This is a genomic window from Helicobacter labacensis (genome assembly GCF_003660285.1).
Taxonomy (GTDB): Bacteria; Campylobacterota; Campylobacteria; order Campylobacterales; family Helicobacteraceae; genus Helicobacter; species Helicobacter labacensis.
Window position 1 is genome coordinate 1 of sequence record NZ_QXQQ01000013.1, and the last position, 46,271, is coordinate 46,271.

Annotated in this window: 45 protein-coding genes, 1 tRNA gene and 4 pseudogenes; 22 read left to right on the forward strand and 28 right to left on the reverse strand. The window is 47.6% G+C overall.

What is annotated here, in order from left to right:
- The 3 genes and pseudogenes from EAO33_RS09225 to amiF all read left to right on the forward strand — a co-directional run.
- Positions 1-240: pseudogene (locus EAO33_RS09225) on the forward strand (transposase); the annotation flags it as partial.
- A gap of 11 nt (positions 241-251) precedes the next feature.
- Positions 252-1,409, forward strand: a complete 1,158-nt coding sequence (locus EAO33_RS05085) for a YbfB/YjiJ family MFS transporter (protein WP_120945601.1) — start codon at positions 252-254, stop codon at positions 1,407-1,409.
- 98 nt (positions 1,410-1,507) lie between these two features.
- Positions 1,508-1,627: pseudogene (amiF, locus tag EAO33_RS05090) on the forward strand (formamidase); the annotation flags it as partial.
- 84 nt (positions 1,628-1,711) lie between these two features.
- Here amiF and EAO33_RS09735 read toward each other — a convergent pair.
- The 7 genes from EAO33_RS09735 to EAO33_RS05120 form a co-directional block, all read right to left on the reverse strand.
- Entirely contained in the window at positions 1,712-1,834 is a 123-nt protein-coding gene (locus EAO33_RS09735; protein WP_268877466.1) for a hypothetical protein, read from the reverse strand.
- 273 nt (positions 1,835-2,107) lie between these two features.
- Positions 2,108-2,668, reverse strand: a complete 561-nt coding sequence (locus tag EAO33_RS05095) for an outer membrane beta-barrel protein (protein ID WP_120945603.1) — start codon at positions 2,666-2,668, stop codon at positions 2,108-2,110.
- Complete coding sequence (locus EAO33_RS05100) at positions 2,668-5,715, reverse strand: efflux RND transporter permease subunit (RefSeq protein ID WP_120945605.1); 3,048 nt, start codon at positions 5,713-5,715, stop codon at positions 2,668-2,670. Before EAO33_RS05100 ends, EAO33_RS05095 begins: the two co-directional genes overlap by 1 nt.
- Positions 5,716-5,724: 9 nt before the next feature.
- Complete coding sequence (locus tag EAO33_RS05105) at positions 5,725-6,420, reverse strand: efflux RND transporter periplasmic adaptor subunit (protein WP_120945607.1); 696 nt, start codon at positions 6,418-6,420, stop codon at positions 5,725-5,727.
- A 9-nt stretch (positions 6,421-6,429) separates the two neighbouring features.
- The gene (locus EAO33_RS05110) at positions 6,430-7,677 is read right to left on the reverse strand and encodes a TolC family protein (RefSeq protein WP_120945677.1); all 1,248 of its coding nucleotides are present in this window, start codon (positions 7,675-7,677) and stop codon (positions 6,430-6,432) included.
- A gap of 132 nt (positions 7,678-7,809) precedes the next feature.
- Positions 7,810-7,886, reverse strand: a tRNA-Arg gene (locus EAO33_RS05115).
- A gap of 25 nt (positions 7,887-7,911) precedes the next feature.
- A complete protein-coding gene (locus EAO33_RS05120) occupies positions 7,912-8,220 on the reverse strand; it encodes an HU family DNA-binding protein (protein WP_120945609.1) in 309 nt (102 codons plus the stop codon).
- A 149-nt stretch (positions 8,221-8,369) separates the two neighbouring features.
- On the opposite strand from EAO33_RS05120, the gene gap reads away from it, so the two are divergent.
- Genes gap through corA form a run of 3 tightly spaced genes read left to right on the forward strand, consistent with a single transcriptional unit; the run spans position 8,370 to position 11,537 of the window.
- A complete protein-coding gene (gap, locus tag EAO33_RS05125) occupies positions 8,370-9,371 on the forward strand; it encodes a type I glyceraldehyde-3-phosphate dehydrogenase (protein WP_120945679.1) in 1,002 nt (333 codons plus the stop codon).
- A complete protein-coding gene (locus tag EAO33_RS05130; RefSeq protein WP_120945611.1) occupies positions 9,355-10,587 on the forward strand; it encodes a phosphoglycerate kinase in 1,233 nt (410 codons plus the stop codon). The genes gap and EAO33_RS05130 overlap by 17 nt, the downstream gene beginning before the upstream one ends.
- A complete protein-coding gene (gene corA, locus EAO33_RS05135) occupies positions 10,584-11,537 on the forward strand; it encodes a magnesium/cobalt transporter CorA (protein WP_120945613.1) in 954 nt (317 codons plus the stop codon). Before EAO33_RS05130 ends, corA begins: the two co-directional genes overlap by 4 nt.
- Here the strand turns inward: corA and EAO33_RS05140 are convergent.
- From EAO33_RS05140 to EAO33_RS05165, 6 genes and pseudogenes are all read right to left on the reverse strand, one after another.
- Entirely contained in the window at positions 11,534-12,064 is a 531-nt protein-coding gene (locus tag EAO33_RS05140; protein WP_120945615.1) for a PepSY domain-containing protein, read from the reverse strand. The two genes, corA and EAO33_RS05140, sit on opposite strands and share 4 nt — an antisense overlap.
- The gene (locus tag EAO33_RS05145) at positions 12,064-13,236 is read right to left on the reverse strand and encodes a glutathionylspermidine synthase family protein (protein WP_120945617.1); all 1,173 of its coding nucleotides are present in this window, start codon (positions 13,234-13,236) and stop codon (positions 12,064-12,066) included. Before EAO33_RS05145 ends, EAO33_RS05140 begins: the two co-directional genes overlap by 1 nt.
- Positions 13,237-13,365: 129 nt before the next feature.
- Positions 13,366-14,019: pseudogene (locus tag EAO33_RS05150) on the reverse strand (UPF0323 family lipoprotein); the annotation flags it as partial.
- Between the two features lie 36 nt (positions 14,020-14,055).
- Positions 14,056-15,732, reverse strand: coding sequence for a methyl-accepting chemotaxis protein (locus EAO33_RS05155; protein ID WP_120945621.1), 1,677 nt, complete (start codon positions 15,730-15,732; stop codon positions 14,056-14,058).
- A gap of 70 nt (positions 15,733-15,802) precedes the next feature.
- A complete protein-coding gene (locus EAO33_RS05160; RefSeq protein WP_120945623.1) occupies positions 15,803-17,479 on the reverse strand; it encodes a methyl-accepting chemotaxis protein in 1,677 nt (558 codons plus the stop codon).
- A gap of 56 nt (positions 17,480-17,535) precedes the next feature.
- A complete protein-coding gene (locus tag EAO33_RS05165; RefSeq protein ID WP_205589510.1) occupies positions 17,536-18,126 on the reverse strand; it encodes a phosphatase PAP2 family protein in 591 nt (196 codons plus the stop codon).
- A 38-nt stretch (positions 18,127-18,164) separates the two neighbouring features.
- On the opposite strand from EAO33_RS05165, the pseudogene EAO33_RS05170 reads away from it, so the two are divergent.
- The 3 genes and pseudogenes from EAO33_RS05170 to pdxA all read left to right on the forward strand — a co-directional run bounded on the left by EAO33_RS05170 (position 18,165) and on the right by pdxA (position 20,814).
- Positions 18,165-19,137, forward strand: a pseudogene (locus EAO33_RS05170) (glycosyltransferase family 4 protein).
- Positions 19,128-19,901, forward strand: a complete 774-nt coding sequence (locus EAO33_RS05175) for a pyridoxine 5'-phosphate synthase (protein ID WP_120945625.1) — start codon at positions 19,128-19,130, stop codon at positions 19,899-19,901. The pseudogene EAO33_RS05170 and the gene EAO33_RS05175 overlap by 10 nt, the downstream one beginning before the upstream one ends.
- Positions 19,891-20,814, forward strand: a complete 924-nt coding sequence (gene pdxA, locus EAO33_RS05180) for a 4-hydroxythreonine-4-phosphate dehydrogenase (RefSeq protein ID WP_120945627.1) — start codon at positions 19,891-19,893, stop codon at positions 20,812-20,814. The genes EAO33_RS05175 and pdxA overlap by 11 nt, the downstream gene beginning before the upstream one ends.
- A 29-nt stretch (positions 20,815-20,843) precedes the next feature.
- On the opposite strand, the gene EAO33_RS05185 is transcribed toward pdxA, so the two are convergent.
- From EAO33_RS05185 to EAO33_RS05215, 7 genes are all read right to left on the reverse strand, one after another.
- Positions 20,844-21,266 carry a hypothetical protein gene (locus tag EAO33_RS05185; RefSeq protein ID WP_120945629.1) on the reverse strand — a complete coding sequence of 141 codons (423 nt, stop codon included), beginning with the start codon at positions 21,264-21,266 and terminating at the stop codon, positions 20,844-20,846.
- Between the two features lie 74 nt (positions 21,267-21,340).
- Positions 21,341-21,883, reverse strand: coding sequence for an acyl-CoA thioesterase (locus tag EAO33_RS05190; RefSeq protein WP_120945631.1), 543 nt, complete (start codon positions 21,881-21,883; stop codon positions 21,341-21,343).
- Positions 21,884-21,932: 49 nt separating this feature from the next.
- Positions 21,933-22,418, reverse strand: coding sequence for a hypothetical protein (locus tag EAO33_RS05195; RefSeq protein ID WP_120945633.1), 486 nt, complete (start codon positions 22,416-22,418; stop codon positions 21,933-21,935).
- 479 nt (positions 22,419-22,897) lie between these two features.
- Complete coding sequence (locus tag EAO33_RS05200; RefSeq protein ID WP_120945635.1) at positions 22,898-23,686, reverse strand: hypothetical protein; 789 nt, start codon at positions 23,684-23,686, stop codon at positions 22,898-22,900.
- Between the two features lie 2 nt (positions 23,687-23,688).
- The gene (locus tag EAO33_RS05205) at positions 23,689-24,135 is read right to left on the reverse strand and encodes a hypothetical protein (protein ID WP_120945637.1); all 447 of its coding nucleotides are present in this window, start codon (positions 24,133-24,135) and stop codon (positions 23,689-23,691) included.
- 9 nt (positions 24,136-24,144) lie between these two features.
- Positions 24,145-24,606, reverse strand: coding sequence for a GTPase domain-containing protein (locus EAO33_RS05210; RefSeq protein WP_120945639.1), 462 nt, complete (start codon positions 24,604-24,606; stop codon positions 24,145-24,147).
- Positions 24,607-24,629: 23 nt separating this feature from the next.
- Positions 24,630-25,001, reverse strand: a complete 372-nt coding sequence (locus EAO33_RS05215; RefSeq protein ID WP_120945641.1) for a hypothetical protein — start codon at positions 24,999-25,001, stop codon at positions 24,630-24,632.
- Positions 25,002-25,390: 389 nt separating this feature from the next.
- Between EAO33_RS05215 and galE the strand changes: the two genes are divergently transcribed.
- Both galE and EAO33_RS05225 read left to right on the forward strand, forming a co-directional pair.
- Positions 25,391-26,428, forward strand: a complete 1,038-nt coding sequence (galE, locus tag EAO33_RS05220; protein ID WP_120945643.1) for a UDP-glucose 4-epimerase GalE — start codon at positions 25,391-25,393, stop codon at positions 26,426-26,428.
- Positions 26,421-27,230, forward strand: coding sequence for an SDR family NAD(P)-dependent oxidoreductase (locus EAO33_RS05225; RefSeq protein ID WP_120945645.1), 810 nt, complete (start codon positions 26,421-26,423; stop codon positions 27,228-27,230). Before galE ends, EAO33_RS05225 begins: the two co-directional genes overlap by 8 nt.
- Here EAO33_RS05225 and EAO33_RS05230 read toward each other — a convergent pair whose 3' ends face one another.
- The 5 genes from EAO33_RS05230 to EAO33_RS05245 are packed head-to-tail and all read right to left on the reverse strand — an operon-like array spanning position 27,231 to position 31,867.
- Complete coding sequence (locus tag EAO33_RS05230) at positions 27,231-27,902, reverse strand: potassium channel family protein (protein ID WP_120945647.1); 672 nt, start codon at positions 27,900-27,902, stop codon at positions 27,231-27,233.
- Positions 27,899-29,263 carry a TrkH family potassium uptake protein gene (locus tag EAO33_RS05235; RefSeq protein WP_120945649.1) on the reverse strand — a complete coding sequence of 455 codons (1,365 nt, stop codon included), beginning with the start codon at positions 29,261-29,263 and terminating at the stop codon, positions 27,899-27,901. Before EAO33_RS05235 ends, EAO33_RS05230 begins: the two co-directional genes overlap by 4 nt.
- 9 nt (positions 29,264-29,272) lie before the next feature.
- Entirely contained in the window at positions 29,273-30,598 is a 1,326-nt protein-coding gene (locus EAO33_RS05240) for a TIGR00366 family protein (protein WP_120945651.1), read from the reverse strand.
- A 34-nt stretch (positions 30,599-30,632) separates the two neighbouring features.
- Complete coding sequence (locus tag EAO33_RS09460; RefSeq protein WP_235853066.1) at positions 30,633-30,971, reverse strand: HD domain-containing protein; 339 nt, start codon at positions 30,969-30,971, stop codon at positions 30,633-30,635.
- Between the two features lie 5 nt (positions 30,972-30,976).
- Positions 30,977-31,867, reverse strand: coding sequence for a CCA tRNA nucleotidyltransferase (locus tag EAO33_RS05245; RefSeq protein ID WP_235853067.1), 891 nt, complete (start codon positions 31,865-31,867; stop codon positions 30,977-30,979).
- A 26-nt stretch (positions 31,868-31,893) separates the two neighbouring features.
- Here EAO33_RS05245 and queC point away from each other — a divergent pair, with 26 nt between their 5' ends.
- Positions 31,894-32,625 (forward strand): 7-cyano-7-deazaguanine synthase QueC, encoded by a 732-nt coding sequence (gene queC / locus EAO33_RS05250; RefSeq protein ID WP_120945653.1) that lies wholly within the window; start codon positions 31,894-31,896, stop codon positions 32,623-32,625.
- Here the strand turns inward: queC and EAO33_RS05255 are convergent.
- From EAO33_RS05255 to EAO33_RS05265, 3 genes are read right to left on the reverse strand one after another with little or no spacing between them, the layout of a single operon-like run.
- Positions 32,622-33,863 (reverse strand): MFS transporter, encoded by a 1,242-nt coding sequence (locus tag EAO33_RS05255; RefSeq protein ID WP_235853068.1) that lies wholly within the window; start codon positions 33,861-33,863, stop codon positions 32,622-32,624. The genes queC and EAO33_RS05255 overlap by 4 nt on opposite strands.
- Positions 33,863-34,882 carry a UDP-3-O-(3-hydroxymyristoyl)glucosamine N-acyltransferase gene (gene lpxD / locus EAO33_RS05260; protein ID WP_120945657.1) on the reverse strand — a complete coding sequence of 340 codons (1,020 nt, stop codon included), beginning with the start codon at positions 34,880-34,882 and terminating at the stop codon, positions 33,863-33,865. Before lpxD ends, EAO33_RS05255 begins: the two co-directional genes overlap by 1 nt.
- Entirely contained in the window at positions 34,879-35,598 is a 720-nt protein-coding gene (locus EAO33_RS05265) for a triose-phosphate isomerase (RefSeq protein WP_120945683.1), read from the reverse strand. The genes lpxD and EAO33_RS05265 overlap by 4 nt, the downstream gene beginning before the upstream one ends.
- Positions 35,599-35,707: 109 nt before the next feature.
- Between EAO33_RS05265 and EAO33_RS05270 the strand changes: the two genes are divergently transcribed.
- The 10 genes from EAO33_RS05270 to EAO33_RS05315 form a co-directional block, all read left to right on the forward strand.
- Positions 35,708-36,484: a fumarate reductase cytochrome b subunit gene (locus tag EAO33_RS05270; protein ID WP_120945659.1), complete on the forward strand. Its 777-nt coding sequence runs from the start codon at positions 35,708-35,710 to the stop codon at positions 36,482-36,484.
- A complete protein-coding gene (locus EAO33_RS05275; protein ID WP_120945661.1) occupies positions 36,481-38,535 on the forward strand; it encodes a fumarate reductase flavoprotein subunit in 2,055 nt (684 codons plus the stop codon). Before EAO33_RS05270 ends, EAO33_RS05275 begins: the two co-directional genes overlap by 4 nt.
- Positions 38,532-39,260, forward strand: coding sequence for a fumarate reductase iron-sulfur subunit (locus EAO33_RS05280; RefSeq protein ID WP_120945663.1), 729 nt, complete (start codon positions 38,532-38,534; stop codon positions 39,258-39,260). Before EAO33_RS05275 ends, EAO33_RS05280 begins: the two co-directional genes overlap by 4 nt.
- Positions 39,261-39,272: 12 nt before the next feature.
- Positions 39,273-40,826: a phospholipase D family protein gene (locus tag EAO33_RS05285; RefSeq protein ID WP_120945665.1), complete on the forward strand. Its 1,554-nt coding sequence runs from the start codon at positions 39,273-39,275 to the stop codon at positions 40,824-40,826.
- A gap of 89 nt (positions 40,827-40,915) precedes the next feature.
- Positions 40,916-42,277, forward strand: coding sequence for an Asp-tRNA(Asn)/Glu-tRNA(Gln) amidotransferase subunit GatA (gene gatA / locus EAO33_RS05290; protein WP_120945667.1), 1,362 nt, complete (start codon positions 40,916-40,918; stop codon positions 42,275-42,277).
- The gene (guaB, locus tag EAO33_RS05295) at positions 42,265-43,710 is read left to right on the forward strand and encodes an IMP dehydrogenase (protein WP_120945669.1); all 1,446 of its coding nucleotides are present in this window, start codon (positions 42,265-42,267) and stop codon (positions 43,708-43,710) included. The genes gatA and guaB overlap by 13 nt, the downstream gene beginning before the upstream one ends.
- A gap of 9 nt (positions 43,711-43,719) precedes the next feature.
- On the forward strand, positions 43,720-43,920 hold the full coding sequence (gene thiS, locus EAO33_RS05300; RefSeq protein WP_120945671.1) for a sulfur carrier protein ThiS: 201 nt from the start codon (positions 43,720-43,722) through the stop codon (positions 43,918-43,920).
- The gene (locus EAO33_RS05305) at positions 43,917-44,657 is read left to right on the forward strand and encodes a UDP-2,3-diacylglucosamine hydrolase (RefSeq protein WP_120945673.1); all 741 of its coding nucleotides are present in this window, start codon (positions 43,917-43,919) and stop codon (positions 44,655-44,657) included. The genes thiS and EAO33_RS05305 overlap by 4 nt, the downstream gene beginning before the upstream one ends.
- A gap of 44 nt (positions 44,658-44,701) precedes the next feature.
- Positions 44,702-45,640: a chemotaxis protein gene (locus EAO33_RS05310; RefSeq protein WP_120945675.1), complete on the forward strand. Its 939-nt coding sequence runs from the start codon at positions 44,702-44,704 to the stop codon at positions 45,638-45,640.
- A 46-nt stretch (positions 45,641-45,686) separates the two neighbouring features.
- The coding region (locus tag EAO33_RS05315) for an Hpt domain-containing protein (RefSeq protein ID WP_205589511.1) at positions 45,687-46,271 on the forward strand (585 nt) is incomplete at its 3' end.

Here is a 46,271-nt window from a genome sequence, read left to right on the forward strand (position 1 = left end):
GCGCACCCAAGCCCTTAGCTAGGCTGACAAGGAGGCTTCAAAGACTTGCTAGACAACTTAGCAAAAAACGCCATTCAAAAACCAAGAATGACGGGATTAGGAAGTCTAGCAATTATCTTAAAGCCAGCTTGCGCCTAAGTGCTTTGCACACGCGCATTGCTAATATCCGCAATGACTTTTTACACAAGCTTAAGCACTGCCCTCATCAGGCATGCTAAAATAAGATGTTTAGAAAGATTGGGGCTGTGTGTATGAGAGCGCGTATCTTTGCTTGTTTCTTGGCGACTTTTGTTTCCAATGGTTTGGCGCGATTTGGCTATGTGGTCTTGATCCCCTTTTTGATCCTCTCAGGCAAGCTTAGCGAAGCCCAAAGTATCCAGCTGGGTATCGCGGTGATGGTGGGCTATATCTTTGGGAGTGCTGCTCTCAACTTCTTGCAAAAATACCTCTCATTAGAAGGCATTGCCAAGATCAGTTTCTTGGTGGTGGCTTTGAGTTTCTTTGCCTGCTTTTTTGATTCCCTGCCCTTTGTCTGGGCGTGGGTGTGGCGTTTTTTAGCGGGCATCGCCTCGGCGTGCTTGATGGTGCTTTCTGCGCCCCTATGCCTATCTTTTGTGCGCGAGCGATCCCGTTCGCTGGTGAGCGGTTTGATTTTTAGTGGGATTGGGGTGGGGGCTGTTTTTAGCGGATTTATTCTGCCCCACTTTGCCCACGCCATTGATTGGGCGTGGGTGTTTCTAGGGGGGATTAGTTTGCTAGCCTTTCTCATTTCTAGCGTCTCTTTAAGGACACTCCACCCCCCTAAGCCAGATCTTGCTACGCAACAGAGTGCTAAAATCCCCTACTTCTTTGTCTTGCTCTTGATCTCTGTTGTGCTAAACGCCATTGGCTATCTGCCCCACACACTCTTTTGGGTGGATTACTTGGTGCGCTTCTTGCATTTTAGTAACGCAAGCGCGGGCGCGTCATGGGCATTTTTTGGCTTTGGGGCGGCTTTAGGCACGATTTTAAGCGCTTCGCTAGCCCAATGGGTGGGTTTGAAACACGCTTCCAGCATTATCTTATGCCTCAAAACCCTCTCTTGTCTTATTGCCGCTTATTCTGCCCATCTCTTTTGGTTAGATCTCTCTATTTTTCTAATGGGTTTTGGCACAACGGGGAATTTAACCCTCACTAGCACAATGGCGTTCCACATCATGGGCAAGGCGCATTTCGTGCAAGCTTCCAGCCTTGTTACGATGAGTTTTGGGATTTTCCAAGCTCTTTTTTCTTTTATCTTTACCCTAGCTCTAGGGCATTTGAGCTTCACTTCAATGTTTCTTGTGTGTGGGGTTGCGCTCTTTGTGAGCTTTATTGTGTTACTCCCTATTCCTCACTCTATCTTTCAGGGGATGGATGGGCATTCCTGAGTCCCTAAAATCCTCCTTTTGTTTACCCTGTATTAAAAGAGTTCTTTTAGTGCTCCGCAAGCAACTTTAGTTGCTTATTTTATTCACAAGGAGTTTTTATGGGTAGCATTGGAAGTATGGGTAAACCCATTGAGGGGTTTTTGGTAGCGGCCATCCAGTTCCCCGTCCCCGTGGTTAACAGCCGAGCAGACATTGATAAAAACATTGAAAGCATCATTGTGGGGTTGCGCTCTTTGTGAGCTTTATTTAAGAATGTAGCTACTATGCATATAGCAAATATGAAACGGCAAAATTTTTCCGCATCAAATATCCTGCGCGTTTAAATTGAGGCGTTCTAGCTCTAATTGGAGGTTTCTTGTGGTCTGGTTTAAAATCCCCTTGAGGGTGCTTTGTGCCTGCACGCTAGAGTTAGCCGCCTGCGCCAAAAAAGCCGCTAGATGCCCGCTTTCATCGGCTCTAATAGCGCGTATAAACGCCTCTTGTCTTTGGGTGTATTGAGCGTGTTTTTGCTGTTAGAGTGAAAAGTGCAAGAGAACATCGCATGCAGCTTAGATCGCACCAATTAGTGCCAGTAGTTAGGTTTGCTCCCTTGCCTTAATAAGCGTTTTGCGCTCTACAGACACTAATGCATGCACCTTATTGGCTTTTAGTCCCCAGTTGCCTCCATGCAAACTGGACTTAATGAGTCCTATGAGTGTTCAAAACAAGTAGGCGTAAGAGGCGATCCAATAGTAGGTTTGGATAAATCCGTGGTGGTTAAGGGATTTGATTCTCCCAAAGGGGATTTTTACACCCAACTCCACGCGGTGTTGCTGTTCGATTGTGCCCCCCAAACCCACATTGAAAACCCCATTATAACCCATAAAATTGCGCGCGCTCACGGAGCTATTTAAGACTTCTGCGCTTTGAAAATACCCAAACCCCAAGCCCAAATAAGTGCCTACCACCATTTTTTTAGAGAGGCGGTAAAAGTCGTTGATCATATCCACATTGGCACTTAAAAAAGAATACACTCTAGTGTGTAGGGCGGTGGGTCTGAGTGCCATGATGTAGTCTATATCCACCCTTAGGGCAAAGTATTTATGCGCGTCAAATTGATAGCCCCCATAAATCCCCCATAAAAAGTTATTTTGCCATGGCGTTGAAGTGGATTTGGTGGTTTGAAAGCCCGTGTTCACCCCGATGAAAATGCGGTTTTTAGATGGATTATCTGCCACAAGAGCCGATCCACACAATAAAAACGCCGCCAATATTCTCATCAAACCCCCCGATAAAATCTCTTAATCTTATCATCTAAGGGAGCTAAGAGGCGATAAAAAATAGGCACGACTAATAAGCTCAACATCATGGACACCATCAGCCCTCCACTCATGGCAATCCCAATGGGGGATTTCATCGCCGCACCCTGCCCACTGGCTAGAGCTAGAGGCAACATCCCACACACCATCGCAATGGTTGTCATTAAAATGGGGCGCAAACGCGATTCCCCGGCTAAAATGATCGCCTCCACAATGCCATGCCCTTCTTTGCGCCGATCGTTGGCAATATCAATAATGAGAGTGGCGTTTTTGCCCACCATGCCAATTAAAAGAATCAAGCCCATTAAAGAAAACATGCTCATAGGCTGGTGCACCAAACCTAGCGCAAAAAACGCCCCAGAGAAACTTAAAGGCATGGTAACCATGATAATTAGGGGCTCTAAAAACGATTCATAAAGCGCAGCTAGGATCATATAAATGAGGATAAACGCTGTGGCAATCGCCACCCCAAAGGCTTGGTTGCTCTCTTTGAGTTTGTCGGCATCCCCTGCAAAGGTGTAGGCTACCCCTTGTGCTAACCACTCTTTAGAGTGCTTTTGGACTTGGGTCAATAACTCGCCCAAATCCACCCCATCAGCGGGTCTAGCTAGCACGGTTACACTGCGTTGGCGGTTATAGCGGGTGATATTAGAGGCGACCTTGCGCTCTGTAATCTCGATCAACCCGTCTAAAAACATCAATTTGCCCTCTTTATTGCGGATTTGTAGGCGTTTGATCGCATCAATGTCTGTTTTTTTATTGGCGGGAACACGGATGATGATGTCGTATTCTCTGCCATGTTCTTTAAAATAGCTCACGCGGTTTTCTCCAGAGAGCGCATCGCTCACCACAGAGGCGATCGCTTGGGCACTCACCCCGTATTTTGTAGTCGCCGCGCGCAAAACCCTTAGCTGGTATTGGGTTTGGGAGTCGGAGGTGTTGGTGTGATAGCCTGCGACCTTGCCTTTTAGCTCCGGGCTCTCTAGTAAGAATTTTTTCAAGCCCGCCACGCTTTTATCCACTAAGGCTTGTGAGGACGCATAGACATACACTTGAAAAGCCGAACTATCCCCCCCGCCAATCAAGGGCACTTGGGCTAGATTGATAGACACCAAATCCTTAGCTTCGGGTAGGGCGTGCAGTTTAACCCCCAAGTCTTTCATGATGGCAAATTGGTTTTTGGTGTGGGGAGTTTTTAGGCGCACATAGAATTTTCCCTTAAAGGTGCTTTGGATATTCCCATAACCCACTTGCATGGAGTCAAATTCCACATCGGGGTCTTTTTCGATCACCGCTTGCAGGGCTTGCATTTTTTTCAACATCTCTTTAAGGCTGATGTCGGTATTGGCTTTCACAAAGACATAGAACATGCCCCGATCTTCTTGCAACATAAATTCCATGCCCAGCTTTTTAGCCACATGCAAAGAAGATAAAAACACGCCCGCTACCACTAGCCCCACGATCAGTTTATGATTTAAGATCCAAGCTAATAAACGCGCATAAGCCTTTTCCATGCCTTGAAAAAAGGGCTCGGTGCGTTTATAGAGTGCAGAGGGTTTGGGGCTCACTAAAATAGAGCTTAGCATGGGGATGACTGTTACCACCACCACATAGGAGATCACAATAGCCAGCGCGACCGTGATCCCAAAGCTTTGGAAAAATCGCCCTACAATCCCACTCATATTCCCCACTGGAATAAATACGGATAATAACATCGCTGAGATGGCGATGATGGCAAAGGCGATCTCATGCACGCCCTCATAGCTAGCACTCTTTTTATCCATCCCCGCTTCTAATTTTTTGTGGATATTTTCAATAATGACGATCGCATCGTCAATAATAATCCCAATGGAGAGGGTGAGGGCGACCATGGTGAGCATGTTTAAAGAAAAGCCCATCCAATCAATGAGCGCAAAAGTCCCCATCACAGAGATAGGGATACTCATGGCTGAAACAAAGGTGATAGAGAGGCTTCTTAAAAACACAAAGACTACAGAGATCGCTAAAATCCCCCCTAAGATTAAGTCAAACTTGACATCTTTAATGGAGTGGCGGGTGTAGTCTGTGGTGTCTAAAAAGGGGCGCAAAGCATAGCCCGGACTTAGCGCGCGCATCGCCTCCATTTCCCTATAAATGCCATCCACGATTTTAATTTCATTAGCCCCGGCGATCTTTTGTACCTCTAGCACAATGCCCTGTTCGTGCCCATAACTCGCGTAAGTGATGTCTGGATCGATGCCCTTTTCAAGGGTAGCAATATCGCTCAAGCGCACATGGTTGCCAATTTGGATATTGGCTAGATCGTTTAGGGTATAGCTATTGCCATCTACTAAAATAGCGTAATTCTTTTGATCCCCGACAATCTTACCCCCGTCCATCTCTAGGTTTTGGGTTTTAAGGGCGTTGTAGAGGTCTACATAAGTGAGCCCGTATTTATTCATCAAGCTAGGATCGGCATAAATGCGTACCTGCTTTTCTTGAAAGCCCTGCAACTGCACCCCGCCCACACCATCGATCTTTTGGAGCATGGGTTTGATGATGTTTTTGGCGTGGTCGTTGATCTCAGCTAAAGTTTTTTGCTTGCTAGTTAAAAAGATAGAGAGGATTGCCTGTCCGCTGGTGTCTACCTTATCAATGGCAGGCTTGCGGATATTGGGATCATCAAAGCTGACTGAAGACACCTTGTTGATAATGTCGTTGAGCGCGGTGGTGATGGGTTTTTCTAGCACAAACTCCACCACTACAATGCTAATATTGCGCGCGCTATTGGAGGTAACTTTTTTGATCCCATCCACCCCCATAACCGCTTCTTCTACCTTGTCGGTTACTTTACTCTCTACAATGTCCGCACTAGCCCCCGGGTAAGCGGTTTTGACCACCACAATGGGGAAGTCAATATTAGGGAAAAGCGCCACACTGATTTTTTTGAGTGCCATGGTGCCAAAAAAGACCACCATGAGGGCAAACATTAGGGTAGTAACAGGTCTTTCAATGGCGAATTTATACACGCAACCCCCCTATTGGATAAACCCATCCCCAAAGACCCCGGGCACTAAAGTGCTATTAGGGGGTAAGAGGGCTTCTGCGCTCACCTTGCGCGTGCTCACATCAATAGTGGGGTAAATCTTGGTGATGAGCACTTGTTTTTTCTGGGGATTACCATCAATACTATAGATAAATTTATCCCCCACCTTGACATCGGGGAGGTATTTAGAATCAAATTCTAAAACCATTTTTAATTTTTTACTCACAAGCCTAAAGAGAATGGTATTATTAGCCCCCATACCCTCGCCCAGCTCAATGTTCTTACTGGCGATCACGCCATCAAAGGGGGCTTTTAGAATCGTCTTTTCCACCACCGCTTGGGCATAATTGCGATCAAATTCTAGTTTTTTATAATCCGCATAATACTTATCCAAAGTGTTTTTATCGATTGCGCCCCCGATTTTTTTGTAGCGTTCGTATTGTTTTTGCATGAAATTAAACTGCTGGACAATCGAATCCACTTGGGATTTTTTATCTTTATTGTAGAGGGTGAGCAAAATATCCCCCTTTTTGACCACACTCCCCACATCCACATAAATGGCATCCACGATGCCCGAAGAATCTAAGGTTAAATTCGCATCCTCTAGGGCTTCTACATTAAAAATTGCATACACTTCTTTAGCCCCAAGTCCCACTAACAACAGCAGGACGCATAACATAGCTTTCATGGTTGATCCTTAGCGCACATAATCTTGGATATGGTGTCCGCTGTAAAAAATATAATTGGCTTTTTGCATTTCATAATTATTGAGCGATTGGTTGTAGATCACCTCCGCGTCAAAGCGCGTGCGCAGGGCTCTTAAATAGGTGGTGAAATCCACCAAACTCGCGTTATATTTCTTCTTAATGCTCTCATAAGACACGGTAGCCGATTTCAAGCTCGCTTCAGAACTGCGGATTTTAGAGCGCGCCATGTCTAAGGATTTGCGGTAAAGCTGTTCGTCCTTTTGTTGCTCCATTTTTTTATACATGAGGGTTTTTTCTTGAGAGAGTTGGTTGAGGCGCAAATACTGCTTTTGCAAGTTAATGCCAATGTCATTTAAGATATTAAGCCCGACTACAATCCCAAAGGTGTTTTGTTGGTTAGGAAAGAGGTTGCCAAATCTGTTATCCTTGCCCCGGGCAAAAGCAGGCTTTTCAATGTAGTATTGCCAATCGTCATTGACATCGATTGTGGGGTAGTAATTGAGTTGCTTATTTTGGTAGTGGATAGCCGTGATCTGCTCTCTTAGCGCGCGCAAATCCGCGCGCTCTTTAAGTCCTAGATTGGGTTCCAAAATCGTGGTGCGCTTCAAAGAAGGGATCTTAGAATTGGTCAAATACTCCAAAGTCAGGCGATTCTGCTCAATAGAAAATTCCATGTCTGTGATGTCGTTTTCACTCAGCGCTCCCTGCGCTTTAGCGCTTTCTAAATTGTCAATGGTTGTCAAGCCTTGATCGAAGAGTTGGCTAACACGCTTGATGTCCGCGCGCAATTCAGCCAGCTTGCGCTTCAGGGCTACAAGTTGGGCTAGGTTGTTGAAATACTGGTAATACTGCTGCACCACTTGCAAGTAAATACTCTGCTTTGTGTACTCCATGTTAGCGCTGTTGGAACGGTAGGTGGCTGACTTCTCGCGCACATTGTTGACATCGCTAAAGCCATTGAAAAGGTTCAATTTTAAATTCGTGTTGAGCAGTTGCATATTATAGTTGGGGAAAAAAGGCGTGTCTCTGTCCCGGCGGTTAAAAGTGTAATTGCTCGTCATGGTAGGCAGAAACTTAGCTTTAGCGATGGCATGGTTTTTGAGGGCTTGACTCACCTGTAGGCGGGCTGCTTGCAAAGAATAGTTATTGTCGGCGTTTTTAATGAGTTCAGACAAGCCTAAAGCCCCTCCGGTAGTGTTGGCAAACTTGTTCTCTTCTATGGCTTCTAACTGCTCGATTCCTAGAGCTAGAGTGCCCGTGGGGTGGTATGCTTCTAATTCTAGGGCGTGCACAGAAACCCCAAAAGTCCACAAACAACACAAGCACCAGAAAAAGTTAGAACGCAAGTCGAACTCCCTATGTGAATTGCTTGGTGTCCTTGGCGGGATTTGAACCCACGGCCTTACGATTAGGAATCGTACGCTCTATCCAACTGAGCTACAAGGACAAGCGCGCCCTAGGCGCGTAGGACACTATTTTTTCTTTTTGCTAACAGCCACTTTAGAAGCGGCCACCACATCTTTAAGTACTTTGCCCGGCTTGAACTTAGGCACCATCTTGTCCTTAGTGGTGTAATTCTTATCGCTCCCGGGAACTTTGCCTTTTTTGCCCTTTTGCAAAACGGCTTCAAATTTCCCAAAACCCACTAACTCCACGCTCTCATGCCCGCTCAAAGCTTTTTCTACCGCCTTGACAAAGCCATTCAACGCTGCCTCTGTTTCTTTCTTGTCTTTAAACCCGCCTTCCTTTTGCATCAAGTCCAAAAACTCCAATTTTTTCATCGCGCTTCCTTCCATTGTAATTTCTCGCAAAACACGGACACCATTATACTACAAAATCGCTTTAATCGCGTCAATTACGCCTTTAAGAGCCCTTCAAGTTAGCTATTGTATGATACAAGGTTTTAATAAAAACTAAAGGGGCTAGTTTGGTGCGTGTGGCGATCAACGGGACAGGGCGCATTGGTTTGTGTGCCGCGCGCATTGTGGCACAACGCGAGGACATGGAGTTAGTCGCCCTCAATTCTACTTGCCATTTAGACACCCTGATTCACTTGTTGCGTTATGACTCTTTGCATAGGCACAACATGCGCGTAGAAAAGATAGATGCGCAACATCTGTGCATGGGCAATAGCCTAAGCGTGCGTTTTTTGCAAGAACGCGATCCCTCTAAGTTAGATTTTGGCAACGCGCAGGTGGTTTTAGAATGCACGGGAAAATTTAACGACATCCATCTAGCTAAAGCGCATCTAAAAAATGCCATAGAGCGCGTTATTATTTCTGCGCCAGCCACCAATACCCCCACTTTTGTGTATGGCGTGAATCACAGCGCTTATGCCAATGAACCCATCATCTCCAACGCCTCTTGCACCACTAATGCCTTAGCCCCGCTATTATTAGTGCTTGATGAAAATTTTGGCATCGAACACGCGTTGATGAGCACGATTCACAGCTACACTAACGATCAAAATCTTCTAGACTCCAAACATAAAGACCTACGCCGTGCTAGAGCCGCAGGGTTAAATATGATCCCCACGAGCACCGGGGTCAATAAGGCTCTAGCCCACATCTTGCCCCATCTAGCCCCTAAAGTTAAGGGCTTAGCCTTGCGCGTGCCCACTCCGGTGGTGAGCTTGATTGATTTGAGTGTGCATACCCATCAAGAGATGAGCTTAGAGGGCATCCATGCGAGCATGCAATTAGCCAGCCGCACGCATTTAAAGGGCATTTTAGGCATTGATACCCACCAAAGAGTTTCTAGCGATTTTATTGATAGCCCCTATAGCGCGATCTATATTGAGGATCAAACCTTAGTTTTAGATAAACACCATGCTAAGATATTGGCGTGGTATGATAATGAGATGGGTTATTCTCAACGGCTAGTGGAGATGGCTTATTACACAATGAAAGGGATACATGCTAGCAGGAATTAAGCGCATGCAAGAGGTTTTGGGAATCCAAGATGTGGCGTTGCAAGATCGAAATGTGGTGATCCGCGTGGATTTCAATGTGCCTTTGGATAAAGATTTCAACATCACAGAAGACACGCGCATGCGCGAAAGCATCCCTACGATCAATTACTGCATTGACAATGGAGCGCGCTCAGTGGTGTTGGTGGGGCATTTAGGGCGACCTGAACCCCAATTTGATGGGGATAAACAGAGTCAATTTTCTTTCAGCCATCTAGTCAAACGCCTAGAGAGGTTACTCAATAAAGAGGTCTTTTTTGCGCACTCTTTGGAAATGGCTAAACAATTGCAAGCCACACACACTAACCCGGTGGTTTTGGTTGAAAATTTGCGCTTTTATAGGGGCGAAAAGCAAAACGATCCAGAATTTGCCAAAGAATTAGCCAGTTTGTGCGATGTCTATGTCAATGATGCCTTTGGCACGAGCCATCGCAAACACGCTAGCACTTATGGGATTGCTGAATTTGTGCCCACTAAGGTCGCGGGTTTTTTGCTTAAAAAAGAGATCAACTCCTTTGCTAAGGCTCTAGCCAATCCCTTGCGCCCCGTGCTCTTGATCGTGGGGGGTTCTAAGGTGAGTTCTAAACTCAAACTATTGCACAATATTTTAGATCGCGTGGATAAGATCATCATCGGGGGCGCGATGAGTAACACCTTTTTAAAAGCCTTAGGTTACCACATGCAAGCTTCCCTCGTGGAAGAGGATTTGGTTCAAGAAGCCTTAGAGATTTTGCAAGTGGCTAAAAAAAAGGGTGTGCATGTGTATTTGCCTGTGGATGTGGTGAGTAGCACCCACACGGATTACACCGATCATGTGCAAATCACTCCCGCCCAAGACATTCCCTTAAATCATATGGCTGTTGATATTGGACCAGCTACCTCTAAGCTCTTCTCTTTGGTGATTGCCAGCAGCCAAACCATCATTTGGAACGGACCGCTTGGAGTCTATGAAGTGCCTCTTTTCAGTCGGGGCTCATTCCAAATTGCTCATAGTATCTCTAATACCTATGCTTTCTCTTTGATTGGAGGGGGGGATACTATTGATGTCTTGACGCGTGCGGGTTATAAGGACAGTGTGAGTTTCATCTCCACAGGCGGGGGGGCGAGTTTGGAGCTCTTAGAGGGCAAGATTTTAGTCGCCTTTGAAGTGTTGGATCGCAAGACTCAAGAGCGCGCATGATCAATGTCTTTGCCAAGAATCACGATTTTGTTGAAATCTTCGCTTTTCAGGGCTTTGAGAGTTTTCCCTTTGAGGAACAAAATATTCTTTGGTATGAACTCATCAACCCCACCTTTGCTGAACTCTGCTGTATCGCGCAAAATTACGATCTCAATCTCTATGAGGATCCCGAAAAAAGCGCGGTGGTGAAGTATTGGGAAAACAGCACTTCTATCACGATCAACACCTACTTTATCTACAAAGACTCGCCCCTAGCTTTCCACACGCAAGCCATCACCTACTTTATCGCCAATAATATCCTCTTCACGCTTTATAGTGGAGATTATCCCATCTTCCAAGAAGTGCAGCGGCGCGTGCTAGCCAGCCCCAAAAAATTCCATGACGGCTTTGACATCTTGGCTAAAATCCTAGAGCTCTACTTTGAAAAGGGCGCAGACTGCCTAGAGGAAGTCAATCGCGAAACCAGCGTGTTGCGCAAGCAAATTGTCTTTGATTTAGAGGCTTGCACCCATGAGGAAACCTTAATTTCTCTTTCTTTCTTGCAGGAATTTAACATGGAATTGCGCGATTCTTTATTTGACAAACGGCGCATCATCACCGCCCTTTTAAAGAGTAACAAGGTCGATAGCGAAACCAAGAACGATTTTAATATCATCATCAAGGATTTTAATTCTTTAGTGGAGTTTAGCACGGCTAATCTCAACGCCCTAGATAATATCCAAAACCTTTTCACTTCCCAAGTCAATGTAGAGCAAAATAAGATCATCAAACTGTTTACCGTGGCGACAATGGCGATGATGCCCCCTACTCTAATTGGGACAATCTATGGGATGAATTTTGAGTTCATGCCTGAATTGCGCTGGGAATTTGGCTACCCGGTGGCGATCGTGGCGATGATTGTTTCTACAATTCTGCCTATTTTGTATTTCAAAAAGAAGGGGTGGCTCTAGGCTAACGCAAGCAAGCTTCCCAGTGTGCTAAGCCCTAAGATAAAGGCGATGAAGATGCCCTTGGTGTTTTTGCGCTTGAAACCCATAAGCAGACCACTCACATAGAACAAGCACAAGAACACCCCAAAGATAATTCCCCATATCTCTAAAGCCTTGCCCGCTTTACCCTTGTGCACCTGCATGATCACCCCTAGCGCGCTGCGCCGGATACTTGTGATCACACTTCTATCCCCCTTAGCACTCAAATTGATCTCATAACCCGCCGTGCCAATGAGTAAAGCCCCCTTGTGTCTTCTAGGTTCAATCTTAGAGGGTAAGGCGATGTTTTTTTGTTTTAAAAAGTCTAGGAGAAATTCTAATTCTTTTTCTTTGGGTGCAAGGGGCGCACTCCACTTAGTGATCTGCGCTCCGCTATTGGCGTTGAAACCCAACAAAAACGCCACCCCACTAACCACAAACAGCAACGCCACGGGCAGAAAAAACACGCTAGCATAAGCGTGGAATTTGTAGAGGTTTTGCAGGGACATTATTGCAAAATATGGCTAGCAAATTTAGAATAATTGTCCATCACCAGCCCCCCCTTGCGAAAACCCAGCCCACACGCCTCATAGGCAAAAAACACATTGGGTTGGTAGTAAAACTCCCCCACCCTATTAAGCGGGGCGTATTCTTGATACACCGGCTTATGATTACCATATACCCCCTGTGTTTGGAAAACCACGCTCAAATCGGGATTTAAAATTTGCACATTCGCCCCCTCTCTACCAAAAGAAACCTTGCGCACTTGTTTTTTGTTTTGCAAGGGCTCATAACTGGCTTCTAAAAGCAGGGGGTGGTTGGGGTAGCGCTCCCAAAGCACCTTTAAAAAGCGTTTGCTTTGGAAAAGGAGCGTATAAGCGGGGTTTAAAAAAATAGTATTTTGGTTAGCCATCATGTCTTGCATGAGCAAGGCTAATTCGGGCTCATCAATGGCGATACTCTCCCAAGGCACTAACTTAAATAAAAACTCGTAATTCACGCCCTCAAAGAATACGCCCGTTTGTGCGTTGAATTGCACCTCATCCATGTAAGCAAAATGCGTTTGAAAGCCCGCACTTTGCGCGGCATCTTGTAAAAATTTCACACTTCTCTCTTCCTCAGAACTCCCCCGCACACTAGAAAAGAGAATCTTCCAACCCTCATACATATTTTCAAAAGCACTCACATCCTCGCTCAGAGTTACAAGGCGTTTAAAATTCTGGCTCAAAGCTTCATGGATGTTGTTAAATTGCAAATCCTCATTATAGCCATTGTGTTTGAGCAAAGCCCATTGAACCACAGCACTCTCATAGAGCATGGTAGGCGTGTCCGCGTTAAACTCCAAAAGCTTAATGGGCTGTCCATCTAACCCTCCAGCTAAATCAAAACGCCCATAAATATGCCAATGCACCTCTTCTTCAAAGCTTTGCTTAATCATAGGAATCAAGCTATTAGGAATATCTAGCTCAAAAAAGCGTTCTTGATCAATGACCATCTGCGCGGTCTCTACAAACATGTCATAGAGTTCATTGCAGGCTTCATAATAGGCATTGGCTTCTTGCTGGCTCACCACCACTAAATCATTGCTAATATAGGGGCTAGCATCTAAATCGGTGTGCCAATCTAGTCCGATCTCCTCTAAGGCTTGGGCACTCAAGGGGTTTAAAGTTTTAAGGCGCATGGTTGTCCTTTAAGAAATATTAGATCCGCGTTGCGTTCCAAAAAACCCGCTACGCCCCTGTTGCGTGGTGTTTTGTGTGGGGGTTGAGGGGGTGGTTGGATGGGCTAGGGGTCTGTTTTGGTTAGCCGGGCTTGTGGCTGAGCTTGGACTCGCATTTGTCGCTGGGCTTGTGGTCGGGCTGTGGTTTTGCGATCCAAAAAACCCGCTACGGTTGGGGCTAGCTGGAGGCGTGCCTGCCGTTCCTCTAAAATTATTTTGGCTGCGTTGGTAGGCTTGGGGTGAGCTGTAATTTCTCTGGGCGTTTTGTTGGTAATTGGGATTATTAAAAAGCTTATTGCCAATGTAGCTCCCCAAAATAGCTCCAGCCGCGCTCCCCAAAATAGCCGCACCAATGCCCAGCCCTGAGCCCCCTCCCTCAGCGGGGGGTTTGGTCAGCTGGCTGCTCCCCTTGTCTATCTTAGCCTCCTCCTCTTTGATAAGCTTTTGCACCTCTTCATCGCTCAACATGCGCTCCTTGCCCTGCATGTCGCGCACCACGACTCGGGTTTTGTCGCTGGGGTATTCTTCAGCCACCTTGTAACTCTTATCGGGCTGTTCTTGCAAGATCACCAGCGCGCCCTTTTTGATCTGCTGGGTTTGGCTACTACTTTCTTTGGGCTTTTCTGGGGTGTTTTGCGGGGCTTTTTGTGAATCGTCCTTACAACCAGCCAAAGCCACTACCACCACCGCGCTAAGCCCCCCTACAATGGCGTAATCTGAGATTTTCCTAAATGGAGTTTGCATTTTTACCCTTGTGTTAAAAGCTTTCATATTAGCATATCATATTTTAAACTGCCCGATGTCTGAGTCCAATTCCACGGTCGAGGTGTGTAGAGAATTGGCTAACTCTAGCACCTTGAGCGCATTTTGGACGGATTGCTGGGCGTTTTTCTCAACATTGGTGAGCTTTTCAAGCATGGCGCTAATATTTTCACCCGTCTTTGTGTAATTGCGGATAAACCCATGCGTGTTCTCAATCATGGTTTCAATATCCGCGCTCATGCCTTTAAAATTCTTTTGCACCTCCAAACTATTCTCACTCAAATCCTTGATTTTCTTGGAATTATGATTCATTTGGCTGGCGACATCATTAATTTCTTGGACAATCACCCCAATGGTGGAATTGATCTCAGAAAGAGATTTCTGCGTGCGCGCGGCTAGGTTTCTCACTTCATCAGCCACCACCGCAAAGCCTCTGCCATGTTCACCCGCGCGTGCGGCTTCGATGGCGGCATTCAAGGCTAATAAATTGGTTTGGTCGGCGATTTCGTTAATGAAATGCAAAATCCCTTTCACACTGTCGGCATTTTTACTGAGCTGTTCAATTTGCACTGAGAGCTCCTCTTCTGTGCGCGCGACCTCTAAAATGTAATCGAGCATGCCAGCAAGCGAAGTGTTGGAGACATGGATTGAGTCCTGAGTCCTGCCTAATTTGCTGCCCACTTCCTGAGCTTCCCCGATTAACACCCCCATAGTGTTAGAAAAATCCAAAGAAGAGAGGTGGAGTTCCCTAATCATTGCAAGGTTGGTGCGTGTGTAGCCGGTGGCATTGGTGATAAACTTTTGTAGCGAATCTGCTAAGGTTTTATTTTCCATGCTGTGGTGCTGGACATTTTTCATCACCTCATGGATACTCTCCACAAAGTGGTTGATATAAGTTCCCGCCTGCCCGATCTCATCATGAGGATAGGTAACCTTAAAACGGCTGGTGAGATCTTTATCTCCATGCGAAAAGGTGGCGATTCGAGTCACCAAAGCCTTGAGGCGGTTAAAAATGGTGAAATACATTAAAATAGCCGAAATGGCGACAATGCCTGCCATGATGCTCACATTCCATGCCACCAAGATTTTGGCATCATCCCTATCTTGTTTTTTAACCCGTGTTTCCAAAGTGCCAAAATCCTTGATGATGTCGCTGTAATAAGAAGTAACAGCTAGCACAAGATTTCCAGAAGGGTCTAAGTGGGCATAGGCGACTTTGGATTCAGGCTTACCCCCCACATTTTTAGGGACTTTATAGCGCACATACCCCCCGCCCGCATTGGCTTGCTCGATTAAATCTTTAACATAGGCGATGTGATCGGCGCTCATTAAATCGAGACCATTCTTGCCTTCATGGGAGGGGTTAGCTGGGTCTAAAAGCACTGTTCCGGTCTTTTCTAGCACCAAGATGTAGTAGATGCTAGTGTCGCCATTGATCTCTTGCAATAAGTTTAAAATAGAGCGCACAGCTTCTTGTTTGCTTTGGGTGTGGTAAAACACGCGCAAGGAACGCTCCAATAAGCCATACATGTATTTAAGAGCGTATTCCTTCTTTTGGATGTCATCTTGCTCGGTCTCCTCAATAATATCCTGCACTAATTTGTGTCTCTTATAGTCAGCCACAACCACCAAGATCGTCCCCATCACCACCAAAGATATAAAGAGATTTCCCATGATTTTTAGACTCAAACGCATGCCATCTCTCTTTGAATAGATATGCAGGCACTAATATACACCATAAAGCAAAATTTACAGCATAAACCCTCTAAATCTTAAATTGTTTGATATTAGCGTCTAATTCCAAGGCTGAGGTGTGCAAGGAATTGGAAAGATTTAGCACTTCTTGGGTATTGCGCGCGCCCTCTTGGGTGCTCTGTTCGATGGAGTTGAGTTTGGCGATCATGCCTGCGATGTCTTCGCTGGTTTTGAGATAATTGCGGATAAAGTTCTGGGTGTCGCTCAACATGCCCCCCATCTCCACGCTCATGCCCTCAAAGCTCTGTTGCACCTGCGCGCTATTGGTGCTCAAATCGCGGATTTTCTTAGAGTTATGCCCCATTTGAGTCGCCACATCATTAATTTCTTGGACAATCACCCCAATGGTGGAATTGATCTCAGAAAGAGATTTCTGCGTGCGCGCGGCTAGGTTCCTCACTTCATCAGCCACCACCGCAAAGCCTCTGCCATGCTCGCCCGCGCGTGCGGCTTCAATGGCGGCGTTGAGCGCGAGCAAATTGGTTTGGTTAGCGATGTCGTCAATGATGTGCAAAATCGCCTTGACATTGTCCGCGTTCTTACTCAGTTGTTCAATTTGCAAGGCTAGGGTTTCCTCAGTCTGCGCGCTCTCTATGATATGCCCTAACATGCCACTTAGCGCGCTATTGGATTGGTTGATCGAATCTTGGGTTTTACCCAATTTGTCGCTCACGCTCTGGGCTTCGTTCAAAGAGGTTTTCATCGTTGTTGAGAGGTCTAAAGAGGTGTTATAAAGCTGTTTGATCTCTTGGATACTGTGTTGGGTGTTGGCGGTGGTTTGGGCGATGATCGTGTTCAAAGAAGTGGCAAGTTGGCGGTTTTGCACGCTGTGTTGCGAGATGTTTTTAACCACGCCATGGATGTCCTCCACAAAACCATTGATCAAGGCTCCGGTTTGGGCGATTTCATCTTTAGAATGATCGGGAGGGAAACGGCTGGTTAAATCCTTATCTCCTTGCGTGAAAGCGACCACCTTGGACATTAAAGTCTTTAGGCGTGTAAAAATCGTCCAACGCATGAATAGAGCCGAACAGAGGAGAATCCCCACAATCACACAGACATACAACCCCACCAAAGTTACCCATTCCTTAGCTTCTTGGGCTTTAGCCATCTTGGTTAGAGCTTGTGCGTCTTGGGCGATGTCGCTGTAATAAGAAGTTACCGCAAAGATCAAATTCTCTTCAGGATCAAAGTGCACATACGCCACTTTGGGTTCAGGAACACCCCCAGCCACCTTAGGCATTTCATAGCGCACATAGCCCCCACCCGCTTTAGCTACATCCAAAAACGCACGCACATAGTAAACCCCATCAGTGCTTTTGAGTTCTAACCCACTCTTGCCCTGCATATGGGGTATGACTGGAGCGTAGATCACCTTGCCGGTCTTATCCACCACCACGATGTAGTAAATGTCTGGGTTATTATTGATCTCAGCAATGAGGTCTAGAGCCGATCGCAAAGCCATTTCTTGATTCTGTGTGCGGTGGAAAATTCTCAAGGAGTATTCCAGCACAGAATACATGTGTTTGAGATTGTATTCCTTCTTGGCGATGTTTTGCTTTTTGGCAATGTGGGTGATGTGGTAGACGAGTTCTTTGCGCATGTAGGCGGCTACGCACAGGACAACAATCCCCATCGCCACTAGAGATAAAAACACATTGAGCAACATCTTGGAACCTAAGCGCATACGCACCCCCTAAAAAAAGAGCAATTCTAACATTATCCCCTAAGAATAGCAATGAGTCAAAATCTATAATGCACTGCTAACCCATAATGCGCCCCTCTCTTTTCATCTAGCCCAATTTCGGGGTAAAGCTCCCAATTACGGCGGTATTTGGAGGTAAAGAGATAGGCAAAACCCCAGCCAATCAAACTCCCCACCACCACTTGTAAAATCGTGTGTTTGCGCGCCACCACACGACTCGCATCAGTCAATACGGCTAAAGCGATCACAGGCAAAGCCGGTTTCCAGCCATAGCGATAAAACACAAACCCGGCTGCACTCCATGCCCCCCCGGCATGCCCGCTGGGCATCCCCCGCCAGCTATCACAACAAGGGCGTTTAGCAAAGGGCACTTTAACCCCGCGATCATGCGCGCTTTGGAACGCTCCCTTGATCCCATAAATCACCCCTTGGGTTACAAAACTCCCTATGGCTAATTCCCCTAGCCCTCTATAATCGCGCATACCAAGGCTCACTACCCCCACAAAAATGGGCATCAAGCGCAAGACATCCCCAATATCTTCTAAAATCTTGACTTCTTGTGCACTAGGCGCACCCTCCAAGCGCGCACAGAGTAACAACGCCAAACCTGCTCGCATGATTTTTTGCATAACCCCCATTATAGCATTTTGTTAGGTATAATGCGGGTATGTGGATCTATTTCCTGCTTAGTTTTTGTTGTGCGTTGGGGGTGATTTTTTACTCTAGGCGCGCGTCTTTGTTTGTGGATAATGCCCACAAGCCCCAAGGTTTCCACACCCAAAAAACCGCGCGCGGGGGGACTAGGGATTTTCTTAGTCTTTGTGCTAAGCGGTGGATTGTCTTGGAATATCCTAATAGGTGGAATCTTGGTGTTTCTTAGCGGATTTTTAGAGGATGCTAATCGCCCTTTAAGCCCTAAAAAACGCCTTTTGTTGCAAAGTGCGGGTGTGGGCTTGCTGGTGAGCACGGGATCGCTTGTTTTGAGAGATTTTAATCCCTTGCTTACCTTGCCTCTTTGGTTTGCATGGTTTTTTAGCGTCTTTATGCTTGTGGGCGTGATCAACGCGATGAATATCATTGATGGTTTTAATGGGCTGGCTGGGGGCTTGAGCGTGGTGGCATTAGGGATTTTATATGCCATTGAGCCTAACCCCGCACTCTTAGCCCTCTTGCTAGGGGTGCTGGGCTTTTTAGTGCTCAATTTTCCTAAGGGGTATATTTTCTTAGGCGATGGGGGGGCTTACCTCTTGGGGCTGGTGTGTGGGGTAAGTTTGATGGATTTAGCCCTTAGGGGGGTGGTGAGCGTGTGGTTTGGGCTGGCTTTAATGGTGTATCCGGTAACAGAGGTTTTATTCTCCATTGCTAGGCGCAAACTCCAAAAGCAAAAAGCCACTCTGCCCGATGCCCTGCACTTGCACACCTTGCTTTTTAAAGCTCTATCGCGCCAAAACACCCCCCTAAACCCCAACGCCCTAACGGGTTTGGTGGTGGTGCTTTTAAATCTCCCCTTTATGCTGGTCAGCTTTGTTGCTCGCCACCACCCTTATGCGCTTTTAAGCTTGATTGGGGTGTTTGTGTGCGGGTATTTAACCCTTTATCAATGGCTTTTAAACCACTCTAAGGAGTCTTCTTGCGCTTAGGTTTGAATATCGATCACATCGCCACGCTCAGAGAGGCGCGCAAAATCCATGAGCCAGACCCCCTAGAGGCGATCTTTATTGCTAAAAATGTGGGCGTGGATTTGATCACCTTGCATTTAAGAGAAGATCGCCGCCATATCCATGAGGACGATTTGATTAGCGTTATCAAGCACGCCCCCATGCCGGTCAATGTAGAATGTGCGATCGATCCTAAGATCACGCAAATTTTATGCGCACAACGCCCCTTTAAGGTTACTTTAGTGCCTGAAAAGCGCGCTGAAATCACCACAGAGGGGGGGCTTAACTTAAAACACCCCCAACTCCCCCAAACCATTCAAACTTATTTAGAACATGGCATAGAGGTCGCCCTCTTTATTGATCCGGGGTTAGAAAACTTAAAGCGCGCGCGCGATCTGGGGATGCGTGTGGTGGAGTTGCACACGGGGCAATTTAGCAATCTTTACAACACCCTTTACTCCAACTTTAAGCACCATAAAAACCGCCTCAATTTGGATCACACTAATCTAAAAACGCGCCTAGATACAAGCTTGCAAGAGTTGGAGCAAAGCGCGTTAGCCGGGGAGAAAATGGGGTTGGAGATGTGCGCTGGGCATGGTTTGAATTATTTTAGTGTGGGGCTGGTGGCACGCATACCAAGTTTGCAAGAGCTCAATATCGGGCATGCGATCATGGCTAGGGCGATTATGGTGGGCTTAGAGCGCGCGCTTAAAGACATGCAAGAGGCAATCAGAATTGCGCGCTAAAATAGCCATCTCTATTGGAGATGTCAATGGTGTAGGTTTAGAAATCGCGCTTAAAGCCCACGCCAAGATTAGCCAAATCTGCCAACCGATCTACTGCGCGCATAAAGAACTCTTAGAGCGGGCGGACGCACTGTTAGATCACGCCCACACACATAGCCTGAAAAGCATGCAATGCTCAGAGTTCAACGCCCCTCTGCCCCCCATTAAGCCCGCCCAAATCACCAAAGAAAGCGGGTTTTATAGCTATGCTAGCTTTTTACACGCCCTTAATTTAGCCGACTCCAAAGAGGTGAGTGGGGTATGCACTCTGCCTATTCACAAAAAGGCATGGCAATTAGCCGGGGTGAGCGCGCCCGGACACACCGCGCTTTTAAGAGATCGCTACAGACAAGAGGCGATCATGATGCTTGGTTGCCCTAGCTTGTGGGTCGCCCTCTTTAGCGATCATATCCCCTTAAGCGCAGTGAGTGAGCGCGTGCGCTTAGAACCCCTAGTAGAGTTTTTGCACACTTTGGGGCGGGTCTTACCCCAAGCTAGCCAGATTGTGGTTTTAGGGATCGATCCACATTGTGGGGATGGGGGAGTGATTGGGGTGCAGGATAATATCGTGCAAGAGGCGATTAATCAGGTCAACCACACGCTAAAAACACCAAAATTTTTAGGACCTATCCCAGCTGATAGTGCCTTTGCACCCCACTTTAGGCAAAAGCACCGCTATTTTGCCGCACTTTATCACGATGTAGGGTTAGCCCCGCTCAAAGCCCTGTATTTTGAAGAGAGTATCAATGTGTCTTTAAATCTGCCCATTAAACGCGCCAGTGTGGATCACGGCTGTGCCTTTGACATCGCTTATCAAAATTTGGCGAGCACAAAGAGTTATGAAAATGCTATAGAGTGGTTGGTGGGGGGCTAGCCCCCTTAAAAAGTAAGCCCCTCTCTTTGTCATTGTTTAGGACGCGCAGAACCTTGCACTTTTACGCATTTCATGCCTAAAAGTCCATAAAACCAAGGCCAAATTTCTTTTTTAACTGTGGTATTGACCAATTCCCATTCTCGTCTGGCGACTCTAACTCCAGTTTTATATCCGCGGGCGACTAACGCATCCGCAGTGTCCTCAGCATGCTCGGCTTCTGCGAAAGTGTTAGCCTGACTTTGCGCCTGCTGTAACGCTTGTTGTTTTAAATCATCCACCGAACCATAAGGCCAAGTGAAATAATCGCACGCTTGCCCATAGACACTGTGCATTTCTCCAGTTACCGGCTGGTTTGGCTTAATCTCTGCAATTTTAGTGGTGCAACCAGCCATCAAGAGGATGGCTATCGCCCCCCCCCCCCCCCATTTAACTAGCAAAGAAGAACTACTCACAAAAACCCCTTTCAAGTAAGATAGACCTACATCGGCTAATTTGTATTCTTTTAAACACCACCATGCCCCTTAGTCTAGCTACTTTGTTGGGCTTGGGTTAGGCGTTCTTGCTCCTCTTTGAGGGCGGCTTTTTGGGTGCGTTTGAGCATTTCTTTGCGCCTAATCGCGCGCTCATGGCGTTCTTTTTCTTTGTCTGTTTGGGGGACAAAGGGGGGCATGGGCATGGTCTTGCCATCCTTCATAGCCACCATCGTAAAATAACAGCTATTGGTGTGCACCGCTGTTTTAGCCTTAAAGTCTTCACAGATCACCTTGATCCCCACTTCGCAACTTTTTGTGCCCACATAGTTAATACTCGCATAAAAGGTTACCAAAGTGCCAATGGGGATAGGGTGTTTAAACAACACGCGATCCACACTCAAGGTTACCGTGCTATAGCCACAATAACGCGTAGAACACACATAAGCCACCTTGTCTAAAAGGTTGAGCAACTCGCCTCCGTGCATGACATTGTTGAAATTAACCATGTTGGGGGTTACCAAAAACGACATGGTTAGCTGTCTAGGATCACCAATGCTCGCAGTGGTGTCCGCGCGTAATTTTTCGCTCTCGCTCATGTAAAACTCCTTGATGATAATGGCGACTTTAACCAAAATTAGATAACATTTATCTAAAAGGCACAAAAGCCATCAAGATCACACAAATCCAAAATAGATAGGATAAAAATAAAAAGACATGGCAACATGTCAGCATCTGCTTGTATCGTTTTTGAAAATAACAAACCAAGCCATAAAGAGCATAGCTAGATGCAAGAAGCGCGATGAACACGCCCGGGAGAGTATCATACCTTAACCCGTAACTCCAATGCACCATATTAAGCAGAATCACAAAAACACCCCACCCCAAAAACCAACTCAAAAAGTAGAGAATACTTAAATGGCATTTTTGATAAAAATCTATAAGGACGCTCACATTAGCAAGCATAATGCTTAAGATCAAAACTATGATGCCCGGCTCGCGCGCCAACTTCAATAAAAATTGTTTCACCCCTCTCTCAAGGACTTCTTGGACCACCACCCAAACCAATAGTGCCAGCATAAATGCCCACAAAATAGCAATGATTCTTTTTGTTTTAGCGAATTGGGCTTGCAACCATGACTCCTTGCTATCGCCTTAATCTAGTCTAGCGGTGCTTAAGTATGCTTAATGCCTAATTCTTTTATCTCTTTAATTACCTTGAAAGAGTGCCACCAAAGCCAAACAACGCTATCTAAAACCGGGTGTTTGCATTTTGGCAATCAAAAGAAGTCTATGCGTCTTGTTAGTTGTGATTAGCTTTGCATACCTGCAAGGACACTACTTTGCTTTGTAATAGCTCTAGAAGTGTGGGTATGTGCAACGCCCTAAGCTCTGTGGTGCTACAATTATCCCCATTGAGTGGTGTGTTCCAGGGCAGTTAGGGATTTTAAAGTAAGGCGGTTTAACGCACTCCTCACCCAAACACCTTAATTCTGTATATTGCACCATCTCTTCAGCCAGTGCGCACACACTTCATCTTGCTTAACTTCTGTAAGCACTCCACAATAAAGCTAGGCTAAGACAAAGCAAGTCCCTAAATCGTATCATTGCGCTCAAAACTTGGCGTAGTAAAACAGCGTGTATTTTTCGTAAGTTTCGCCATCATTGCTAGAGCTACTGAAAATACCGCCCTTTTTAAAACTGCTAGATTTGTTTGCAAAACTCTTGGCGTAGTGTTTTGCGCCCTCACTCACCCCAACACTCACCTCGCATTGGATCTCTGTGGCTTCTTTGAGACTCTTTTCCATTTCATAGCAATTGACAAATTCTGCCCCGCTTTTAACGCTCCCTCCATTGTTCTTAAAGGCATCCACCACAGCGCGCACGCCCAAATTGCCTAAGGCTGTGCTTGTAACGCCTTGCTGGCTAAGCCAACTCTCTAGCCCTGATACAGACTCTTTATAGCCATAATTGCCCGAGCCACGCGTGAGCGATGTGCTGTTGTGGCTTTGGGCATAATTGCGTGCCTGCGCGCTTAAGCTGACAAAACCAAAACTACCCCCTAGGGATTTTTTGCTTTCGTTAAAGGCACTGCTGGTTTTGCTGATATGGATGTAAAATTGCTCCTTGCCCATCTTAGAAAAGAGCATGTCTAAGAAGTCTGCTACATCTAGCCAATAATCTTCTTGGTAGCTTTCTAGTTTGTAGTAACGCCCGGGGAAAATGTCTGATTCGAGCAATAAAAAACTCTCATCGCTGGAGGGTCTGAGCGTTTCGCCAAACTTTGTAGGGAGCGATCCACCTCCATAAGTGATCTGCCCAAACCCAAAAGACTTACCAAGTTCTTTATCTTTTTCAAACTCTTGCATTTTGCGATCGCCGAGTAATAAAAACTTTTTCATGTTTATCCTTTATGTGTAAATGTGTGTGTAGCAAAAGCCACCAAAGCCCCAAGCCCTCCTGCTAGCAAAGCCCAAAGGGATAGCTTTTTAACACTAAACCCTTTTTTGCTCTGCGCTTGGAGGACTCTTAGGCGTGTGAGAACATCCCCCTCAAATCCAAGCACTAAGGCACTCGCTTGCAGTGCCTCCAAATGTTCATGCCCATCATAAACAAAGATGACAAAGCAAGAGCGCCCGATGTTATCTAATTTAGGGTGCTTGAGATAGGCAAGTTGCATGCACCCCACGCGATAAATCGCCTCGTGATTTAAATCCCCCTTAAAGTCTAAAAGGGTTTTATTGATGATCTCTAGGGCTACTTGGGCGTGCTCTGAGTCAAGCACCTTGCCATCTTGCACCACGATGAGCGCATCGTTGGCTAAACTCTGCATTTGGGCATAGACGCTCACAAACTCCTCCTAAACTCCCAAAAAGGCACAAATGTCTTTGTAAGGCACTTGTGTCAAATCAAAAATTGCCACCTTGCAGGTAGATTGTAAATCTTTGATCCATTCATTGTGTTTTTCGTTGCTGATTTGATCCTTGTGCGTGCCCAGACAATAAAATTCGCGGACATGCCTTTTATGCGAATCTAAATCATAACGATTAAGAGAGCTCGAATTATCTGCATTAAAGACATACACGCCTACAAGGTCGTAATCATCCTTGTATTTAGCAATTGTGGCTTCATTCAAGCTGTGGTTATTCCCCGTGCAATCAATGAGGGCAAATTTTGTAGAAAACCAACCTTCTTTTTTGCGTAATTGTGCCTGATTAGTTTGTTTGTGTGGTCCCCCGTCAAACTTTTCATCAATGAGCACATTCCCTAACTCTGTCTTACCCACTCCGGGCGACCCATAGAGTAAAAACAACTTTGCCATGACGATCCTTTCTTCAATTTAGGCTATCTAAACCAGCCCATGATGGTATCAAGCAACCCATCTTCTTGGGACTTCTTTAAATTCTGTGGCACGGCTCTAGTCCCGCTTCTCACTTTCCAAGAGGGGTCTTTAGGGTTAGGGGGGTTATGGCTATCGCACACGGGCACGATATAGTATTTATTGCCGATGCGATCCACCTTGATATGCGCCCCTATATTCGCCCTAGTGCCTGCCGGACACTCAATATTGCAACAAATGGGGTTAGAATCGCCCGAATACTTTTTATAAAAGTCGATCCAAGTTTGGGCTTGGGGATTTGGGATATAATCGCTTGTCCCTCTAAGGTGTTTGACTAACTCTTCTTTAAGCGTTTCATAAATCAGCGTATCACTCATACTCACCTCTCAAAAAATAAAAACCACAGACAGCATTTTAACGAGAGAGAGAGAGAGAGAGAGTCAAGAGGGTTTGGGTTGGTTGGGGGCTTTTATCTAAAGTTAGGTAGATAAGTGCCGCCATTATCTGCTTTTTTAACGACCGGGCGGTAAAGGCAAGCCAAGCAGACCGCCGTGCGCGACCCCCCTTACGCCTTCCTCAAGCGGGATACGGGCTTGGACCGAACTCCAAGTGGAGGTTATCAGCACGCTCAACTTAGCCAAACCATGCTTAAAACACCATTTAGCCCCTTTTTAAGAAAAGCTTTAAAATCACAAAAGATATTGAGAGCAAAAAGCCACACAAACAAAGCCAATTTTAGATAACATTCCTCTAAAAAAGGGCTTGCATGCTAGTTTTTACCGGAGGCTGTGGGTATATTGGTTCGTCTGTGGCACGACTCTTTTTAGAGCACACGGATTTTAAGATTCTCATCCTTGACAACCTCAGCACAGGCTTTGCAATTCACGCCCAAACTCTCAAACACCATTATAACGAGCGTGTAGAATTTCTCAAACTTGACTTAAAAGACACCCAAGCCCTAGATGCCCTGTTACACAGCAAGCGCGATCAAGGACAAAACATTGAGGGCGTGTTGCACTTTGCGGCAAAACTCTTAGTAGAAGAATCTACACGCTTGCCCTTAACCTACTATGAGAATAACACGCTAAACACCCTACAACTTGCCAAACTCTGCGTCCAACATGGCATTAAGCATTTTCTCTTTTCATCAACGGCAGCAGTTTATGGGCAGACTAACCAACTTGTAGATGAGCAAGCCCCCCTTAGTCCCATTAACCCTTATGGCGCGTCTAAGATGATGAGCGAGCGCATTTTATTAGACACCGCCAAAGTTGCGCCCTTTTCTTGCGCGATCTTGCGCTATTTTAATGTCGCGGGGGCGACTTATTTTAATGACTACCACAGCCCTCACGCCCTAGGGCATCGCGCGCTAAATGCCACGCATTTAATCAAGGTGGCTTGTGAATGCGCCACGCATAAACGCCCCAAAATGGCAATCTTTGGCAACGACTACCCCACGCCCGATGGCACTTGCGTGCGCGATTACATCCACATAGACGATCTAGCTTTAGCGCATTTGGAGGCGTTTAAAACTTTGCGCACAGAAAACACGAGCCAAATTTACAATGTGGGCTATGGGCGGGGCTATAGCGTGGCTGAGGTGGTGGCCAAGGTTAAAGAAATTTCGGGCGTGGATTTTAAGGTGCAAATGCAGGGTAGGCGCGCGGGCGATCCAGCAAGCTTGATCGCCAACAACGCCAAGATTTTAAAGCACACGGGTTTTAAACCCCAATTTGACAACTTAGAGAGCATTATTAAAAGCGCGTATGCGTGGGAGCAATATCTAGGAGCACAACATGCCTAAGGTGGTGGTGCTCACAGGGGCGAGCAGTGGGATCGGGCTAGAGTGCGCACGCTTACTTTTGGCTAAGGGCTATAAACTCTATGCGATCTCTAGGCAAGTGCGCGCGCTCAAAGAGCTAGAACACCCCCAATGCGCGCGTTTGGATTGTGATCTGTGCGATAACACCCAGCTAGAGGCGTGCGCACAAGAGATTTTAGCCCAAGAAAAGCGCTTAGATGGGGTGATCCACAACGCTGGGCGCGGGCTCTTTGGGAGTTTAGAAGAGCAGAGTTTAGAGCAGGTTAAACAACTCTTTGCGCTCAATCTCTTTAGCATTGGCAGGCTTAATTCTTTGCTCCTTAGCGCGCTTCGGACTAACCCACACTCTAAGATCATCCATGTCAGCTCGAGCGCGGGGCGATCGATTAGCTTGTTTTTGGGCTGGTATCATGCCAGCAAATACGCCCTAGAAGCTTATAGCGATGCCCTGCGTGTGGAGTTAGTGCCCTTTAAAGTGCAGGTAGTGCTCATTGAGCCGGGCACCATTGAGAGCAAATGGGGGCAGGGGGCTTTTGGGGCGTATGTGAGCCAACCTAGCCCCTACAAAGAGGAACTAGATAAGAGCGCGCGCTTTTATACTGATGTCTATAAACATGCGGATAAACCCTTGATTGTCGCCCAGTGCATTCTCAATGCCCTAGAGAGTCCCCACCCCAAAACGCGTTATCTTGTGGGCAAATACGCCCGCTTATTGGTGTGGGCTAAAAGGTGGTTACCAGATAAACTTTATGATGCGATCTTGCGTCGCTATATCTTGGGTTAATCACTTGTTGAATTTGAGCACTTCCTTACTTGCCATGAAGGTTTCGATCTCTTTGGTGTGCCCAAAGAGTAGGAGAATATCCCCGTTTTTCAAAATGAGAGAAACATGGATGTCGTATTCCCATTTGTTCTCCCGTTTCAAGGCGACAATCTTCAAATCCGCCTTAAAGAGATTCAAAAAATCTTGGGCAGCCATGCTTGCATGCGCGTTGCCCACACTCAAACGCACAATTTTCATGCTATTGGTGATGTCAATCACCTCTAAATTGGGGTTAAAAGAAAGCCCCTTGACCAGCCGTTTAGCCGCATCACGCTCGGGGTAAATCACGCGATCCGTGCCGATCTTAGATAAAATCTTGCCATGGATGAGAGTGGAGGCTTTGGCGATGACTTCGCGCACCCCGATCTCTTTGAGCGCCATCACGCTTAAGATGGACGCTTCCACACTCTGCCCGATACTCACAATGGCTGTATCCACTTCGGCAATACCCGCATCTCTAAGCGCGTTGATGTCCGTTGTGTCAATGATGAATAAATTGTCGCACACCCCCCTAAAAGCCTTGATAGTGTCCTCATTGATGTCCAGCGCGATGACTTGTTCCCCATTTTCCACCAAACCCTGCACCACATGCGCGCCAAATTTGCCTAAGCCTAATACCGCATAAGTTCTCATAAAACCACTCCTTCTTCAGGGTATTTAATACTACGGGCTTTGTTCTTGCCTAGCAAAGCCATGCTAAAGACCAAAACCCCCACGCGCCCCATAAACATCAGCGCGATCACATAGAGTTTACCAAAATGGCTAAAAGTTGCCGCTAAGGAGAGATTCCCCCCATCGCCCGTGCTAGCCCCCACGGTGCCAAAAGCCGAACAGATTTCAAAGAGCAGGCGCAAGAAGTGCTTGTTTTGCGTGTCATCTGTGGCGCTCAAAACCATCGCGGAGATGATGATGTAAAACATGGTGATGATAAAAATCAAAAAGGATTTTTTGATCACCGACTGGGGGATTTCTCTTTGGAACAACACCACTTCGCGATCTTTGAGTGTGCAGTAGGCATAAAGGAGCAGGAGGGTTACTGTGGTGATTTTAATGCCGCCAGCCGTGCCCCCGGGAGCTGCCCCAATGACCATGAGCAAGGAGCAGAAAAACAAACTCTGATCGTGCAAACCGGCCATGTCAATGGTGTTAAACCCAGCGGTGCGCAAATTCACCGAGATAAAAAAGGTGCTTAAAAACTTGTGGAACCAATCTAAATGCCCTACACTCTTGGGGTTATGCCACTCAAAGAGCAAGATCACCACCACGCCTAGCGTGATACAAACCGCGGTGGCAATCAGCACAATACGCGTGTGCACGCTTAAACGCCCATGGTGGCGGCGGTAGTTATAGCATTCACTCAACACCAAAAACCCCAATCCGCCCAAGATAATCAAGATACAGATGATGGCATTCACCACCACATCATCGCGGTAATTAACTAAATTCAACTCAAAAATGCTAAACCCCGCGTTATTAAACGCCGAGATCGCATGGAAAATGCCTGCCCAAAGCGCTTGTTTAAAGGGCAAATCGGGCAGAAAATGCAAGGTGAGGATCAACGCCCCCACACCCTCAATGATAAGGGTAAAAAGGAGAATCTTTTTAAGATACTTGATAATGCCTTGCAGGTTGGGGTAATCTAGCGATTCTTTGAGCAAGACACGGCTTTTAAAGTCCATTCTCTTGCCAATGAGCAGGAATAATAGCCCGGCTAAACCCATGTAACCAAACCCGCCTGCTTGAATCAAGCCCAAGATCACCCCCTGCCCATAGATGCTTAAATCCAATGCTGGATTAAGGCTAATGAGCCCGGTCAAACACACCGCCGAAGCGGTGGTGAAAAACAGATCGATGAAGGCAATGGGCTTGGTGCGCATGGGCTCAAAACTGAGCAACACCGCGCCCAAGAGCGCTAAGAACACATAACTAACCACAATGGTGCTAAAAGTTCTATTGACAGATTCTGCCTTATTTAAAAAACTCTCATTTGCCAAATCTAACCCTTAAGTGAGAAAATATAAACAGAGCATGCTCACTACGCCCGCATACACAAAGCCCACCAAGCAATACCCCAAAATACTACGCGCCTCCAATCTTGCGATCCCTAGCAAGGGCAGGGCAAAAAAAGGCTGGATCATATTCGTCCACGCATCGCCCCAAGCAATGCTCATGCTTGTAAGGGCTGGACTCACCCCCAAAGCCACCCCGCTAGGGATGAGCACAGGTCCCTGCACGGCAAATTGCCCGCCCCCACTAGGGATAAAGAGATTGAGCAACCCAGCAGACAAATAACTTAACACCGGGAAAGTCTCCTTAGTAGCAAAGCGCGCAAAGGCATCGGCTAGTAGGCTAGCAAAACTCACCCCTTGCGCATTTTTCAAGCCCATCACCCCGATAATACCCGCATAAAAGGGGAAGAGCAACACGATCCCGGTTACACTCTTCATGTCATTCTCCATCGTCTTTAAATATTTCTGTGGGCTGGCGTGCAAGAGCAAGCCTAGAAATAAAAAGATCAAAATCAGGCTATTGAGGTTTAAAGACGCGCCATGGGCAAAATAGCCCCCCAGATAGATCAAGCCTAAGCCCCCTAGTAACCAACCCAAATACTTATTATGATCCAAGCGGTAGGCAAAAGTTGAGTGTTGGGGGGTTATCTCCTGAGGGGGGTTGGCTAATAAGGCGGGATCGATAGGGGTGGGATTCTTGGGGTGCAAGAGCATGTTAATTAAGGGCAAACCCACCAGCAGTAAGCCCACAATGGCTAGATTAAAGGGCGCAAAGAGGGTTTGGCTCAAAGGGATGGGGCTAGTGAGCACCCCCCCACTGAGTTTGCCCAAATCCCCATCTGCTGTGGCGATCTTAAGAGGAATACTCCCAGAGAGCCCGCCATGCCAAATTAAAAAGCCTGAATATGCGCTAGCCACTAAGAGGGGATAGTCCACTCCTTTGATCCTTTGGGCTAGCACCCTAGAGAACACTGCCCCCACAACCAAGCCAAATCCCCAACTCACATAACAGCCTAGTAGCGAGGCTAAGGTGATGCTAAAGAGCGCCATTTTAGGGGTTTTGACATAGGAGGCAAGGGCATAGAAGAGTTTTTTAACAGGGCTAGATTGGGCTAGGGCGATCCCAGTGGCTAAGAGCAAGAGCATTTGCATGGAAAATTTTAAAAGCAAAAACAAACTCTGCCCCCACTGGCTTAACACCGCCTCCACCCCCACCCCCACAACGCCTACCACACATACCATCGCCACGAGAGTGAGCGCGATAGCAAAGATAAAGGGCGAGGGCGCGTAATTTTGCAAGAACAAGACCAATGAACGCATAGCAATCCTTTATCCAAGTATAGCAAAACTGCGCCTATCCAAGTAGCGCGCGATCGCCTAGGCGTGTTTGCAACCACTCTAACAACGCTCCCTTGTCATTGCGCACCGCCCCACACATCACCCCCTCTAAGCACGCCTGCAAGAGCGCGCCAATTTGTGCGCCTTGAAAGCCCAATTCTATTAAATCCGTGCCTCTAAGGGCTAAGTAGCGCAAAGAATAGACTTCGTGGTTTTTTAATATCCTCTTGAGCGCGCGTTTTAAGCGCGCGCTCAAAAGCGGGTCTTGGGCTTGATAAAAACCCAAGAGAGCGCGTAACTGCCCTAAATGCAAGTGTTGTAATTGTTTTTTGAGCCATAGATTGGGGTTTTCCATGGGTTCTAAGGGGATATGCTGAACAGTTGGCACAAGGATTGGGTAAGTTTTTTAGAAAATCTTAAGCGCGTGCAAAAATCGCGCAGAGTTTGACTATCCCAAGATTGGCAGATTAATAAAAGCCGCGCGCGCAAATTGGGAGGGGTTTTTTCTAGCGCATCTAAATGCGTGAAACGCGCTTGTAGGGTGTTTTCTAAGAGGGCTTGAAATTGGGTAGTAGTGTTAGCAAAGTCCCCTAGTAAAAGCTTAAAAAACTCTATACGGATGCGCTCTTTGGCGATGTGTTTTAGCAAGGGGGCTTGCGCCCATAGGGCTTTTTGGGTAGCAGACTCAAGGGCAAAACCTAGAGTGCTAGCAAAGCGTAGGGCGCGCAAAATCCTCAAAGCGTCCTCTTGCAAGCGCAAAAATGGATCGCCCACCAATCTTAAGCGTTTATGGGCCAGATCGTCTAGCCCCCCATACAAATCGAGCAAACCCTTTTGGGGGTGGAGCGCAAGGGCGTTAATGGTAAAATCGCGCCGTGCTAAATCGCTCTCTATGGATTGGACAAAGCTGAGCGCGCTAGGGTGGCGGTGATCGTGATAAGCCCCCTCCTGTCTAAAAGTGGTGATCTCAAAAAACCAGCCTTCAAAACTCACCCCCAAAGTCCCATAAGCGCGCCCTAAATCCACTAAAACCACTCCCTCTATGCCCTCTAAGAGGGCTTTTAGTTGCTCAGGGGTCGCGCTGCTAGCTAGGTCATAATCTTTAGGTTTTTTACTTAAGAGCAAGTCGCGCACACTCCCCCCCACGATATAGGCTTGATAACCGACACGCTCGATGAGCGCATGCAAGTCTAGCAAGCTTGAGGGTAGGGCGCGCTTTAAGCGCAAAAAAGAGCTATCCCAACCTGCCATGTTATAATGATTTTAAAAGGCTAGCCATGTTTAACCCCTTTGATATAAAAACCATGCTATCTACCCAAGATTTCAAAACAACCACCTGTGTGCTCTGCTTTAGTGGGGGGCAGGATAGCACCACTCTAGCCCTATGGGCAAAGCACGCTTTTAAACAAACCTATTTACTAGGCTTTAACTACGATCAAAAACACGCCATCGAACTCACCCAAGCGCAAAAAATTGCGCGCATGTTAGAATTGCCCTATAAAGTGCTCCATCTCTCTTGTTTGCAAGAGATCAGCACCTCCGCCCTCTTTGCGCGCACCCCCCACGCGCTCAATACCCCCCACCCCCAAGCTTTAGACCTGCCTAGCTCCTTTGTGCCCAATCGCAACGCGCTCTTTAGCACTTTGGCACACGCCTACGCCTTTAATTTGGGCGCACAAGCGGTGTTACTGGGAGTGTCTATGCAGGATTATAGCGGGTATTTTGATTGTCGGCAAAATTTTATAGAAAGTCTGCAGGTGAGTTTGAATCTAGGGGCTTTTGGCAAAAAAGAGGGGATCAACTTGCTAACTCCTTTGATGTTTGCTAGTAAAGCCCAAGAGTTCCAACTTGCCCACGCTTTGGGAGGTTTAGAGTTGATCTTAGAGCAGACTCATACATGCTATGAGGGGGTAAGAGAGAATCGCCATGATTATGGTTATGGGTGCGGGGCTTGCCCTGCATGCCAATTGCGCCAAAAGGGCTATAGGGAATTTGCCAAGAGGCTTTAATCCAAAACACCCCGCTTTGGCAAACACAGCGCGCACACAAGCGCAATAGCCATCACCACCGCCACATAGACAAAGAAGCCATTTTCTATACCCTTGCTTTTGAATTGCAGGGCGATATAGGGGGCTGTGCCCCCAAATAGCGCATTGGCGATCGCAAAGGCAAAGCCTGTGCCTAGCGCGCGCACATGCTGGGGGAAGAGTTGGGCTTTGAGGATTCCTGAGATTGAAGTGTAAAAACTCAAAATGCCAAATAAGCACAACACCAAGCCAAAGGCGACACTAGGGTGATGCGCATAGAGCGCAAGAGATTGGAAGAGCGGATAAATCCCTATGAGAGCTAAGAGGGCATAAAGGGTGATGGATCGCTTGAAGGTGATTTTATCGCCCAAGTAGCCAAAAAGGGGTTGGATGAGCATCAAGATCGCTAGGGCGATCAAAAAGAGATCATTGACAACCACCTTAGGCATCCCGGCATTTTCTAAGAAGGTTTTGGCATAAGTGGTGATGGTGTAAAAGCCTAGCGAACCTCCGGCCGTGATCCCCATCACCAGCACAAACGATCGCCCATAGGGGCGCAAAGCCTTGAGAGTGCCCCGCTCTGCATGCTCTTGCAAATTACTAGAACTCTCATCCATCAGTTTGCGCGCCACTAAAGACCCCAGAGCTAGCACCCCTCCTATGACAAAGAGAAAACGCCACGCAAACGCGCCCATTTGCGCCACGCCAAAAGTAGCCAGCAAGATACTAATGCTTGCTACGGCTAAGAATTGCCCCCCAATCAAAGTTACATACTGAAAAGAGCCATAAAACCCGCGCCTCCCTCCTGCAGACAATTCCGCTAAATAGGTCGCCACAATGCCATATTCTCCGCCCACACTCAAGCCCTGAATAAGGCGCGCGCAGAGTAAAAAAAGACCTGCATAATCCCCCACTACCGCCTTTGTGGGCAGAGCAGCGATCATAAAAGAGCCTAAAGCCATCACAATCACAGAGATCACCATAGAGTGTTTGCGCCCAATTTTATCAGCCAAAGCCCCAAAGATCCACGACCCTAAGGGGCGCGCAAAAAACCCCGCCGCAAAGATTCCAAAGGCGCTCATTTGTTGCACGATGGGGTTGCTAGAGGTGCTAAAATCATGCGCAAAGTAGGTTGCGCTAAAGGCGTAGATATAAAAGTCAAACCACTCCACTAAATTCCCACTGGCTGCAGCGATGATGGAACGCTTGTTAGTCGCCATTATCGTTTCCACACTTTAGACAAACCCTTAGCCAATAAACCGGGTTTTTGTTGTTTGGCAAAACGGCGCAGAGTGGCTAAAAAATGGTGCCACTCGTGGATTTCCATCGCTGGGATCGCCCCGGCGTAATTGGTGTGGGGGGGTAAATCTTTGCCCACCGCCCCCTTGCCCCCAATTTGGGTAAATTCCCCAATGTGCATATGCCCCCCCGTGCCCACCTGCCCGCCTAAAACCACATTACGCCCCATTGTGGTAGAACCTGAAAGCCCCACTTGGGAAACGATGATCGAATGCTCGCCTAGCACGCAATTATGCCCCACTTGCACCAAATTATCAATTTTGACTCCCTCTTTGATGTGGGTTACCCCAAAGACGGCGCGATCAATAGTAGTGCCCGCCCCAATCTCTACATGATCATCAATTTGCACAATCCCCGTATGCTCGATCTTGACATGCTCGCCCTGCGCTGTGTGGGCGTAACCAAAGCCATCGCTCCCCACCACGCTATTAGCATGGATACGCACATAGTTACCTATTAAGGTGTTTTGGTAAATAGTAACATTGGGGTAAATTTTACAATGCGCGCCAATTTTCACCCCATCGCCTACCACGACATTAGCCATCAGCACACTCCCCTCTCCTATCTCCACCCCCTCCCCCAAAACCACCCCGGGCATCAAAACCACCCTCTCCCCTAATTTGGGAGGGTGGGGGTTAATGGGGCGGGTGAACATATCTAGCTTAAACGCGTCTGAAACGCGCGCAAAGGCTAAATGGGGGTTGGGCGTGATGAGGGCTAAAGAATTGGGGGGGATTTTGCTAGCATGCTCAGAGCGGATAAAGATCGCCCCGGCTTTGCTCTCCTTGAGTTTTTTCAAATAGGATTTTTGATCCACATAGCTTAAGTGGTTGGGGGTGGCACTCTCTAGGGGAGCGATCCCAGCCACCTCAAAATCCTTAAAATTAGGGGGGAGGGGGATGTCTAGGGAGTAGTGTGCTAATAACGCGCTTAAAGTCATGCAAACTCCTTTGTGCTAGAAATTTCTACCATTTTAGCCAAATTGTGCGGGTCTAAACTCGCCTTGCCTACCAGCACCCCATCGACATGTTCTAGGGCTAAAATCTCTTCTGTATTCTCCACCTGCACACTCCCCCCATAGACCATTAGGGGGTTGGCTTTGAGCTTTTGGCGCAAGGATTCTAGGGTTTGATCGATCTCTTGGGGTTGCGCGCTCACGCCCGTGCCAATCGCCCAAATAGGCTCGTAGGCGATGAGGAGTTTAGGGTATTGCAAATCAATGCCCCGTAATTGCCCTGCCAAATGTGTTAAGAGCGCGTCTTGACCCTCTTGGCGTTTTGCTAAACTCTCCCCGATACAAAAGACGATCTGAAAACCATGCCGGGCAAAGAATTCAAACTTTTGCGCACAGAGCGCATCGCTTTCCTTTAAGAGCAAACGCCTCTCGCTATGCCCGATCAACACGCTTTTAACCCCCCTCTTCTCTAGGGCGCATAAGGTAACCTCCCCACTAAAAGCCCCCTCTAGTGCGGGGTAGGCATCTTGGGCTCCTAGGGAAAAACGCGTGTAGGTGTTATTGAGCATACCCAATTCTAATAAGGGGGGGAACACACCCACATAAGGGGCACTGGCGCAAGGGAGCGCGCCCTCCAATGTTTCTAAATAAGGGAGTAGGTCTAAGGCGTAAGACTTTAGGTTAGCTAAGACATATTTCATGCGCGCTCCGCGATCGTAAACTCCAAGAATCTTAGCAAAAGATGGCAAAAGATAACCCAAAAAGTTCTATAATTTCGCTATCATTTTAAAAATTTGAGAAGGGAGTGGCATGCAGAACGAGGAAATCATAGAGGGCTACTACGGGGTTACCACAGAGCGCAAGAAAAGCGGGGTTTACGCCAAGTTAGATTTTTGGCAGAGCGCGACCGGGCTCATTTTAGCTCTATTTATGATTGCGCACATGTTTTTGGTAAGCAGTATTTTAATTAGCGATCGCGCCATGTATGCGGTAACAAAATTCTTTGAGGGGAGCTTGTTTATCAAAGCGGGCGAGCCGGCTATTGTAAGCGCGGTGGCCGCGGGGGTGATTGTGATCTTGGTCGCGCATGCCTTTTTGGCATTGCGCAAGTTCCCTATCAACTACCGCCAATACAAGATTTTTAAAACCCATAAACACCTCATGCAGCATGGCGATACCACGCTGTGGTTTGTGCAAGTGGGCACGGGTTTTGCGATGTTCTTTTTAGCCAGCGTGCATTTATTTGTCATGCTCACTGCCCCCCATAGCATTGGTCCCCATGGCTCATCTTATCGCTTTGTCAGCCAGCATTTTTGGTTGCTCTACATTTTCTTGCTCTTTGCGGTGGAATTGCATGGCTCTATTGGGTTGTATCGCTTGGCGATCAAATGGGGCTGGTTTAAAAATCTAGGCATTGAGGGCTTGAGAAAAGCCAAATGGAGCATGAGCGCGTTTTTCATTGTGCTAGGTTTGCTCACTTATGGAGCCTACATCAAAAAGGGGATCACCCAAAGAAGTCAGGGCATTAGCACGATGCAACAAGCGATCCAGCTAGACGAACAACTGCATAAGGAAGGAAAAGAATGAATATCATCTATTGCGATGCGTTGGTGGTGGGTGGCGGTTTGGCAGGCTTGCGTGCGAGTATCGCGTGCAAACAAAAGGGCTTGCACACCATTGTGCTAAGTCTTGTGCCTGTGAGGCGTTCCCACTCAGCTGCCGCACAAGGGGGCATGCAGGCAAGTTTGGGCAATGCCAAGATGAGCGAGGGGGACAATGAGGACTTGCATTTTTTAGACACGGTGAAGGGGAGCGACTGGGGTTGTGATCAGCATGTTGCGCGCATGTTTGTTACCACCGCGCCCAAAGCCATTAGGGAGTTGGCTAGCTGGGGCGTGCCCTGGACACGCATTAAAAAGGGGGATCGCAAGGCTGTGATCAATGGCGAGCATGTTACTATCACGGAAAGAGAGGATCGCCATGGCTATATCCAAAGCCGCGACTTTGGGGGCACGAAGAAGTGGCGCACCTGCTTTACCGCCGATGCCACCGGGCATACCATGCTCTATGCCGTGGCTAATGAAGCTTTGCACCATGGCGTGGATATTTGCGATCGTAAAGAGGTTTTGACCTTAATCCACCATGAAGGCGTGTGCTATGGGGCAGTGGTGCGCGATCTCATCACCGGGGAGTTGAGTGCCTATGTCTCTAAGGGCACGCTTTTAGCTACCGGAGGCTATGGGCGGGTCTATAAACACACCACCAATGCGGTGATCTGTGATGGAGCCGGGATTGCCAGCGCGCTAGAAACCGGGGTAGCCAAGCTAGGTAACATGGAAGCGGTGCAATTCCACCCTACCGCTTTGGTGCCTAGTGGGATCTTGATGACTGAAGGGTGCAGAGGCGATGGGGGGATTTTGCGCGATAAATTTGGGCGCAGATTCATGCCCGCTTATGAGCCTGAAAAGAAAGAATTAGCCAGCCGTGATGTGGTGAGTCGGCGTATTTTAGAGCACATTAAAAAGGGCTATGGCGCGCCCTCCCCTTATGGCGATCATGTGTGGTTGGACATTGCCATTTTGGGTCGAGAGCATGTAGAAAAAAACCTACGCGATGTGCATGACATCGCTAAGACCTTTGCGGGCATTGATGCAGCAGATGATAGCGTGGAGAGCGAGGAAAACATGAAAGACATGCCCAAAGATGAGGAGCAATTTGGGCAGGGCGCGCCCAAACAAAGAGGTTGGGTGCCAATTAAGCCCATGCAACACTACTCTATGGGGGGACTACGCACCAATTACAAGGGAGAGAGTCATCTTAAAGGACTCTTTTGTGCAGGTGAGGCAGCCTGTTGGGATTTGCATGGCTTTAACCGCCTAGGGGGTAATTCTGTGAGCGAGGCGGTGGTGGCTGGGATGATTATTGGGGATTACTTTGCCCAGCATTGCGCTCAGGCGAGTATTGAGATCAACACCCAAATCGCCCAAAATTTCATCCAGCGCACCCAAGATCACCTGCAAGGTCTCTTGCATAACGAGGGCAAGGAAGATGTCTATGTGATCAGAGAGCGCATGCGCGAAATTATGGATGAAAAAGTGGGGGTCTTTAGAGAGGGGGCGATCTTAGAGGAGGCTGTGCATGAGCTAGAAGAGCTTTACAAACGCGCCCAGCATATCCATGTCAAAAATAAGAAAACCCATAACAACCCCGAGCTAGAGGACGCTTATCGCACCCAAAAAATGCTCAAACTTGCCTTATGTATTGCTAAGGGCGCGCTAGATCGCACTGAAAGTCGCGGGGCGCACACCCGTATCGATCACCCCAAAAGAGATGATGCTAATTGGCTCAAGCGCACTCTAGCCTCTTGGGAAGACCCTGCTCAAACTTTGCCCACCTTGAGCTATGAGGATTTAGACATCATGACCATGGAAATTAGCCCCGACTTTAGGGGCTATGGGGCTAAGGGCAATTTCATCCCCCACCCTCTTAAAGAGGAGAGAGACGCTCAGATTGCCAAAATTACAGAAGAGATCAAGGCGCGCGGAGGGGATCGTTACGCTCTGCAAGAAGCCTTGATGCCCTTTGATTTGCAACCCCAGTATAAAGCCCGCAACATCAGACTAGGAGAAAATTCATGAGTCGCACCATCACCATCAAAGCCCTCAAATTTGACCCCCAAAGCGCGGTGTCTAAGCCCCATTTTAAGGAGTATCAGTTAGAGGAAATCCCCTCCATGACTCTTTTTATCGCCTTGGGCATTATTCGCGAAACCTTGGATCCGGATTTGAGTTTTGATTTTGTATGCCGGGCGGGGATTTGTGGGAGTTGTGCGATGATGGTCAATGGTCGTCCGCGTTTGGCGTGTAAAACCTTGACTTCTAGCTTTAGCGAGGGGGTGATTACGCTAATGCCCATGCCCTCTTTCCCCTTGATTAAGGATTTGAGCGTGAATACGGGCGAGTGGTTTTTTAGCATGACTAAACGCGTGCAAAGTTGGGCGCACCACCGCAAAGAGGTGGATATTACCCAACCAGAAGAGCGCATTGACCCAGATGAAGCCCAAGCGGTGTTTGAGCTGGATCGTTGCATTGAGTGCGGGTGTTGCATTGCTGCGTGTGGCACGAAACTTATGCGTGAAAACTTCTTAGGGGCTGCTGGGTTAAACCGCGCGATGCGCTTTCTCATTGATTCGCATGATGAGCGCAGTGATGAGGATTTTTACGAATTAGTGGGCGATGACGATGGGATTTTTGGGTGCATGAGCTTGATTGGTTGCCATGACACCTGCCCTAAGCAAATCCCCTTGCAAGAGAGTTTAGCCAATTTGCGCAACCGCATGGTGAAGGTGGGTAGGGAACGCTAGGTTTTTCTAGCCTTGCGTCTTTGCTATTGGGCACTCTTGTGCCTTGTAGTGTTGGCTGGGTGCACCATTATCCGCCAACAAGGTCCCTATGCGCATTCCCAATTAGAACACTATGATCCCAAACAGACCCCTATTGCTAGGATTTATGCTACCCAGTTAGCCCAAAAGCCCACCCAGAGTTTGGGTTTTCTCCTCCAAGAGGGCGATCAAGCCTTGTTGCAACGCATCGCCTTGATCCGCATGGCTACCCACAATATTGACATCCAAACCTATCTTTACAAGAACGACATCTCTGCGCGCGCGATGATGTTTGAACTCTACAGGGCGGCTAATCGGGGGGTGAAAGTGCGCTTGTTAATTGATGACAATGGCTTAGATTCGGACATGTCAGACATTATCATGTTAGACACCCATCCTAATATTGATGTGAAAATCTTCAACCCCTACCGCATGCGCAACAAAGGTTTACGCATTCTTGAGATGTTAGCCGATTACGATCGCATCAAAAAGCGCATGCACAATAAACTCTTCATCGTGGACAATATCGCTTTAGTGATCGGGGGGCGCAATATCGCCGATGTCTACTTTGACAACGATTTAGAAGAAAATTTCTTGGACATTGACGCGCTGTTTTTAGGTCCAGTGAGTCTGCAAGCCAAACAAAGCTTTTTGCAATACTGGAACTTCCCTAGCGCGATCCCAGCGCACTTATTACCCAGTCATTCCAAACTCAAAAAATACGCCAAAACCTACCAAAGCCGCCTCTCCAAGATTCTCTACCCCCCCAACCAGCACACCCACTATGAAGAGCATGTTTTAGAATTCATGCGCGCCTTTATCCATAAAAAACAAATTGCCTACCAGGGGCAAACCTCCTTTATCGCCGATAGCCCCTATAAAATTTATACCCCCAAGCCCAAATCGCCTATTAAAAAAGCCCTCAAAGCCATTTTAGCGCACACCACTAATTCGCTCTACATCGCCTCCTCCTATCTCGTGCCCGGGCGCGCGCTGTTGAAACGCTTTATCCAAAAACTCAATGCGGGCTTAGAACTCAATATCCTCACCAACTCTCTAGCTTCTACCGATGCGATTGTAGTCTATGGGGCATGGGAGCGATACGCTAAAAAGCTTGTGGAAGCGGGGGCGAATGTCTATGAAACTAAAAGCGATCTCTCTAAATACGCGCGCTACACGCGTAGGGGGCTTAAACTCCAGATCAAGGGACGGCTTAAAAACTCTTTGCATAGCAAAACCTTGATCTTTGATGGGCACAAAACTTGGATTGGGAGTTTCAACTTGGACGCGCGTTCGGCGGGCATCAACACCGAATCGGTAGTGATCTTTGAAAATAAGAAATTCGCGCTTTACTTGCAGGGGTTGATGCAAGAGCAGATGCAAGAGAGTTGGCATTTGCTTGTGCTCAAACACGCTCTGCGCCACAAACTGGTGTGGGAGGGGGTGGAAAACGGGCATGTGATTCTCTATGACAAACCCCCCAACACCTCCGCTTTGTTGCGCTTTATCAAGGATTGGTCTAGGATATTGCCCGAGAGTGAGTTGTGAGTTTGGCTTGCAGGCTATCCTAGCGCCTAATCATAGAAAGTTTTTACCCTACATCTGCTAAAATGCGCCCTAAAATCGTTAGGAAGACCATGTTAACCCTAGAGCAAGCTTTAAAGCTATCCCCCCAAGCCTTAGAAGAGTTTAAACTCGAGCTAGCCCAACGCGTGCAAGAAAAACCCGAACTCAATGCCTATGTCCGCTTACCCCAATCTAGTAACGCAGGTGTGCCCATCCTCATCAAGGACAATATCAATGTGCAAGGCTGGGAGATCACATGTGCTAGCAAGATTTTAAAGGGTTATATCGCTCCCTATAATGCCAGCGTTATCGATCGTTTGCACCAGCATGGCATGTGCGCCTTTGGGTTAGCCAATATGGACGAGTTTGCTATGGGGAGCACTAGCGAGTCAAGTTGTTATGGTCCGGTAAAAAACCCTAGAGACACTGAGCGCGTGCCCGGGGGCAGTTCGGGGGGCTGTGCGAGCGCGGTCGCTGGGGGGGTAGCCATTGCCGCTTTGGGAAGTGATACGGGGGGTTCGATTCGCCAGCCAGCCAGCTATTGTGGCTGTGTGGGGCTCAAGCCCACCTATGGGCGGGTGAGTCGCTATGGCTTGGTGGCTTATAGTTCTAGCTTGGATCAAATCGGTCCTATTACCCAAAATGTGCGCGATTGCGCGCTTTTATTGGATGCCATCAGCGGGCACGATCCCAAAGATTCCACCAGTGTAGCCCTAGAACCTAGCCAAACTTTTAAACACCTCAATGTTAAGCGGGCTTTGCGCGTGGGGGTGCTAGAAGAGTCTTTAAAGGACGCAAGTGCTGAGGTGCAAAAGGCTTATGCTGATAGCCTACACAGCTTGGAGAAAATGGGGCACACTCTAGTGTCCCAGCGCATGGGCGATCACAAGCACCACATCGCCGCTTATTATATTTTGAGCACGGCGGAGGCAAGTTCTAATCTAGCGCGTTTTGATGGGGTGCGTTATGGGAATCGCTTAGAGGGCAAAGACCTCAAAGAGCTTTACATAAAAACGCGCTCACAAGGCTTTGGCTCTGAGGTTAAAAGGCGCATTATGCTAGGAAATTTTGTTTTGAGCAGTGGTTACTATGAGGCTTACTATCTCAAGGCGCAAAAGGCGCGTGCGCATATTGTCCATGAATATAAAAAGCTCTTTGAAGACGCAGATGTGATCTTTGCCCCTGTTGCCCCCTCAATCGCCCCCAAATTCAACGCACACGCCAGCCCCCTAGAGATGTATTTGAGCGACATTTACACCGTGGGGGTGAATCTAGCTGGCTTGCCTGCGATCTCTATCCCTGTTGCCTACCATGGCAAACTCCCCATTGGGATGCAATTTATCGCCCCAGCCTTTGAAGAGCAACGGATTTTAGATGTAGCCTATGGCTTAGAAGAAGTCTTAGAGTTAAGGGGAATACCATGCGACTCTTAGGGAAGGCTTTAACTTTTGAAGATGTGTTGTTAGTGCCCGCTTATTCGGAGGTGTTACCCAAAGATGTCAGCGTGGTTTCCAAACTGAGCACGCGCATCCATTTGAATATCCCCTTTGTGAGCGCGGCGATGGATACGGTAACGGAGTTTGACACCGCCATCGCGATGGCGCGCTTGGGAGGCATAGGAATCATCCACAAAAATATGGATATTGAGGCGCAAGTGCAACAAGTCCTTAAAGTGAAGAAGAGTGAAAGCGGGGTGATTCACGACCCCATTTATATCCACGCAGAGGCTTCGCTGGGGGAGGCTAAGGCGATTGCAGACAATTACAAGATTTCTGGCGTGCCCGTGATCGATGCCCAAGGGATTCTCATTGGGATTTTAACCAATAGAGATATGCGCTTTGAAACTAATTGGAATAAAAAAGTGGGCGCGTTGATGACTAAAGCCCCCTTGATCACTGCCCCCGTGGGGGTGAGTTTAGATCAAGCCCAAGCTATCATGCACGATCACAAGATCGAAAAACTCCCTTTGGTAGATGAGCGCAATGTGCTCAAAGGACTTATCACCATTAAAGACATCCAAAAGCGCATTGAGTATCCCCATGCCAATAAGGACGCTGTCGGGCGTTTGCGCGTGGGGGCAGCCATTGGGGCTAACCACTTGGATCGCGCCCGCGCTTTGGTTAAGGCTGGGGTAGATGTGTTGGTGCTAGATAGCGCGCACGGGCATTCGCGCAATATTTTAAACACCCTAGAGGCGATTAAAAAGGAGTTGGACATAGATGTAGTGGTAGGCAATGTGGTAACTGCCCAAGCCACTAAAGACCTCATTAACGCAGGTGCAGATGGAGTCAAGGTGGGCATTGGTCCGGGGAGCATCTGCACGACCCGTATTGTAGCCGGGGTGGGTATGCCCCAAATTAGCGCGATTGACACCTGTTACCAAGAGGCTAAAAAACACCACATCCCTGTGATCGCCGATGGGGGGATCAAGTATTCTGGAGATGTGGCGAAGGCGTTGGCAGTGGGCGCGTCCTGTGTGATGATAGGCAGCTTGATTGCTGGCACTTTAGAATCCCCGGGGGACACCCTCATCTATCAAGGGCGGCAGTATAAGAGTTATAGAGGCATGGGCAGCATTGGGGCGATGAGTAGGGGGAGCTCGGATCGCTATTTTCAAGAGGGGCTAGCCTCAGAAAAACTCGTGCCAGAAGGCATTGAGGGGCGCGTGCCTTACCGGGGCAAGATCGCGGACATTCTCTACCAGCTTGTGGGGGGCTTGCGCGCCTCTATGGGCTATTTGGGCGCGCCAGACATCCCCACGCTTACCCAAAATGCCCAATTTGTGCAGATCACCCCGGCAGGTTTAAGAGAATCCCATGTGCACGATGTGGACATCACCAAAGAAGCCCCCAACTACCACACTTAAAGGAAAACTATGCGCTTAATTATCAATGGGGAATCGAAGCATTTTGAAGAAACCCTAAGTGTTCAGTCTCTCATAAAAGAGTTGGGCATTGATTCGCAGGTGTGTGCCATTGCGCGCAATAGCGTAGTGGTCAAAAAAGAGGACTGGGCGCATACCCAGCTCCAAGACAACGATCGCCTAGAGTGCTTGCAATTTATGGGGGGAGGGTGAGTGCCTCTTTCCCCTCTTTATCTAGCGATGCGCTCTTCATCGCAGACGCGCACCACAAGCCAGACAGCCCCGCTTTTGCCCTGCTTGTAGATCAACTCCTAAAAACGCCTCCCAAGCAGGTGTTTTTAATGGGGGATATTTTCCACATCTTGGTGGGGCAAGTAACAAGCACACTCAAACCCCACCGCGCCATGTTAGATAAAATCCACGCCCTAAGCCAGATCACCCAAGTTTTCTACTTTGAGGGCAATCACGATCTAGCTTTAAGCGCGCTAAAAGCCCTCCAGCGCACTGAGATTTACCCTAGATCGCGCCAACCTGCCTTTTTTCGCTACAAGGAGCGTCTTTTTTCTCTAGCGCATGGCGATCTCTTTGTGGGGCGGGGCTATGAAATTTACATCCGCTTGTTAAAGCGCTCTTGCGCATTACTAGGGTATTTGGATAAAGTCTTGGCGCGCGCCTATCCTTACATCCAAAAGCCCCTTGATGCCAAATGCATCAAAACCCTTGATTTAGATATGCCCTCTCTAGCCAGCTTTGCTAAAGCACGCCTAGCCCTCCACGCCCTCCACGCCCAAAGCAAGGGGATAGAACGCTTAGGGGGGGTGATCGAGGGGCATTTCCATGTGGGGAAGTGCTACTACCATACCCAAAGCGCGCAAGTTTACTATGGTTTACCCTGTTTTTATCATACCCAAAGCGCGCCCACCCTACAAACATGCATGCCTAAAATCTAGCAAAATTAGGGTAGAATTAAAGTAAGATCAAAGTAGGGAATGGCGTGACGGAGCAAAGTTTGGATACGGCTTTAAACTTGGGAGAGATCGAGTTGGTGGATTTTCGTATCTTTGGACTGCAGGGGGATCAGCCCTATGAGGGCATCTATGGGATCAATGTCTCTAAGGTGCAAGAGATCATCATGATGCCTGAAATTTTTGAGTTCCCCACGCATTTAGATTATGTGGTGGGGGTGTTTGATTTGCGATCCATTGTGATGCCCCTTATCGATCTCTCTGTGTGGCTAGGGATTGTAGAGGACAGCGCGCGCATTGAGGAAAAAGTGGTGGTGATCACCGAGTTTAGCAATGTTAAAATGGGTTTCATTGTGCATGAAGCCAAGCGCATTCGGCGCATTAGCTGGAGCGATGTCAGACCTGCCATCTTTAGCGCGCACAGCAACGCGGGCAAGGATCGCATTACCGGGACCACGCAGATCGAGGGGGATAAAACCCTTTTGATCTTGGATTTAGAGAGCATTTTAAACGATTTTGAATTGCATGTAGAGCACCCCCAAAGAGACACTCTGCACGCCCAGCATGAAAAGAAATTCAAAGGCACGGTGCTCTTCTTAGATGATAGCAAAGCCGCGCGCAAGATCATCAAAAACACCTTATTGCAACTAGGTTTTGATGTGGTGGAGGCTGTGGATGGGGTGGATGGCTTGGCAAAGCTAGAACAGCTCTACGCCCAGCATGGGGAGAATTTAAACCGCGTGCTCAAGCTCATCGTCTCCGATGTGGAAATGCCTAAAATGGATGGGTATAACTTCTTTTCTAAAATCCAAGAGGACATGCGTTTTGCTGACATTCCGGTTTTGTTCAACTCCTCCATTTGTGATGACTACAGCGCGCAAAAGGCGTTGGATTTGGGCGTAAAGGGCTATTTAGTGAAGTTCAACGCGAATCGTTTTGCTGAGGAAGTGGCTAAAATTCTAGGATAAGCTAAATCCTGTATAATGAAAATTAAACTTAAGCAAAGGGGCTAACATGGATGATATGCGCGAGATCATGGAAGACTTCTTAGTGGAAGCCTTTGAGATGAACGAACAGCTAGATCAGGATTTGGTGGAGTTAGAGCACACGCCCCAAGACTTGGATTTACTCAACCGCATTTTCAGGGTGGCGCACACGATTAAGGGCTCTAGTTCTTTTCTCAATTTGGACACGCTCACCCATTTGACTCATAACATGGAAGATGTGCTCAACCGCGCGCGCAAGAATGAGTTGCAAATCACCCCCGATGTGATGGATGTTGTTTTGCGCTCTGTGGATATGATGAAAACTCTACTCAATACCATTCGCGACACCGGCTCTGATGAAAACGCCGGCATAGACATTTCAGGCATTGTCAAGGAATTACAAGCCATCGCCCAAAGTAGTCCAGAAAGCGCTGAGAGCGCTGAGAGCGCGCCCCCTCCTTCCCCCCAAGAACCCCCAAAAGAGGCTACCCCACCCCCCGCACAACAGCCAGCCACAGGACCAGATAACCCTTTGGCTAGCGAGCCAGAGATAGATTACACCAACATGAGTCCCCAAGAGATCGAAGATGAGATCGAACGCCTGTTGAAAATC

Bases quoted from the DNA above. Each gene is read 5' to 3' on its own strand.
- EAO33_RS05085 (WP_120945601.1), top strand. From the start codon at position 252: ATGAGAGCGCGTATCTTTGCTTGTTTCTTGGCGACTTTTGTTTCCAAT.
- EAO33_RS05095 (WP_120945603.1), bottom strand. From the start codon at position 2,668: ATGAGAATATTGGCGGCGTTTTTATTGTGTGGATCGGCTCTTGTGGCA.
- EAO33_RS05105 (WP_120945607.1), bottom strand. From the start codon at position 6,420: ATGAAAGCTATGTTATGCGTCCTGCTGTTGTTAGTGGGACTTGGGGCT.
- EAO33_RS05120 (WP_120945609.1), bottom strand. From the start codon at position 8,220: ATGAAAAAATTGGAGTTTTTGGACTTGATGCAAAAGGAAGGCGGGTTT.
- EAO33_RS05130 (WP_120945611.1), top strand. From the start codon at position 9,355: ATGCTAGCAGGAATTAAGCGCATGCAAGAGGTTTTGGGAATCCAAGAT.
- corA (WP_120945613.1), top strand. From the start codon at position 10,584: ATGATCAATGTCTTTGCCAAGAATCACGATTTTGTTGAAATCTTCGCT.
- EAO33_RS05140 (WP_120945615.1), bottom strand. From the start codon at position 12,064: ATGTCCCTGCAAAACCTCTACAAATTCCACGCTTATGCTAGCGTGTTT.
- EAO33_RS05145 (WP_120945617.1), bottom strand. From the start codon at position 13,236: ATGCGCCTTAAAACTTTAAACCCCTTGAGTGCCCAAGCCTTAGAGGAG.
- EAO33_RS05155 (WP_120945621.1), bottom strand. From the start codon at position 15,732: ATGCGTTTGAGTCTAAAAATCATGGGAAATCTCTTTATATCTTTGGTG.
- EAO33_RS05160 (WP_120945623.1), bottom strand. From the start codon at position 17,479: ATGCGCTTAGGTTCCAAGATGTTGCTCAATGTGTTTTTATCTCTAGTG.
- EAO33_RS05165 (WP_205589510.1), bottom strand. From the start codon at position 18,126: ATGCAAAAAATCATGCGAGCAGGTTTGGCGTTGTTACTCTGTGCGCGC.
- EAO33_RS05190 (WP_120945631.1), bottom strand. From the start codon at position 21,883: ATGAGCGAGAGCGAAAAATTACGCGCGGACACCACTGCGAGCATTGGT.
- EAO33_RS05200 (WP_120945635.1), bottom strand. From the start codon at position 23,686: ATGAAAAAGTTTTTATTACTCGGCGATCGCAAAATGCAAGAGTTTGAA.
- EAO33_RS05210 (WP_120945639.1), bottom strand. From the start codon at position 24,606: ATGGCAAAGTTGTTTTTACTCTATGGGTCGCCCGGAGTGGGTAAGACA.
- EAO33_RS05215 (WP_120945641.1), bottom strand. From the start codon at position 25,001: ATGAGTGATACGCTGATTTATGAAACGCTTAAAGAAGAGTTAGTCAAA.
- galE (WP_120945643.1), top strand. From the start codon at position 25,391: ATGCTAGTTTTTACCGGAGGCTGTGGGTATATTGGTTCGTCTGTGGCA.
- EAO33_RS05225 (WP_120945645.1), top strand. From the start codon at position 26,421: ATGCCTAAGGTGGTGGTGCTCACAGGGGCGAGCAGTGGGATCGGGCTA.
- EAO33_RS05230 (WP_120945647.1), bottom strand. From the start codon at position 27,902: ATGAGAACTTATGCGGTATTAGGCTTAGGCAAATTTGGCGCGCATGTG.
- EAO33_RS05240 (WP_120945651.1), bottom strand. From the start codon at position 30,598: ATGCGTTCATTGGTCTTGTTCTTGCAAAATTACGCGCCCTCGCCCTTT.
- EAO33_RS09460 (WP_235853066.1), bottom strand. From the start codon at position 30,971: ATGGAAAACCCCAATCTATGGCTCAAAAAACAATTACAACACTTGCAT.
- EAO33_RS05245 (WP_235853067.1), bottom strand. From the start codon at position 31,867: ATGGCAGGTTGGGATAGCTCTTTTTTGCGCTTAAAGCGCGCCCTACCC.
- queC (WP_120945653.1), top strand. From the start codon at position 31,894: ATGTTTAACCCCTTTGATATAAAAACCATGCTATCTACCCAAGATTTC.
- EAO33_RS05255 (WP_235853068.1), bottom strand. From the start codon at position 33,863: ATGGCGACTAACAAGCGTTCCATCATCGCTGCAGCCAGTGGGAATTTA.
- lpxD (WP_120945657.1), bottom strand. From the start codon at position 34,882: ATGACTTTAAGCGCGTTATTAGCACACTACTCCCTAGACATCCCCCTC.
- EAO33_RS05265 (WP_120945683.1), bottom strand. From the start codon at position 35,598: ATGAAATATGTCTTAGCTAACCTAAAGTCTTACGCCTTAGACCTACTC.
- EAO33_RS05270 (WP_120945659.1), top strand. From the start codon at position 35,708: ATGCAGAACGAGGAAATCATAGAGGGCTACTACGGGGTTACCACAGAG.
- EAO33_RS05275 (WP_120945661.1), top strand. From the start codon at position 36,481: ATGAATATCATCTATTGCGATGCGTTGGTGGTGGGTGGCGGTTTGGCA.
- EAO33_RS05280 (WP_120945663.1), top strand. From the start codon at position 38,532: ATGAGTCGCACCATCACCATCAAAGCCCTCAAATTTGACCCCCAAAGC.
- gatA (WP_120945667.1), top strand. From the start codon at position 40,916: ATGTTAACCCTAGAGCAAGCTTTAAAGCTATCCCCCCAAGCCTTAGAA.
- guaB (WP_120945669.1), top strand. From the start codon at position 42,265: ATGCGACTCTTAGGGAAGGCTTTAACTTTTGAAGATGTGTTGTTAGTG.
- thiS (WP_120945671.1), top strand. From the start codon at position 43,720: ATGCGCTTAATTATCAATGGGGAATCGAAGCATTTTGAAGAAACCCTA.